The organism is Acinetobacter sp. WC-141 (genome assembly GCF_000313935.1).
GTDB lineage: Bacteria > Pseudomonadota > Gammaproteobacteria > Pseudomonadales > Moraxellaceae > Acinetobacter.
Map to the genome: position 1 here is coordinate 1 of NZ_AMSS01000067.1, position 50,888 is coordinate 50,888.

The following is a 50,888-nucleotide window of genomic DNA, read 5'->3' on the forward strand; positions in this document are numbered from 1 at the left end:
CGCAAGCGCGCAAGCCAAAGGCTTTTTTTCTAAAGAAATTGTGGCAGTTGAAATCCCTCAGCGTAAGGGTGATGCTGTTGTGATTGATACCGATGAGCATCCACGTGCATCGACCACGCTTGAAGCTTTAAGCAAACTTAAACCGGTTGTCAAAGCGGATGGCACAGTCACTGCGGGTAATGCTTCAGGCATTAATGATGGTGCAGCGGCACTACTGATTGCTTCTGATGATGCAGTTCAGGCTTATAACTTAAAACCACGCGCCAAGATCATTGCTTCAACAGCTGTGGGTGTAGAACCACGTATTATGGGTTTTGCTCCGGCACCAGCCATTAAAAAATTACTAAAACAAGCCAACCTGACTTTAGAGCAAATGGATGTAATTGAACTCAATGAAGCCTTTGCTGCACAAGCTTTGGCCGTGACCCGTGATTTAGGTTTGCCAGACGATAGCAACAAGGTAAATCCAAACGGTGGTGCTATTGCATTGGGTCACCCGCTCGGTGCATCAGGTGCACGCCTCGTGACCACAGCCTTAAACCAGCTTGAACAAACAGGTGGACGTTATGCCTTATGTTCAATGTGTATTGGTGTGGGGCAAGGAATTGCATTGATTATTGAACGTGTTGAAGCACTTTAAGGAGAAATAAATGCCATCTTTTCAATCTGCCGATGCACAAATTAACTATCAAACCTTTGGCGAACCATCTTCCCCTGCTCTGGTGTTTTCAAACTCTTTGGGCACCAATTATGGCATGTGGCAAAAACAGTTTAATGAATTGAAAGATCAATTTTTTGTGATCTGCTATGACACTCGTGGTCACGGTTCATCATCTACGCCTGACGGCCCATACACTGTAGAACAATTAGGTGAAGATGTTGTCCGTTTACTGGATCATTTGAATATTAGCAAAGCTGCTTTTTGTGGTATTTCTATGGGTGGTTTAACCGGTCAATGGCTTGCGATTCACTACCCTGACCGTTTTAGTCATGTGGTTGTGGCAAATACTGCCGCTAAAATTGGGCAAGAACAAGCATGGCTTGACCGTGCAAAATTAGTACGTGAGCAAGGTTTACAACCGATCGCAGCTACAGCAGCTTCGCGATGGTTTACAGATCCCTTTATCCAAAGTCATGCTTCAATTGTCAACAACCTGTGTAACGACTTAAGTGCTGGCAGCGCAATGGGTTATGCCAATTGTTGCGAGGCTTTGGCTAAAGCGGATGTCCGTGAGCAGTTAAAAGACATCAAAATTCCTGTATTGGTGGTTGCTGGAACTCAAGACCCAGTAACTACAGTTGCAGATGGTGAGTTTATGCAGCAACGTATTCCGCAATCAAAACTTGCAGAAATAGATGCCTCTCATATTTCTAATGTAGAGCAACCCGAAGCTTTTAATAAAATCTTAAAAGATTTTTTAGTGAACTAATTTCGCTCTCAATAAAATTCATTCATTTCTAAAAAGGCCTACAAAGGCCTTTTTTGTTAACTCAAAATAAAAATCTAAAATAACTTGTTCGAGAAGGTATAAATATATACCTCAAATGTAATGGAAAATTACATGGATAAATAACAGTATTTGAAATTCATGAACAGGGCTTGTTCATCAGTGACGCGAATCTAAGAAGATTTTTAGATCGATCACGTCTACATCATAATGAAAGTAAGGATATCTCAATTGAACATAACTATGCTGAACTCTCGGCCTCACCCTACACGCCCTTTAATTAAATATGGAACATTACTTTTAGGCACACTTTTAGCGGGTTGTAATTCTTCGTCAACTTTAGACCCCACACCGACACAAAAGCAGATCACAATTAAGCGCGATAAATTCGGTACGCCGCATGTATATGCAAATGATACCTATGGTCTATTTTATGGTTATGGCTATTCGGTAGCGACCGATCGATTATTCCAGATGGAAATGTCAAAACGTACAGGACAAGGTACAGTGGCTGAGGTGCTCGGCCCCGATTATCTTCAATATGATATTGCGACACATAGCCGTTTTGATCCAGAAAATATTAAACAGCAACTCGCCGCACTCTCACCGGAAGACCGAGCAATTTTTGAAGGTTATGCTGCAGGTTTTAATAAACGGGTTAAAGAGGTTTTAGCAGATCCAAATCTTATGCCTAAAGAGTTCACAGATTATGGTTTTAAACCATCAACATGGCAAACAGAAGATATTGCTATGGTTTGGGTGGGCTTAATTTTGAATCGTTTCTTTTCGGCAAGTTCGGAAGTCTCAAATTTAGATTTACTCACGCAACTGCAAAAAGAAAAAGGTCAAGAAGAAGGTCTTAAAGTCTATCAACAATTACGTTGGCTAAATGACCCAAGTGCTCCGACCATTATTCAATCTGAACAAAAACTACAGCTCATAGCGCGCCAACAGCAAACACTCAAAGACATTAGCCCTATTTCAAACAAAGCAGCCAAAACCTATTTAGCTGAAGCTCGCATTGCTTTAGGCAAAAGTGTTGTAGATGGCGTACCTACCGCCAGTAATGCATGGGTCTTAAAAGGTGATAAGACCATTGAAGGCCAAGCAGTTTTATATAATGGCCCACAACAAGGATGGTATACACCCGCAATTACCTACGCTATTGGTTTACATGGTGCTGGCTATAATTTGACAGGTATTACACCAGTCGGATTACCTGCAATTTTATTTGGAACCAACGGCAAAATCGCATGGGGTTCTACGGTAGGCTCACTCGATACTAACGATGTTTACCAACTCACCTTAAACCCAAGTAACTCAAAAGAATATTTATATAAAGGGACTTATATTCCATTTGAACACAAGCAAGTAAAAATAAAAGTTAAGAATCAAGCCGACCATGTTTTAGATGTTTATAAGAGCAAACAAGGTTTTGTAAGTACATGGGATGAAAATAACCATACGGCGTATGCACAAAAACGTAGCTGGGAAGGCGTAGAAATTGAAACCTTATTAGGCTGGGCAAATGCAGCGAAAGCCTCAAATTGGGATGAATTTCTTGCTCAAGCCGAACGTGTCGCGGCCTCTATCACTTGGTTTTACGCCGATACTAAAGATAATATTGGTGTTGCAGCTTTAGGTCGTTTACCTATTCGCCCTGAAAACCAGCATATTCAGCTTCCTGCTAAAGGCGATGGCTCAATGGAATGGCAAGGTTTTTATGACTTCTCTCATAACCCTAAAGAATACAATCCACAAAAAGGCTATGTCACAAGTTGGAATAACAAAGCTTATGCTGGTTTACGCTCAGATTCGTCAAACTTTTCTTATGTAGACCGGGTGAATGAACTACTTGAACCTTTAGAAAGTAAACCCAAACTGAGTCAGCAAGAAATTTGGGAAATTAATAAAACGGCGGCATGGTCTGATTTAAATGCGCGTTATTTTGTACCTTATATGGTCAAAGCTGCACAAAGTCCCAAGGCATCACCGTTAGCCAAAAAAGTCGCTCCGTTACTTGCCAGTTGGGATCTTAAATTACGTCCTGATAGTGAAACCAAATATTATCAAGGTGCAGCACCAGCAATTACACGTGTATGGCTTAATCAAATGATTGAACTGGTACTCAAACCTAACCTTTCAGAGAATATTTATAAGCGTTATACCGATACACTTTATCCGGTAAATAATGATCCGCGTAGTGCCCAGCCAGCGAGTGCATCAAAATTAATCTGGAATGCCCTACAAGGAAAACAGGCAAGCGTTCCTCAACAAGTTGATTTCTTAAAAGGACAAACAGCAGATGAGGTTGTCTTAAAAGCTTTAGAAAATGCGCTGACTGAACTTTCAAATCAATATCACTCTACTGACCCGAATGACTGGAAAATTCCGGTGGCAACGATGGGCTTTTCTAGCAAAAATTCAGTAGGTATTCCATGGGCTGACCCATCGCATGAACAACGGCTTAGCACTTATGGAAATACGGGAAGTGCTACGTTTAGAGTGGTCTTAAATCCAAATCAAGTCACCATGTGTTCGATTTTGGCACCAGGACAAAGTGGTTTTATTAATCAAAATGGAAAACCTGATGTCCACTTTGCAGATCAGCTCTCTTTATTTGAAAGTTACAAGTGTAAAGATGATGCGGTGAGTCAAAAAGAAATCGACCAATCAACTCAACAAAGCATCACTTTAAACTATTAACTTTTTAGCCCAATTTTTATGTTAAAAGCAGAGGTTTGTTATTTATAAAGTGACAAACCTCTTTATTGGCTTAATACCGAATCATGACCGATTTTAATTCGGTGTAATCTTCAATAAATGCATCTGAAAACTCTCTGCCAATTCCTGAAGCTTTTACCCCGCCAAATGGAACTGATGGATCTAAGAACGTATGCGTATTGACCCACAAGGTCCCCGCTTCAATCTTAGGAATTAAACGCAAAGCTTTCGATAAGTCATTTGTCCAAATACTTGCAGTTAAACCAAAGCGCGACTGGTTCATCAGTTGAACGAGTTCTTCATCAGTGTCGAATGGCATTATCCCGACCACTGGACCAAAAGTTTCTTCTGAAAATAAACGATCATCCGTATTTTTAAAGGAAATTAAAGTCGGCTGTACAAAATATCCTGATCGATCTAAAGCCTCACCTCCAGCAATAATCTGATTATTGGCTTTTGCCATATCTAAATAATGTTTTACTTTATTAAAATGAGGCTGATTAGAGAGTGGACCAAACATACTTCCTTCATCCATAGCCGATCCAATTTTGAAACTAGAGAGTGCTTTCGAGAGTTTCTCGACCAGTTCATCATGTTTTGTACGGTGTACAAAAAAACGTTCTGGGGATGCGCAAACTTGACCTTGATGCACAAAAGTTGCTTGCAACAAAGTTGGTAAAATCTCATCAATATTTGCATCGGCCAAAACGGCTATTGCATTTTTACCACCCAGCTCCAGACTTACACGGGTTAAATCACTGCTCATCGCGAGCTTACCAATCGCAATGCCGGTTGGAACTGAACCTGTAAATGAGACTTTCTTAACGAGTGGTGACTCAATTAAATATTGTCCTGTCTCCCCCTTACCCGTAACCACATTAATTACACCGGCTGGAATACCTGCCTCAATGGCAAGTTCAGCTAAACGTAATAAAGATAAGCTGGCAAACTCACTTGGTTTAAGCACAATGGTACAGCCGGTTGTTAAAGCTGAGCCGATTTTCCAAACACCAATCATGAGTGAAAAATTCCAAGGCACAATCCCTGCAACCACGCCAATAGGCTGTCTCAAAGTAAAAGCCGTATATTTTTCACCTTGCATAGAAGGAATAGACGGTTGCATGGTTTGACCATTAATTTTGGTTGCCCAACCAGCAAAATATCTTAAGAAAATAACAGATTGTGCGACTTCAAGATGGCGGGAAATATTAATGAGTTTTCCAGTAGACAACGACTCGAGCTGTGCAAGTTCTTCACCATATTGCTCAATTAAATCTGCCAACTTGTTTAGTTTAACACCACGTTCATACGGCGTCGTTTCAGCCCAAGCATTTTGAAAAGCATGTTCAGCACTTTTCACGGCGCTTTCGACATCGTGTTGACTACCAATACTAATTTGCGCGGCCACTTGTTCAGTCGATGGATTCACAATATCCACTTTATCTAAATGCTCGGCAGCAACTAATTTTCCATCAATAAAATGTCCATGTTGACGTGCCATAAATTGCTGTACGCTTTCTAAAATCTGAACTTCACTCATTTTCTTTTCCTCTTTTCATTTCTAAATATTGATATGACAGCAACTAGGCGACCTGATTCAAAATAAAGTCTGCACCGCGTTCACCAATCATGATGGCAATTGCATTGGTATTACCGCTTGGAACTTGTGGGCAAATAGAACAGTCAACGACACGTAAGTTTTTAAAACCATGTACTTTAAGGGTCTGATCTGTGACCGAATCTTGCGGAGCATTGCCCATTTTGCAGCTACCTGCGGGGTGATAGACCGTTTTAATGTTCTGACGCATCCATTTATCAATCGCTTCAATATCATCAGGATCGACATTTGCAGGCTCAATCACTTCTTTGACAATCGCTTTCAATGCTGGTTGTTGTAATAAGCGAAGTCCGGCCTGTACGGCACGGATATTTGCGTCAATATCTTCTTGATGACCTAAATAATTAGGGTCAATAACAGGCAAATCTTTTGGATCTTTACTGCTTAAACGTAAAGTCCCACGTGCTTTTGGCTGTACATGTCCGACTTTAATAGTAAGGCCATGTGCCTGAGCTACTGCTTTTTCACCAGGGGTATTATCGAAATTATCCAGCACAGGTAAAAAATGAAATTGGACATCAGGTCGACCATTGTTATTGGTGTCGATAAAACCACCACCTTCTAGAATATTGGTGGTTAGCAATCCTGAACGTGTAAAACACCACTGTAAAAAGTGTCGTACCGCGGTTAAACCTTGGTCTTCACCGAGCAGACTGTTATTGGTTGTTACTGTCGCATTAACCGACATATGCAAATGGTCGTGAAAATTGTCACCTACAGGTAAGTCACGAATGCATTCTATTCCGAGTTCATCTAAATGCTGTTTTGGACCAATTCCCGAAAGTAATAAAACCTTAGGACTGCCAATTGCACCAGCACTCAGAATGACTTCTTTTTTAACCTGTACAGTAATTGGTAATTTTCCCCCAATGCTATAAGTCACCCCAGTAACCTGATCACCTTGAGTTTCAATTTTATGTACCAAGGCATCCGTAATAACCGTAAGGTCTGGGAGGTTTTCGACTGACTTTAAATAGGTTTTTGAGGTACTCGCCCGAGAACCGTTTTGAGTAGTCGTTTGATAGAACCCTACACCCGCCTGATCCCAACCATTAATATCATTGACGTAATTCATCCCCATTTGTTGACCTGCTTTAATACAAGCAAGCGTTAAAGGATGGCGATAACGGTTTTCACTGACAGGTAAAATGCCATCTTGTCCGTGATATTCATCAGCAAGACTTTCATTTTTTTCTGCTTTCTTAAAAAAAGGCAGTACATCCTGATAAGACCACTGATTGCATCCCCATTCCGAGGCCCATAAATCATAATCCTGTCGTTGGCCTCGGCAATAGATCATGCCATTAACCGAGCTTCCACCTCCCAACACTTTTCCTTGTGCAAGGATCATTTCACGATGATTACAATATTTCTGCGGAACGGTCATGTATTGCCATGATTTTTGCTGGAATACTTTAACTACTGTTGCAGGTATAGTATGAAACATACTGCTATCTCGGCTTCCAGCCTCTAAAACAAGAACGCGCCCTGCCTTGGCTTCTAATAGTCGTGCTGCGACCACACAACCTGCTGAGCCAGCACCAATCACGATATAGTCATATTGTTGATTCATCTGATTTCATCCTAATTTTATTTCTATGAATGTACCGCCAATAAACACGATCTCCTTCGCTCTAATTTAATAGATGTATTGCAAAATTAACTGCGCATAGACATTGGTTTTGTCATCGTAGTTTTGAGTACCGCCACTATGGATATCGTGTTTTGGTTTATAGAGTCCTACTAAAGGAATAACGTTGAATTTTTTATTGACCGACCACACCGAAAATACATCCAGCTCATGTCCATCCACATTGGTTAAAGACTTATTTACTGTTTTGAACTTATAGGCCAAAGCACCCAACATAAAATTTTCTTTTAGATTCATACTGTAAGAAACTTGGTGAATATCTGCATTTTTATTGAATGGACCAGCATAGTTTCCGGCAACTTCGCCCTGAAACCATGTACCAAAGCCGACTGTATTTCCATAAAACATAGGGTCGTATTGGTCTGAAAAATGACTAAAACGGTAGCCTAATGAAGGCGTATATTTTGAAGATAAAAAATTATAGTTCAGCGCTAAGTAGCCAGCATTTTCGTGGCTATCTTTTTTATCTTGTACAACAAACTCAGTTTTAACTTGCAGCTCTGGTAAAGGTTGATAATTCAAGCGTAAAGCATAATTTTTAAGATCTTCGCGCCCTGAAACGTGTTCAGCATCTTCAAGGTCTAATACATTTAAGTAAGTGAACCCAACGCCCCTATCTTTAAGCTGATACATCAGATCAGTCACAAAGAGTTCAGGTGAAAATTGTGCTTTATTATTCGACTTTAAATACGCCAGTTTTAACGTAGTATCTTGTTGCGGTTTGTATTGAAGCAAACTTGTAAAATCAAAGCTTCGACGAGCTGCCAGATAATATGCCCCGCCCCGATCTAATGTGCCGTCCGCAGGCGCTTTACCGAGGTTTAATGCATCACCCGCAATGAAGAACCCATCACCAATCATGATATTTTGTCGACCAATACTTAAATCATAGGTCGTCAGCTCATCTTTATTGGTTCCGTCTTTAAAACCAATAATCCATTCATTCACATCTGTTTTACGTTCTTTACCATTACTATTTTGGCCAGCATCACCATCACCAAATGTTGCCGAGCTAATACCGCTCAAGCTTGCATAAAGCTGATTGTTTTTAAAGGTGTATTGACCTTTAGCACCATATTTAAGGTGGCCTTCTTGCCAATTGATTCTTTCATCCTCTAGGTTTTCACCGTTATAGCTTTTACCGCTACTAAAAGCCCCAAAAGTTGCTTCAAAAGTCGGTTTAATTTCAATTTCACCAGCATGCACAGTTGAAAAAAATGAGACAAAGAGAGTCCCTCTCACAACCTGAGAAAATAAATTTTTCATTGAGAAATTCCTTTTTGCGAACGGCTTACCCACGCTCAGGTGTGGGTAACCGATTCGTTACCCACTCTAGATCATGCACCTGTTTAATGATGGTCGTGCTTTGTGTTTTGCTCTTCTTCACCCAAGTTTAAAGTCGGGGTGCTGTCAAAGAAGTTCCAAGGTTTGATGAGTGTATTCACCCACTCTGTCGGCATGATTGGCCATTCTTCAGCACGTGCCACATGGGTTGTTCCTGTTGTCATCCACACCACAAGGTCTTTATTTTCAATATTTTCATTGTTGGCAATGAATTGTCCTAATCCTGTGTCATGAGTCGAACGGTTTGAATATTTCCCTTCAGGGTAACGTTCGTCTGGATTGTACTGAGTCACCCAAATTTGCTTATCCATAAAGTTCAAACGTTTAAATAACCATTCATCTTTAGAGAAATTGGCTCCTTTCGCCACAGGGTGTGTTCCACCTGCAAAAGGAATGAGTTGATAAGAAACCGGATTACCTAATTTATTTTCCTTGTTGAAATTCGTGAGTAAGCGAATAGTAGACGGATCAAATTTTTCAGCTGCATTTTGCTCATTCGTAATGACTTTACTGTCAATTTGCATTGAGCTTGTACGAACACCACCTTTGTCATTGGCTTTCACCACAGGGTCCATATGCATAAAGCTGTTGTTTTCCCCATCTACATCCATGTCTAAGCGAAAGTTATAGATATGTTGATGCGTTGTACCGACAATATTATGGTCAATTAAAGTTCCATATTTGGTGTCTTCTTTTGCGGTACTATCATGCATAGTGCGTGATTTAACGCCTTTAACAGCTTCAATACCTGTTGCACCCGCATTAATCCCAATTACACCATTTTGAGCAAATACCCAGTCAAACATGTAATCGTAGTTTCCAACCGTACTAATCCAGCGCACAACAAGTTCACGGCGGGCTTCACTGGCATCTTGGTTACCAAAAATTTCGTGATGTTTATATTCAGGTCCAGCATAACGCTCAAACACAGCAATGGCATTTGGAATTACTTGAGGCTCGCCTTTATAGTCTGCGATCACAGCATCAAGTAAAACAGCGTTGTCGGGTGCATCTGTTCCAGGAAGAATAGATGAGGTAAGTGTTCCCATCCCATATTCGCCAGAGTCCAAATAAGATTTGAAGTACCAACCAATATCAGGGTCGCCATATGGAACCACCATTCCACCCAAGTTCCCTTCATACATGACTTTACGCTTAACGCCTTTATCTTTATAAGTCACGGTTGAAAGCTGCAAGCCAACACGAGAATCTAAGGCCACATGCAAACACCAGTTCCCCCAATGTATGGTTTGGCCAGTAATGCTAAAGTTTTTGCCCTCAGGTTCAGAAATATTGAGTGGTTTTAGCTTACTTGCTACTGGCTTATTCGACATATAAGGTCGATTTGCCATTGGCACAGGAATGATCGCACCTTCTTCAATCTTAATAATTTTTTCTTTATCTAAATCGACTACAGCAACTAAATTTTCAATAGGATGCGCCCAGTAGTTACCATCACCGACATCAAGGTAAGCAACAACTTTTAATATATTGAGTTGTTTGTCCAGACCATCTTTACCGCCAAAATATCCAACAGTTAGTGGTGTAGCAATCACTTTCTTCACATCGGTAATGCCGCGTTTCCGTAAAGCTTCCTGATATTCTTTACTTGTCTCAATTACACGCTGTACAGCTTCAAAATTATCGAGCAATACCATTCCATGAGTGTCTTTCAGTACATTCCATTTTGTGACTTGTTGAGTGTTAAGGTTAACTTCACCTTCAATCGCTTGACTCCCCTTTAATAAAATAAATGAGGCAATTCGATCTTCTTTAAATTCTTTGTGATTAATAAAGTAATCCCAGACTTTGGCTTTTTCCGGTTCTTTTAACTTTAACTCGGCAAAACGCATATTTTTATAGGCGTATTTCGAGCGATTAATCACATCAAATGTCTTTTTAATTTCGTCAGAGTTTAGGCTATTGAGCGGGTGAAACGTATTTTCAATTTTGAAAGTTTGATCTAACCCCGACTGGAAGACTTCATTAAAAAAATCTTTTCCAATAACAGGCTTACCATCTTTAATTAATAAAGGCACACTGAGCTTGAAAGGTTTGCCATTCACCAAAACCTGATCTGAATTGGGTTTAGCTCGAACCACCATAGAACCTTTGCTGATCATATAAGTATTGGTAAAATCATCTTTGACAACTTTAGCGCCTTGCTCACTCATGTTTTGATAAAGTGAGACCATTTCGGCATGTCCACCATGAGCAAACGCTTGAGTATTGATTCCCCAAAAGCTTGCAGCGATTGATAAGTTAAGTGCCAGTATTTTTTGTATGTCATTCAATAATCGTTGTTTACGCATTGGTTTCATCCTTTTCATCTATCCCTGAACTATCTGAATCAGACAGTTAAAATGCACTTCCTGTGAGTGAAATTCATTAGACTAACTTAATAGTTTTATCGTTATTAAGCTTATCTAACCTGCTCTAATGAATTTAATTTCAACACAGTTACATAGGGCTAGCTTGTTCAAGAATGACGTCGAATTTGTCTAAAAATGACATTGAGAGATGAAAGATTTAAACCGACATACCCTCTCTAAATTCTTTAGGAGAAATACCATAAGTCTTTTTAAAGATTTTTGAAAAATGAGCACCGTCCCAAAAACCCCATTTCAAGGCAACTTGGGTAATTGAGCTTTGTTTATTTCTTTTATCAAGCAAATCTGCTTTGACTTTTTCTAGGCGTTTGAGCTGTATATATTTGTTAATAGATAAATTTTCTTGAAGGAATAAACGGTAGAGATGACGTAGCGACACCCCTATATGCTCTGCAATTAATTTAGGTGTTAAATCAGGTTTTGCTAAGTTTTCTATAATATATCGCTCGGCTTTTTCCATCAGATTATTTGAGCTGTTTATATTTTTATAATTGATTGTGGGTTTGATTAAAGCAATTAACGCATCTTCAAAAGCATTGCCATCTTCGGTTGCATACCAAAGTTTGATGTTTTCAGCAGACATATTTTTCAAAATATTCTTGAGCAAAAAACCACTCATATTTTGAGTAATCAGTTTTCCAAAATATTCGGTACTAATATTTTCTTTCAGTAATTTTTCACGCGACAGATGGACTGAAATCTGACTTACCAAACCTTGCGGATACATCGAAATCGTTTCGACTGGGTCGACCAACACAATATCGCCTTCATTTAGGCTTAAGGTTTCATTTTTATATTCGAGCAGCATTTTCCCCGAATACTGCAAAATCAAAAAACAAAAACGATTATTCACTCGATCGATTTCATCGGCTTTCCGGACAATCTTATTGGCATTGTTTTTAATAAAAGCAATTTCGGTATCACCCAATAAAAAGCACTGAACTTCACCAATGAATAAATTACGGGTTCCGTCAAAATCGGTTTCAAAATTGCCGCACACACTTTTAATATGGTGCGTCCATGTGAGTAATGCATCGCTTACATATTGGTTCATCCCTTACCTCTCTATACACGTGCCACCGCTCAAAATTTTGCGTTTGTGGTGGTGCACTGTCTTGGCTTATTTGCAATCTTGTTTTATTGATAAACAAATTGTGTGCCAAAAATTCCTTATCCTTGGAATTGTTTTGATGATAGTCAGCTAGATGTAAAGAAGCTGATAAATCAATTCAATTTATCAGCTTAATGGGACTTATGCTACTCCTGCAAAATCTCGCAGCATGGTAATAAAAATATCCTTTTGCTCCTCAGAATACTTTTTAAATACTTCGTTTTGATGGCTATCGGCAATATCAAACAAATACTGCGCCGTTTGTTTACCCTTTTCGGTCAGTGCATACAAATTATCGTGATCGACCAGCAACCCTTCAAATTTTAGAATTTCAGCCGACCTTTCAACTTCTTGCATTGGCATAGCAATATCTCGCGGTAAATCCTCTTTACTTGAAGCAGTACCGCTGGCTAAAACGAGCAAGAGCCGTGATTCACTGGCACGGAACCCAGAAGCCATTTGCTTAGGAATATAGTCGGTTTGATACGCTTTAAAAGCACGACTCATTAAATAGCAGACATTGTTATATAAGTGCCCATAATGTGTTTGGTCTACACCGTTCTGTTCAGTTTGCTTAACTTGAAGGCTCGGATGCGGCATGACACAAGAATATGCACCTTGATGGTAAACCAGCGGGCTTCGGCCTTGGTCATGAAAACGGACCACTTTGCCAACAATAATCCAGTGGTCACCACCTTCGATCACTTGATAACGTTCGCATTCAAACACCGCAGAACAATTTTCTAAAATGGGTGCACGTCCTGCACCAAGTTGAAAATTGGTGTCTGCAAATTTATCAATATTGCGTCTCGAAAACTTATTAGACAGCTCAATTTGCGTACCCGATAAAATATTGACTGCAAAATGTGTCGCCTCTTCAAATACCGAAAAACTTGAAGATTTTTTATCGATACTCCACAAAATAAGTGGTGGATCGAGTGATACCGAGTTAAAACTATTTGCAGTTACACCGACTTTCTCACCTTGTGCATTTTGTGCAGTAACAATGGTAACGCCTGTTGCAAAATTTCCTAATGCTCGTCGGAACTGTAGTGGATCGACCGTAAACTCATCTATTTGTTGTAATACATTCATCATCTTTCTCCTAAACCTTCTCTTACATCCATATAAATCGCGAGAGCATTAGATATCTAAAACTAATCTCGGTGTTTTAGAGCGCGAACAGCACACCAATATTTGTTCATTGCTGGCTTTTTCTTCATCAGTAAAATAAACATCTCGATGGTCAGGTTCGCCTTCAATTACATCGCACATGCAGGTTCCGCATACGCCTTGCTCGCAAGACATTTCAATGTCGATGCCTTCTTTAGCCAATGCCTGCAAAATGGTTTCACCTGCTTCAACCATAATGATTTTTCCACTACGCTCAGCCACCACCTCAAATGAATCTCCCGAGGTGTCAGTTTCGACTTGGAAATATTCTTTGTGGATTTGCTGCTCAGGAAAATTGTGAGTCGTGGTAAGGTTAATCACCCAGTCCATAAAACCGACTGGACCACAGGTGTAAATATGGCTTTCAAGGTCAATATCTTTAATGGCAGATTCAAAAAATGCTCGGTGGCTTGCACCTTCTGATTTAAAATGGAAGGTTGTGTATTTTGCTAACTCACCATTTTTAATTTCATCAACAAAAGCACAGTTTTCTGGGCTAGCGCCGCAGTAGTGAAGCTCAAATGATTCGCCTTCATGTGCAAGTTGATAAGCCATCGTGATTAACGGCGTAATTCCAATTCCACCGCCAATCAATACACTGTGTTTGGCTTTTAAAAGTGGAAATAAGTTTTTTGGTTCACTGACCTGAATTTGCATGCCATCTTTAATTTCATCAAAAGCCGAGACTGAGCCACCACGTGATTCAGGGTCACGTAAAATTCCAAGGCGGAACTTACCTTCATCATTTGGATTTTGGCAAAGTGAATATTGGCGCACCATACCATTCGGTAAGTGCACATCAATATGTGCACCCGCTTCAACTTTTGGCAATGTTGCAGAAGTTGCAGATTCAAATTCCATGACTGCAATATTTCCACCTTCCACATGGCGATTTTTAACGACAACATCATAAAGTGTAGTCATGATTCAACTCCCTTTTCATGCGCAGCCTATTGGCTTAACGCATGAATAAACCACCGTTAATATCCCATGTTGCACCAGTCACAAACCCCGCATTTGGACTCGCGAGCAACCCACAAGTTTCAGCAATAAAATGCATACTTCCTAAGGCTTTAACTGGAATATTCTGGATGAACTGTTCCATTTTTTCGTCAGACACCACGCTATGAACGATTGGTGACTCCATCGGTCCCGGTGCAACCGCATTAACCGTCACCCCTTTTGCCGCAAACTCTTTGGCAAAAATTTTGGTTAACGTCACAATGGCCCCTTTGGTTGCCGCATAGTGTGCACCCGTTGCAGTACCGCCGTTTTGTCCCGCTAAAGACGCCATATTAATGATGCGTCCATAGCCTTTTTTAGCCATATACTGGCCAATAATTTGACAAGCTTGAAAGGTGCCGCGTTGGTTAACTTGGGTCACCCAATCAAAATCGGCTGCGGTAATTTCAAGTACTGGCGTTGCTTTGGTGACGGTGGCATTGTTAATTAACACATCAAGTTTAGAAAATTTCTCTTCAATCCATTGCACGGCAGCATGAAAATCTGCTTCGACAGAAATATCTAATTTCAAGGGAAACATATTTTGTGCATGCTGGCTTTGTGCCTTTGCGTTTTCGGCTTTTTCAAGCGTACTCGCTGACAAAATCACTTGATGGCCTTGGCTCGCAAAATATTCAGCAATGACATTACCGAGTCCAGAAGCAGCACCTGTCACTAAAACAACTTGTTTCATGTTACCGCTCCTAAAGAATGTAGCTAATACCAGCTAAGGTATCGGTTGAGTTAACCAAGTTAATAATTTTACGGTTAATCTTAAAGCCTGTAGCCGCATCACGAGTCAAATGGTAAGTAATATCAGCTGTGTAATGCTTGAGGTTTTCTTTACGGAACTCTCGTAAATTTTGAGCACAGCGTAAAACGATTTCATCATCCTGATCTTGAATAACACGTACACGAGAAACACTACGCACCGTATTTGCTTTAGGTGCTGTAGAAATTGCTTCACCATTTTCCAGACGCTCTACACGTAAAGTACGCATATGGTTATCGTCATAGGCATAATTTAAGTTGTTTTCGTAGTCAGTGAGGTTTGGGTCTATTGGAATGATATAAACACCTTTTTCATTCCATAAATTGAGCCATTCACGGTATTCACTGTGGTCTAACATATCTGCTTCAGCCCAGATGAAAGCAGTGACTTCATTTAATAATTGCAGATTCATATTCATTGCTCTCTCCTTAAGCCTTCATCATCTTTTTCCATTGCTGATATGCTGCACGCATACCGGTTTCAGCACTGACATCACTTTTTAAGCCATCTTCAGTTTTGACTTCACCCGGCAAACCGCGGTTGAGCATGATCCATAAATCATTACCCGCATTGGCGCCGTGTTGTACGCGCTCCCATGCCTCAGAGTCATCTGGTGTACCAAAACCAAATGGGCCTTGGAAATGTTCATGCAAACGTAGGCGATATTGGTTGGCAATTTGCGGACCACCGTCCATGGTAATTACCGAGTGATGAATTTCTGTTTCAGCAACTGAAATTGGCTGTAATACACGGAAGAAGGCCATCGAACATGCAATATTCGGGAATAAATTTAAGTTAAAACCAGAACCACCGACTGCTCGAACAATACGGCGTACTTCTAACTCTTCATGTCCTTCATCACGCAAAGCTTGAGCCAAGTCTTCGAAACGCTCTTGAATTGGACGTTCCATGAGCTCTTCATCTAAATCGACTAGTTCAGGAATCATGACCATCACACTGTGACCATTCCCTAAGTCTTCAACAAAGCCGGGTTGGTTTTCGAAGTTAAAGAGTTCTTCTGTTTTTTCATCGACAGAACTTAAGAATGACTTGTGAACTAATGGAAAGTGATAAGCATCAGTGGTATTTTCAAGCTGGATTTTCCAGTTACCCGGAAAACGGAAACGGTGTTCACCCAACACTTTAATTGGATAACCCGCACCTTGTTTCATAAACAGGTCAATCCATTTTTTTGCTGGCCCAAGAAACTCTTCAAGCGGTTGAATATCTTCTTTAAATGAAGCGAAGATCATGCCGTTATATTCTTCTACACGTAGACTCACCAGTGGCAATTCAGACTTATCTAAACAATCGCCGTAGCTTTCCGGAGATGGCACACCACGTAAGCTGCCATCAAGCGCATAACTCCAACCGTGGTACGGGCATACAAAACTATTGGTTTTTCCTTTTTTATGTTCGCATACGGTTGCGGCACGGTGACGGCAACGGTTTAATAGTACATGGACTTTCTTTTTACGGTCACGCACTACAACCACAGGTTGTTTACCAATGTTAATGGTTTTATAGCTTCCACCTTCTGGAATTTCGCTGGCATGCGCAACCCACACCCAAGTGCTATAAAAGATTTTTTCCATTTCTTCATCGAAAATGCGTTCATCTTTATAAAGAGAAGTATGGGCACGATCACTTTGAACCAAAGTATCGTAATCAGTGCCAATGTTATGCGTCGGGATAATACTGTTCATATCAATAGTCCTTTTAAATATGTCCTGGGTCATTCCTGGGAAGGTACCGGCAATTCGGCTTCACTGTGCCAATGCGATACGGGACGACTGAAAATATTCTGTGTTTGGAAATGTTTAATTTTCCATGTTCCATCTGCTTGCTTTTGAAACTTCACATTGAGCTTTGCTGTATTCAGATGACTACGGCCATCTTTAAACGTTGAAGTTTGCAACATCAGCCATGAAGCATTTGCATCATTTTGATTTACATAAATTTGTTCTGAATTTACAAAGTGTGCATTCATAACAAAGTGAGATTCTTTTTGGGTATAGCTTTTAAACATGTCGTAAATCGACTGCCAAGAATCATAACGGCCAAAAGATTTGGCATATTTCTCACCAACACCTTCCCAAATACAATCCTGATCAAAAAGATTCATCAGCTCATCAAGGTCTGTATTTGCATTAAGCTCGTCGCAGATTTCCATATAACGGTTCAGGCAGTTACGAATCGCGTTGTGCGCTTCTAACAGTTCTAGTCGCTCTAAGATTTCTGCAATATTCACTTTGTCATTCATTGCCATCGCCTTAACGTTGGATAATTAATTCGCGCCCAACACGAGCTTCAACTTTGCAATATTTCCAAAGTTTGTATGGACCTTCACCCACCACTGTCGTTCTAAATAAGTTACAAGCAGCATGTACGGTTTCAATATCTGGAACATCTGCAAGCAAGTATGTGGTCCACGGCCAGCCAGCACTTGGGCCAACCATGCTTTGGTCATCATCAAGGTTTCCAAAAACATGCACACCCGGTAAGTCATGAATGCCATTCCACATTTCACCAAACGCGGCCCAAACTGCTTTTGCTTCAGCTGGTTCTGCATCAAAAAAGTTTTGGTTAATACCCATGCAGAACAAAACGCGTAATGATTTTTTAGCTTCCATCTCAATATCCTTTTAAAAATTAAACTTATAAATAACCTGGGGTTGGCTTTAACCCGAAACTGATTGAGCCTGCATTTTGTAAGGTCGCATCGCCCATAAAGGCATGCTGAGTCACCACGTTGGTGTCATTTACAAAACGGCTAAATGGATTGTTGGTATAAATTGCTGTCATGCCCGCGAGCATTTGCATTTTTCGGGTCACTTTGGCGCAAACTCGCGCTGCATGGGTACATGCCAAACGCATATCGCTAATTTGTTCGGCAGTTGCTTCACGTCCAGCAATAATTTCATGCCAAACAATATCCATGGTTTGATAAAACCAAGATTTTGCAGCCTGAAATTCTGCATCTGCCTGAGCAAACTCATATTGAGTTACTGGGCGGTTTGCAATTTCTGACCCGCCAGTAATGGATGCTTTACCCGGTGCCAATTTTTCAAATTCTTCTAATGCCGCAGCTGCAACACCAATACCCACCACGGTTAATACTTGCGTCGCTAACGACAGTGACGGATATTTAAAAAATGGCTCGTTTAGTTTTGAAGGTTCACCACGGACAAAGGTCCATTTCTTTTCGACCAATACGTCTTCGACGACCAAGTCATGGCTTCCCGTACCTTTTAGACCAACGGTGTCCCATGTCATTTCAATTTTGGCTTTTTTCGCAGGCATCACTGCCATACGTGGTAAGCCTTGCATTTCATTATTTTTAAGCGGTGAAATCCCCACGCCAACAATGTCAGCTCCCATACAGCCACTTGAAAATTTCCAACGTCCACGAACCACGACACCTTCATCGGTAATTTCGGCAGGTTGTGGCGGAAAAATACCTCCAGCAAACACCACATCTGGTCCGTTTTGGTACAACTCTTTAAGTGTATCTTCAGGCAAACTTCCCAAATACGCAGGACTCATACCGAAACTTGCGACCCAACCGACTGAACCATCAGCTTTAGATAAAGTTTCAATCAATTCACAAAACTGTCGTGGTGAACATTCATCACCGCCAAAACGTTTCGGAACCAATGCACGGTAAACACCGATTTGCTTAAGCTTTTCGATAACGTCTTGGCTCACATAGGCCTGATTATCAAACTCACCTGTACAGGCACGCTCACGAATTTCTTGGCACAAAGCATCTAAGTCAACTGCTTTGTCTTGAGAAGCAAACTCCATTTTAGACAACTTATTCATCATCTAACTCCTTGTAATTTATTGCATTGCATCAACACAAAATTTAGCTATTGCGCATAATTGCTCATCTTTTTGATGCTTCGATACGATCTGTAGGCCCACAGGTAAACCTTCACTGGTTTCAAGTGGCACTGAAATAACGGGATGACCTGATAAATTAAATGGTCGAACTAAACCTGTAAGATTCAAAAAAGCGACGGTGTTTTCAGCTTCAGAAACTTTTGGTGGAATTTGCGGAAGTGTCGGTAAAACCAATGCATCATATTTTTCTAATAAAGCATCGAGTTCTTGGGTTAGCTGCGCTTTCACAACTTCTGCTTGTTTCACTTGCTCTAAAGTAGTTTCGGCAGCTTTTAATAAACGACCATTTACATCAGAACCAATTAAGCCGGTTTGAGTTAACTCACCAAAAGCTTGCCAATTTTCATAATTAATAATCTGCATGCCTGCATCATAAGCAGCTTCAAAATGTTCAACTTTCTCTGAAGTAGTCTGTAAATTGGCTTTTTGAAGTACCTGATGAATACAGTTCCAAATAACGTCCTCTGCTTTTACATCTAAAACCGCAAGTTTTGGTGCACTAGTAAATTCAGTTGGCTTAAAAGTTGGATCAATAATTTGCATCGCTTTTTCAATCATCTCGACTGAATTTGCAAAAGGACCAACGCAATCTAAAGAACTTGACGGCGGATATACGCCTTTTCTGCTAACACGACCAAAAGTCGGTTTTAAACCAAAAACGCCACAGCACGCAGCGGGCATACGGATAGAGCCACCAGTGTCAGTACCTAAAGTAAAGTCAGCTTGTTTAGCAGCAACTGCCGCAGCCGAACCACTCGAAGAGCCGCCTGGGATAAGTTCAGGATATTTAGGATTGATGGGTGTACCAAAAGCATGGTTAATACCTGTAATTCCAAAAGCCAATTCGTGCAAATTTGTTTTCGCAATAATTTCGCAATCTGCTTTTAAGATGTTTTTAACCACCTCAGCATCATTTTGAGCTGGTTCAACATTTAATAAAGCGCGACTGCCAGCAATGGTTTTCAGACCCTGAATATCAATTGTGTCCTTCACCATGACCTTAAGCTTGCCACTTCCTTTATGCACGCTTTGGCTAATAATATTCATTCACTTTTCCATGTATTTTTATCTATTCATTAAAATATGGGAAAATTTAATGGAATTGTCAAGTATTTTTTATAATTTGTTCTCAAGGAAATATGCAAAATTTTGTTTATAATAGGATTACCCTTTTTTCACTAAGTTATTGCTTAGCTATGCTTGATCATTTAGAACAATTTCTTCCTAATAAAGAACCGTCGAGTATTCAAAATTTCCCTTTTTTTTGGGTTTCCCAAGTCAATGGCAAATACTCACAACTCATTGAAAAATCAATAAAAAAACTAGGTATTGATAATACACGTCGTAAAATCATTTTAAGTACCAATGCCTTGGGTGAAGCGAGTATCACCGACATTGCTAATCTTTCTACTTTAAAGTTAACTACGGCAACTAAAGCTGTATATCGCTTGGTAGAAGATGGAATTGTTGAGGTCTACTCTTCTACTACCGATGAACGGATCTCGATGGTGAAATTAACCGCCAAAGGAGTTGAGCTGGTTGAACAGATTAATCAGATTAGTGTGGTCACTTTGGCAGGCATCCTAAATGCCTTCTCAGAAGACGAGCTTCATAATTTAAATCATCAGTTAAAAAAATTATTTGATCTTATGCCCTCAAGTTAATTACTTCATTTGATGAAAAATTAGCTCACTTAGAGCAGTTAAAATTTATCCTTTTTAGCTGCTCTCTTATTAAAAATAATAAAAAACTAATATAATCAATTTATTATCGTATTAAATTATTAGTATACGCTTACTTAACATACTTTTTAGGTATTCTAACATACTCAATAAGTAATGGAATTTTACATATAAAAAGAAAATAATAATTCCATGATCTTAACGTTCCAATTATCTCTTAAATGGGTTTAGACACTCTTTTTCAGGTCTGGACAAGGCCAAACTACTCATTTCCAGTCTATTTATTATTCAGTTTGAAGGGGGAAATATCGAAAACTTCTGAGGAACAATAAAAACTGGATATCAATTTTTTAAAGCGTTTTATACATAAGGATTAAGTGTATGAACCAAAGTAATATCGCTGTTGAAAGGACACAAAAGAAAAGCAATGCGTATGCATGGTATGTCGTCACACTTTGTATGTTGGCATATATATTTTCATTCATTGATCGTCAGATTCTGGCGCTTATGATCGAGCCCATTAAAGCCGATCTTCAACTTTCAGATACCCAATTTAGCTTGTTACATGGCCTCGCCTTTTCACTCTTTTACGCCGTAATGGGTTTACCTCTCGCTTATATCGCCGATCGTTTTTCACGACCAAAACTGATTTCAATCGGGATTATTGTTTGGAGCCTAGCAACGGCAACTTGTGGTTTAAGTAAAAACTTTATTCAACTGTTCTTGAGCCGTATGGCCGTAGGCGTGGGTGAAGCTGCTTTATCTCCAGCCGCTTACTCGATGTTTAGCGACATGTTTAGTAAGGACAAACTAGGTCGTGCTGTCGGGATTTATTCAATTGGCGCTTTTTTAGGGGGTGGTATTGCCTTTTTAGTGGGCGGTTATGTCATTAACTTGCTTAAAGGTGTGACCTTAATTCAAGTTCCTCTATTAGGTGCACTTAAAGCCTGGCAAATTGCCTTTTTTGTAGTAGGTTTACCCGGCATCATTATTGGTTTGCTATTTATTCTGACGGTTAAAGACCCTGCACGTAAAGGACAACAGCTCAACCAAAATGGACAAGTTGACCAAGTTAAATTCTCACAATGTCTTCAGTTTATTAAAAAACATTCGAAAACATTCGCCTGTCATTATTTAGGTTTTACCTTTTATGCAATGGCACTCTACAGTCTGACTAGCTGGACACCTGCATTTTATATCCGAAAGTTTCAACTTGCGCCAACTGAAACAGGTTACATGCTCGGCACGATTCTATTAATTGCAAACACATTAGGCGTATTTTGTGCGGGTTGGTTAAACGATTGGTTTATTAAAAAAGGACGCCAAGATGCACCGATGATTACGGGTGTGATTGGTATTGTTGGTCTGATTATTCCAATTTCATTTTTCACCCAAACAGATCAGCTCTGGCTGTCAGTAAGTTTACTGATTCCTGCAATGTTCTTTGCTTCTTTCCCTCTGGTGATTTCAGCAACTGCTTTACAAATGTTAGCGCCAAACCAATTTAGAGCACGTCTTTCTGCCCTCTTTCTTTTGGTCAGTAACTTAATTGGATTAGGTGTTGGCACAACATTGGTCGCAATTATCACAGATAAAGTTTTTGGTAGTCCGTTAATGGTGGGCTCTTCTTTATCTATTGTGGGTGGCCTCTCTTGTGTGTTGGCTTTAATTTTACTTTTCAAAGGCTGCAAATTCTTTAGTGAAAGCATGAAAATTGAAAAATTAAATTAATACACCGCCTTATTCGCAAAACGTACTCTCTGCCTAAACACATAGTGAGTACCGAAATCTTCAAAATAAGTAATGCCGAGGACTGGCATACATCTTGGAAATGGATTATGGAATCATTACACCGCTTTAAACCGAATGCTTTAGCTTTTGCAACCTTAGTATTGATGTGTGGCCATTCATTCGCTGCAAATCCGAATCAGCAAACTGAAGATGAATGGAAATTCACTTTAAAAAATGCCTATATCAACCGCGACTATGATAATGACGCACTCAAAGATACTGGCAGCTGGTCTCAGGCAGCATCATTATTTTATAAATCGAAAATGCACGACACCCCTTTAGTAATAGCAGACAAACCAATTACGATTGGGGCCGATGCATCTGTTCAATACGCCGTGCGCTTAAGTTCAGACAAACATGTCGCCGATACAGTTTTGCCTTTTAATAAAGAAACCCAGTCACAAGCGTCAGACTATCTAAAATACGGCGCGACCTTAAAACTCGGCTATGACAAAACCCTGTTGAGTGTTGGTGAACTCTGGTTAGATTTACCCGTAACTGCCGTAGATGCCAGCCGTCAGTTACTTACTTCATATTGGGGAACCAACTTAAAATCACAACTTTCAGATCAGCTCTATGCAGAAATTGGTCGGGTTGAAAAAGTATCACCACGAAATGAAGAAGACTTTAAAAAGTTTTCGTTCACCGCAAATGGAATCACAAAAGAATCTGATGGTTTGAATTATATTGACTTACGTTATCAATTTACGCCGTCACTCAAGGGCGAATATTATTTTGGTAATTTAGAAGACCTCTACAATAAACACTATATTGGGCTAGAACATACGTGGAAGCAGCCAACTTTCGCTCTTACATCTAAGTTTAAATACTTCAATGCAAAAGATGATGGCAATACTTTTGATATCGATGCTCAAAACATCGGCGTACTTGAAACTGTCAAAGTGAAAAACCATACCTTTGGTTTGGGTTATCAACAGATCATTGGTGAGTCAGCCTACCCACTACCAGATGGTTTTTTACCAGAGACGTATTTCATTAACTGGAATGCTACGGGCTTCTTTAAAGAAGATGAAAAGTCTTACCATGTCATGTATGGCTACGACTTTAAAGATTATGTTCCAGGCTTAAACGCAATGGTGAAATATGTTTACGGACATGACTTTAAAGCAGCCAATGGTGAGAAAAACCACGAAACTGAGTCGAATGTGATTTTAAACTATGCGTTTCAGCAGCCCTTCTTAAAAGGTGTTGCTCTGCAATACATTCGCATTGATTACAACGTTAAACATGGCAATGACTTTGGTGAAGATCGTTTATTTGTGAATTACACCAAAAAGTTTTAATTATCAAAAATAACCCCCTAAAATTTAGGGGGTATTTTTTTAGCCTAATTTATTGACTAACCTTAAAGGCAAGACCTTCATGGCAATACTCATTGGTAACCATGGCCACTGCGGCACATAAGCCTTTACAGGTTGCTTTTCGATGGCTTTGACCAACGCTTTACATCCTGTTTTGGCATCTACTTCAAATGGTAGGTGTTTAGCACCCTCATTTATTTCAGTACGAATGTAACCCGGGAAAATAGTTGAGACTTTAATTGGGGTATCCAGTAATTCAGCACGAATACCTTCAGCCAAATGAGCAACCGCGGCTTTACTTGCCGCATAGGTCGATAAATGCTTTGGTAATCCGCGCATCGCACTCATTGATGACATCACCACCAAATGACCAGCGTTTTGCTCTCTAAAAATTTCAACCGCAGCTTCACACTGCGCTAAAGCAGAAATAAAGTTCGTTTCAGCAGTAGCTTTGTTAATTTCAAAATTACCTTTACCAATACGGCGGCCATTTCCGACTCCGGCATTTACAATAATTCGGTCTAAATAGCCAAACTCTTGTTTAAAGGCACGAAATATTTCAAAAACTTGTTCGTAATTGGTAACGTCCAGACTTTTTGCAATGACTTTAATACCGTACTCATTTTCAAGTTCAGCTTTTAAAGTCTCTAATCTGTCTAAACGGCGAGCACAAATCGCTAAGTTATAGCCTTTGGCTGCAAATTCATGCGCCATACCCGCGCCCAATCCAGAACTTGCACCTGTAATTAAAATTGTCTTCGCCATGCTTTTATCCTTATTTTAAATCCATGTCAGCAAATCTGGACGCTCAGCTTTTATAAAATGATGTTCATTTAAACTTAAAACCTGAGCTTCATTTCCAACCAAACGCAAAGTCGTGAGGCTTGTATTCGCAATTGCCCAATTCAATGCAAAAGTTCGATTGGGACTGAGTTCAAGCAATTTTCCAATTGCTACAGAAATCACACCACCTGAGGTAAAAACGACTGCATAGCGAGGTTTGGTTTTCGCTAACTCATCACAAAGTTGTTGCAATGCTGTTTCGACTCTTTCTTTAAAGTGCGGCCATGACTCATCATATTCATGATGAAAATCGCCATCTGTCCATCGTCCAATGGCACCTTCGAATATTTTGGCAAGATATGCACGTGGGTTCTGTTCCTGTGCTACGTCAGCTTTTAACAGTTCAGGTTGTTCAAAACGTGGTTCATAGCGTGCAAAAACCTGTTGATGGTTAAACTCATTCCATAAATTATTATGATGAATTACTGCATCTGGAAAACATTCATTGAGTGCGAGCTTTGCAGTTTGCTCATGGCGTTGCATAGTTCCTGCAACAACATACGGCTGTTCTTTCAATATTTGCTTAAAATAACGACCTAGCAAAGTCGCCTGAGCTTCACCATTTTCAGACAGTTCATCATAGTTACTTTTACCAAACGAGGCCTGTCCATGTCTTACCAGATAAATTGTGGTCATCTTCTTAAAATACCCTGTATTTTCTGTATAGATTGCTGAGCAAATTCTGATTCTTGCAATTTTTGCTGTGCGATAAGTTTTAAAGCTCGCACATGTAGGGCATGAATGACAATCCAGAAATCTTTAAATGCAGGATTTCGGGTTTGTTTATGGTAATAGCGATAATAGATTTGCTGAGCAATCACGGCTAGACGGAAGACACCAAAGACTTCGTAAAAAGTCCAGTTTTCAGGTTTCAATCCTGTTTTTTGCAAATAATATTCAACGACTTCTTTTCGAGAGAACATTCCCTTTAAGTGAGTCGGCTGACGGCGTGTTGATCTAAAAATCATGTTATCCGTAGGCTCAACCCAATAGGCCAAAGCACTGCCCAAGTCCATTAATGGATCACCCAAGGTTGCCATTTCCCAATCCAGCACGCCAATCACTTCGGTTGGATGCTCTGGATCTAAAATCACATTATCAAATCGCCAATCGTTATGAATAATACAAGTCGTAGAGTCTTGAGGGATATTATCGTTCAGCCATTTTCGGACATATTTAAATGAAGGAACGTTAATTGTGCGGACTTTTTCATAGCGCTTATCCCAACCTTCAACTTGTCTACGGCAATATCCCGCACCTTTGCCTAGTTCAGCTAAAGGCGTGTTCTCATAAGGAACTTGATGTAACTCAATCAGCTTATCAATAACGTTTACACAAAGCTCATGAACATTTTCTTCATTAAAACCAAGCTCAGGCGGTAACTTTGCACGAGGAATAATGCCTTCAATGCGTTCCATGACATAAAAATCACAGCCAATGACCGATTCATCCTGACAAAGCGCCACCATTTTTGGAAGCACGGGATAATAAGGCGCAAGATTTTTTTGCACCATATATTCACGGGCCATATCGTGGGCCGATTTCGCTTTTGTTCCTTTTGGAGGACGACGTAAAATTAAATCGGTATTTTCATACTTTAAACGATAAGTCCAATTCGACGCCCCACCTGTATATTGAGTAACGACTACTGGACCAACCAAATCAACGCCTTGGTTTTTTAACCAGTTTTCAACTGCCCCAATATCAAGTTCTTCACCTTCACGTACTTCACCGCCTATATCAATTACCGACATATTCTCTTCCTTTAAACTTATACTTTCTTATGACGACCGAAATAACCACGTTTGGCCAACTCTAATTTGGCAATCATGCCTTTATGTACTTCATCTGGACCATCAGCTAGACGTAAACTGCGTGCTTGCGCAAAGAAACCTGTTAATGGTGTATCTCTTGAAAGGCCCGCACCACCATGTAGCTGAATCGCCATGTCGACTACTTTTTCTAAAACGCTCGGAGCAACCACTTTAATTGCAGATATTTCTGTTAAAGCGGCCATATTTCCTAAAGTATCCATTTTATAAGCAGCATACAAGGTTAAAAGTCTGGCTTGATCTATGGCTACTCGCGCATCGGCTACACGTTCAAGGTTTCCACCGAGTTTTAAAATTTCTTTACCAAACGCCGTTCTAGACATGCCGCGATCAATCATCAGTTCTAGCGCTTTTTCAGCAGCCCCAATACAGCGCATGCAATGGTGAATACGCCCTGGTCCTAAACGCCCTTGTGCAATTTCAAAGCCTTGACCTGCACCACCAATAAAGTTTTCGAGAGGCACTCGAACATTATTAAAATGAACTTCACCGTGTCCATGCGGTGCATCGTAGTCACCAAACACTGGTAACATCCGCTGAATTTCAACGCCTGCCGTATCAATCGGTACTAAAACCATAGAGTGTTGATGATGGCGGTCTTTGGTTTCATCTGGGGTATGTGCCATAAAAATAATGACTTTAGCATTCGGGTCCCCTAAGCCAGACGACCACCACTTTTTGCCATTTAAAACAATTTCATTACCATCGATGAGCGCAGTCGCTTGCATATTCGTTGCATCACTTGAAGCAACGTCGGGTTCAGTCATACAAAAAACCGAGCGAATTTTTCCGTCCAGTAAAGGCTGTAACCATTGCTGTTTTTGCTGCTCACTGCCATAGCGCCATAACAATTCCATATTTCCCGTATCAGGTGCATTACAGTTAAAAACCGTAGGTGCCAATAAACTACGACCAGTCAGTTCGGCAATGTGGGCATATTCTTGAACTGTTAACCCAGCACCGAGCTTTTCATCGGGTAAAAACATATTCCAAAGGCCAGCTTGTTTAGCTTTAGATTTTAGAGTTTCTAAAAGCTCGGGCCACTGCCACTTTTTCCAGTTTCCATCTGGATTTAACTCATGCACTTCTTCCCAAAATTTTGTTTCGACTGGTTCTATTTCTTCTTGAATAAATTTTCTGGTTCGCTCAACAAAATCTTGAGCCTTTTTTGAGAGTTCAAACATTCTTTTTCCTTTACATCATTATCTTGTCTTTACATCAACATAACTTGAAACTTAATATGAATGAAATGATTTTATTAAATAACACCTCATGAATAATATTCATAGCCTACATGGTCTAGACCTAAATTTTTTTCATCGAATTGATATCAATTTATATCCACTTTTTATCGCGATTTATGAGCAAAAAAGTATTTCAAATGCTGCAAGTAGTCTTAATATTACCCAGTCGGCAGCAAGTCATGCTTTACAACGGTTAAGGCAGCAACTTGAAGATGACGTGTTTGTACGAGTAGGCAATAAAATGTCTGCAACTCCTTTTGCAGAACAGATTTATCCAACTGTGAAGCAAGCTCTTTTAACGATTCAAAATATTAGTCAGCAAAAGCATGTCTTTGACCCAACCAGTTTAAAGAATTTAAAAATCGCCGTGCATGATGAAATTGAGCCGATTATTCTTCCAAGGCTTGCTCAACATTTTCAAAATCTTAATTTAGATTTGCAGTTTGTTAGTATGAAGCTAGATCGAAAACATATTATGGCGGACTTGGCGACGCAGCAGCTCGATTTCGTGATTGACCTAGAACAGTACTTATCTTCCAAAATTACCTTTGACCATCTGGTAACAGATGAGTTCGTCATTTGTAGTCAACTTAAAGAAGTCGATTTATCGAGTTATATCAATGGACGACACATTGGTGTTTCATCACGCCGTACGGGGGCTTTACTTGAAGATATTTATTTAAACCAACACCAAAAAATTTCAAGAAACGTATTTATGCGCTGTCAAAACTACTCAACGGCGTTACAGGTGTTAGATGCTCAACCTAATGCAATACTCACCATGCCTCGTATGATTTTACAGCATTTATCTTATAGTTCTTCAATTCACTTACATTCTCTGCCTTTTGAGATAACCAATATTAAAATGGGTATGTTTTGGCACGAAGATTTAAGGGATAATTTAAGACATCAATTTTTGCGACATGAAATTACTAAACTTTTTCAATAAAGCAAATTGATCTACTAAGCTTCTATCATACAAGGACCAGTAATGAGTAAAGATGAACGGATAATCCAGAATCAGGACAATAAAAAAACGATTCGTCATGAAGATTACATTGCTGGTATTGGTAAAGGCATGTCAATTTTAGATAGCTTTAGCAGTAATCAACATCGTTTAAACATTTCTATGGCAGCTGAAAAAACCGGGCTGACTCGAGCAGCAGCGAGACGTCATTTATTAACTTTAGAATATTTAGGCTATCTTGAGTCAGATGGCCACTATTATTATTTAACCCCGAAAGTTTTGAAGTTTTCAGGAGCTTATTTAGGTGCAGCTCAGCTTCCAAAAGTATCTCAGCCTTTATTAAATCTGTTAACCAACCAAACCTCTCTTATTTATTCAGTGATGGTGCTTGATGGTTATGAAGCCATTACCATTGCCCGTAGTGCCGCACACCAACAAACTGACCGTGTAAATCCATACGGCTTACACTTGGGTAACCGCTTACCTGCTCATGCGACATCTGCGGGTAAAATTTTACTTGCCCATTTAAGTCATGAAGAACAATTGGACTGGCTTCAAAAATCTCCACTCCAACGTTTAACCAAATATACGCATGTCGAAAATGATAAGTTTTTAGAGTTACTACAAGAGATTCGAGAACAAGATTGGTGTTATTCACGTGAAGAACACGAATTAGGCGTTCATGCGCTCGCCGTACCCATTTATGGACAAGACTTTAAAGTTGTTGCAGCTTTAAACATTGTTTCTCCCACTATGAGAACAACTGAAGAATATTTAATTCAACACATTTTGCCATTATTGCAAGAGACTTCGCGGGATTTAAGACAAGTTCTTTAAATCTTACTTAGGCTATTTTTATAAGATAATTTTATTATTTGCTTAGGCTATTTATGTAGTTAAAAATGCTAGGAATAACTGCTTAGGCTATTTCTAAAAGTAATTGAAAGGGATTTTTAAATAACGAATACCATTCGACTCAGGTTCCGGAAAATTTCCACCGTTCATGTTAATTTGAATTGAAGGCAAAATTAATTTTGGCATTGCCAAAGTTGCGTCTCGTTCTTGGCGCATTTTTATGAAGGACTCTTTGGAAACGCGTCGATTTAAATGAATATTGCTTTGCTTTTGAGTTCTAATATCTGTTTGACAGATATACTCATCACGGCCTTCAGGCTTATAGTCATGGCATAAGAACATGCGCATGTTGTCAGGCAGTGTATAAAGCTTTTGTACCGAATCATAAAGTGCCGCCGCACTTCCTTTAGGAAAGTCGCATCTGGCTGAGCCATAATCAGGCATAAATAAAGTATCCCCGACAAAAACAGCATCACCAATCACATAGCTTAAACAAGCAGGTGTATGCCCTGGTGTAGGAATGTTATAGGCTTCTATATCCCCTATTTTAAAATGTTCATGATCTTCAAATAAATAATCAAAAGGCTGATTTTCATTAAATTTCTTAAAATCAAAATTATAGATAGCGGAAAATGTTTCTTGTACTACCGAGATTTTTTTACTAATTGCAACTGTACCGCCCAATTTAGATTTTAAATATTGGGCAGCGGTCATATGGTCAGCGTGTACATGGGTTTCTAATATCCATTGCACTTTAAACTTCTGAGCCAAGACATAATCGATAATCAGATCAGCATTAGTTGTTTTTGTAGTGGCTGATGCAGCATCGTAGTCAAGCACACTATCAATAATAACGCATCGACGAGTCGCTAAATCTGCAACAACATAGCTAAAAGTATTGGTGTTTTCATCAAAAAAATCTTTTACTAGAGGTTGTTGCATAGGTTTAATTTCCTTTATTTAAGACTCGGTAAATAAACATTCCTAATAACATTGCCACAATAAAATAGAGCGCTTCAAAATGGCCTAATCCGATAAGTGTTAAAGCGGGCGCTGGACATATTCCTGCTATTCCCCAGCCTATACCGAAAATAAAAGCACCCACAATTAACCTTTGGTCAATCTGTGTATTTGTTGGTAATTGAATTTGCTCATTAAAAAGTGTTTGAGGATTTTTTATAGCCTTTTGAAATGGAATAAATGCCACAGCAATCGCGCCTAACATCACAAACATTAAGCTAATATCCCACTGCCCAAAGATATCTAAAAAACCTAATACCTTTTCGGGATTAGACATGCCCGAAATCATTAAACCTAATGAAAATAAACCACCAAATATAAAAGCAAAAATGTTTTTCATAGGACTATCCCAACACATGACGAATGATATAAACCGTTAACATGCCAGCAAACATAAAAACTGCTGTCGCTATCATCGAGCGTTTTGATAGCCTGCTCATTCCACAAATGCCATGGCCGCTTGTACATCCAGAGCCTAGTCGTGTTCCAAAGCCAACAAGTACACCTGCTAAAATAAGTGCAAATGTATTGGCTTTAATTTCAATTTCAGGCTGATAAAAATAGCTATATATGAAAGGCATAAGCACAAGTCCCGCAATAAACCAGAATGCAGAACTCTTAAAGGTGTCTTTAGTCGGATTTATGACTTGAGCAAGCAAACCACTAATTCCAGCGATACGGCCATTTATATATAAATATCCAACTGTTGCGATGCCGAGTAATAAACCACCCAAAAAGGCATAGACAATATTTGACATATCACCCCTTAACAATATATTTTTTTATAATTTGTATTATACGCTGATTCTTTTAGTAATACTTAATATAAAACTTTTGAGTTTATAATTCTTCTTAACAAGAAAAAGCCCCAAGGTTTTGGGGCTTCTATCATTAAATTAGATCTTTAATGCCTAATTGTTCAGGCAGTTTTTCCATGACTTTATTCAATCTATTATTTGCAGGAGACATACAACCTGTGTAATGGCTTAATTTAGTCTCTGTGCCATTTGGTTGAATCCAAGTAATGTAATAGCTAGACATATCAGTTGCTGTTTGCTGACATCCCCCAGTTTTTGCTTGTATACCTGTTTCAGGACGATAAGCTTTTAAATCATCTGCAAGTTTTTTATAGTCTTTTACGCTGCCTTGAATTTCTTTAACACCAACTGTTTTGGTGTATTGCTTACCTTCAAAACGAATTAAACCCGTAGGTGTTACTTCTACAGAATAGATTGGACATGCACCAAAGCATGGGCTAGAAGCATAACGAATAGTTTCTTGTGTATTCGGTGCCTGCTGAACAGAAGCACAACCCATCAAAGCTAAACCAGATAAAGTTGCAAGAACCAAAAATCTCATCGTATCACCTATTATTATCAAGTGGCTTTAATTTATCAAATCATAGACTTCTTGTCATTAAAGACTATTTTTTGTGATTGTTTTCATTAATTCACAAAACTCTATGCTTAGGCTATTTATTTAATAATCTTATATCATAATTTGAATCGCATAAAAAAAGGCCCATCTTGCGATGAGCCTTAAGCCAATAAAAGCTTAAATTCCTGAAATACAAATTATTACTGGGAAGTAATAACCTGCGACAACCATTCTAGCGTAATGCAATAAATTATATAAATATAATATAAATATATATTTACGCCTGTTTTTCCAGCAAAAAAATCCTACTTTTGAAGACTAAAAAGACAATAATGTTTATTTCTAATTAAAATTCACACCCTTAAGTTAAACAAAACTTAATAAACAAATTAGTTTTATTTATAGGTAAAACATTGTGAAAAAATATCTAAGAGTTCGGCTATATCTGCTGTTCAAGCCTTCTCAATCTTAAGAATATTTTAGGTTTTGCAATGAGTTAAAACACTTTTTTACTGTTTGGTAAAGCTATCTAGTTAAAACAACAGAATTTACTCTCATACTTTAATATAAAAAATATATTAAAAAATAAAGGCAAAAGAGAATTGCTCTCTTTTGCCTTATTTAATTATTGTTCTAAGCTATAAGCGACTACATAATCACCATGATCAGGAGACTGGCGAGCTCCACCTGCTGTAACAACTACATATTGTTTACCTGTTTTTGGTGAAACATAGCTGATTGGAGTTCCTTGGCTACCGACTGGCATGCGTGATTTCCACAGTTCTTTACCTGTAGATGAATCAAAAGCACGTAAGTAGTAATCTTGAGTTGCTGCAAAGAAAACCAAACCGCCTTGTGTTGCCATTGGTCCACCAATAGTTGGCATACCAATCGGTGCTTTTAAGCCCATTTTGATGCCCATAGGTCCTGTGTCTTCAACAGTACCCAGTGGTACTTGCCATGCGACTTGACGTGTTTTTAAATCAATCGCGGTCATTGTACCAAACGGTGGTTTTTGACAAGGAATACTTAGAGCCGACATAAAGCGGTTTTTATTCACTTTATACGGTGTACCTTTCATTGGTACAGCACCCATACCTGTATTTACTTTTTCTCCGCCATTCGCCTGAATTTTAATATCTTCCGGAGTCTGTTCCATTAATTGAACCCATAAACCAAGGCGCATATCGTTGACGAACATATAACGGTGAGTCGGATCAAAAGCAATGCTACCCCAGTTCATGCCGCCTAAAGAACCTGGGAAGCTTAATGAAACATCAGTACCCGGTGCAGTAAATAGACCTTCGTAACGCATTGACTTGAAGTTAATACGACACATGAGTTGATCAAACGGCGTTGCACCCCACATATCTGATTCAGTTAAAGTCTGATTACCAATTTGAGGCATTTCAACTGATCGTGGTTGAGTTAGGCTGTATTGTTCACCTGGAATATTGGCCGGCTTAACTGGTTGTTCAATCACTTTAGTAAGCGGTTTACCCGTTACACGGTCAAGTACAAAGAATTGGCCGGATTTGGTTCCAATAACAACAGCAGGTTTAGTCGTACCATCTTTTAATGGGAAATCGACTAGACTTGGTTGCATTGGTAAATCAAAGTCCCATAAATCGTTATGAACAGTTTGATATACCCACTTTTCTTTACCTGTTGTCGCATCAAGTGCTAAAACAGAAGTATTGTATTTATGATCTAACGGATTACGATTACCACCCCAAATATCGACAGATGAGCTACCCATAGGTAAGAACACTGTATTCATTTGCGGGTCATATGACATTGCAGCCCAAGAGTTTGCCGAACTACGTTTATAAGTTTCACCTGGTTTAAGAACATAGTTAGGATCTGGATTACGTGGATCAAAGGCCCAGCGAAGTTTACCTGTAATCACGTCATAACCACGGATAACACCACCAGGCATATCTGCAGCTACGTTGTCGGCAATACGACTCCCTACCACAATGGTTGTTCCAGCAATAGTCGGTGCAGAAGTTACTTCAAAACGTGGGGCTTTCGTTCCAGCACCAAGGCCTTCTAACAAATCAACGGTACCATTTACACCAAAATCAGCACAGCGCTGGCCGTTATCTGCATTGACTGCAATTAAACGACCATCAGGTGTATTGGTATATAAACGACGTGGACATGCCGTATTGGTTGCAACTGTAGTTACTGCATTTGCACCAGCCAAAGTCGGTTGTACAAGTGGCTTGGTCGAATCAAAGTATGCAACCCCACGACAACGCTCCCAAGCATCAGCTTTAGAGTTTACTTCAGCTTTCCAGAGCTGTTTGCCCGAGTCAGCATCTATCGCAAAAATGTTGTTATGTGGTGTACATAAAAAGACTTTATTTCCAACTTGTAGCGGCGTCATTTGGTCTTCAGCACCATTACCACTACCCGTTGTAAAATCGCCTGTTCTAAAACGCCAAGCTTCTTTCAACTTATGAACGTTATCTCGGTTAATTTGATCGAGAGCAACAAAGCGACTCCCCCCTGCATCATTTCCATAGTTTTCCCAATTCACCTGTTTTTTAGCTGGGTCAACTGGTACTAAAGGTAGTTTTTCACCTGAACTTGCTACTGTTGGATGCGGCTGGAACATTTGATAGAGCGCAATCAACATACCAACAACAACTAACCCGCCTACTGCATAGGATGAAGCTGCCAAGCTCGTTTGAAATTGGTAACGTCGAATTGAAGGTAAGGTAAATAGCAGTGCGGCAAAAAGGCCAGCAGGAAACATTAACCGCGAAAATAACGGCCAAAATTCCCATCCGGCATCAACAAATGACCAAATTACGGTGCCAACAAAAACAGCCGCAAAAATCCAGACACCAAGCGCCTTTTTACGAAAAATACTAATTGCGGAAATTGCAATAAATAATCCTGCAATAAGGAAATACCAAGATCCGCCTAATGTAACTAGCTTTCCACCGCCTACGATGTAAAAAACACCAGTAGCCAGTAAAACTAGACCTAATAGAAAACACCATATTTTGAATAAGATATGAAACTTAGAATCTGACTCAGACATAGATCCTACTCCACATATACTGAACACAATAGTTCAAGCATTTGGGCCAGTTAAACTATGTCTAACCAGCCATCAACATTGTTAAAAATTGACTTTAACGCTTAAGCCCGCCACCCAAGCATCATCAACCGCTTTTACACCAGCAGGTTGATGGATATATTGAATGTTTGGACGTAACATGACAGCCGGAGACCATTGATAGGTATAGTTCAACTCGACATTTAGCTCATCGTCTTGAATTGGAATATAGTCAGACGCAATCGCATCATAGCTATAATATCCACGACTTTCGTTGGTTGCGATCTGCTTATCTTTAGCACGATCATTGACCACATAATTAGCAATACCAAAACCAATCGAATCATTTGGGCGGCTATCAAACGGCCCTTTGTACCAAAGTGCGAGTTGTTGTGTACTTTGAACAAAGGTGGTTGCTTTATCATTTACAACACCGTTCAAACTTACATATAGACCACGTTTAGGGTCTTCACCTTTATGGGTCAATTGTTGCTGAGCATTAACCCAAAAACTTTGCTTTCCGTCATGAACTTTACCCGCTGTTTTAATATCATTCGCTTCTGCGGTTGAGTACAGTGCACCTACTTTATACTCACCCGGTAAGCCATTAAAAGTAGCAAGTTTTGGTTTCCATGCGAGCTCAACTGGTATGGTTGCGCCTTTCACGTTGTTCATATCCAGATTAAAACCATCACTATTTGATTCGGTTTTAATATTGTCCGGATTGACCTCATAAACACCAACACCCAAAGTCCACTCAGGTGCAAATTGATATTTAACATTTGTCGCCCACACACCGACTGGTGAGTTGTACCAAATTGAACCGATTGATTTTCCTAACTGTCCACCGCAAAGCAATAAGTTCTGAAACTCACATTGAGAACTATTAAAGTCTTCTGACATGCCCATACGGCCAAATTTGACTTGTACAGTGTTATCTGCGAAACCCTTTTTTACCCATGCTTGAGATAAACGCCAGATTTTACCGCGTCCATAAATCTCTTGAGCATTGCCCAATTGGCTAGAACGTGGGTCTTTAATACGCTCGAGAGTTAGTGCATTGCCATCACGTTTAGTCACGACTAAACTCGCTGTTGTATCTTTCCATCCAGCAATTTTTTCTAAATCGAAGTTTGCACCCAAAGAAAGCTGCGCAGCATTTTCAAAGGTATTACTGTCGTTATAACCGCCATCTAAATTTGTAGCAGCTTGGCTCATAATAGAAGCTGTAAATTTATAGCCCTGTTGCTCGAGCTGTTGGCGTTCACCATTCCAGTCGCCTAGCAACCATTGACGATCTTGTGACCACGGTTCATTGGCAAGAGCAAACTGGCTACCTAATACAGCAATTGTTAAAACACTCAGTTTCATTATATTTGGCATTTCAAGTCCCTTTTATCATTTCTATATTTCTATGCTGCGCCTCGGTGTGAGGCGCTTGCCTTATTGTTATTATTTAATTTGGACGGCCGAACTAAGTTCAGACGTCGCACCAAAGCGATCAGTAATATTCGCTGTAATTGAGGCAACTTTTACAGACGGTTTCCAATTCGCTTTTGCATTGCCTTGGGCATCTGTAGCAACAGTAACAGCTCCTAAATATTGCTCAGCCTCTTTTGATGCCGCATTTTGATTTCCAAAGAACTCAACTTGGTAGCGTTGATTTGGTAAACCATTAACTTCAGCAGCAACTGAGCCTTTGTTCACAGTTAATTTAGGTGCTTTAATGCCCTGATTAGGTTGAGCATTACAGTTTTGTTCATTTGGTTGAGTACATGTTTTTTGTTGTTTCGATGGATCAACAACAACACCGCCACCACGCGAGCCTACAAACCCTGCATGCTCAAGTGCTGGCACACCAAATACAATTGCACCCAAGCGCTGATTTGGTACACATGAACCACCCGCTTCACAGCGCTTAATATCTTTACCATTGTCCCAAATCTGGTTTTTAGTCAATGTAATTTTTGCAGTTGCATCTTTTTCCGAGCGAATAGCAACCCCAATCCGATTACCATGAATTCTATTGCTATCAAGGATATTACCGTCGCCAGTCATGTTAAAACCAATCGAGTTATTGGTCATTTCGTTGTAGGCAATGTAGTTACGCTTACCCCAGTTAATCTGTAAACCATCCGAATAGTTCTCGAATTTATTACCCACTACCGCATTATCATTGCCCCACAAAATTTCAATACCTTGTGATGGCTCAGGGTTCGCTTTCGTTGAAACAAAATGGTTATTTGCAATTAAGTTAAACGCAGCGCCACGTGTCAGTTCTAAACCATCGCCATTGTCTTGGAAAATATTATCTAAAACCTTATTGTTATTGGTGGTGGTTGCCGTTGGGTTACCTTGCCCGTCATCACCTGTTAACATGACACCCGCACCACCATAGTTGTTACTAATACGGTTGTGTTGAATGAGGTTATTGCTTGAACGGTTAACCAAAACACCAATACAAAAACGATGAATATCCAGACCTTTTAGCGTGACATTATTTACATCACGTAGTACTAAACCCGGTAAAGTCATCGTACGTACATTTGTTCCGTACTGCTCGGGGTTTGCACCTGGACAAGCTTTTGCACCTTCACCTTTAATATAATTTGAACCATCAATTGCGATATATTCGCCAGTTTTATCCCACTGAGTACCAATGATTTTAACTGGTGCTTTAATTTCAGGAAGCGCGCTGTTTAATTTTATTGCATAAGGTGCTTTGCCCACTGCCTGAATTAAAATATCGCTCGCTTCATTTGGGGTTGCATTGGCTTGTTCAATTGCCCAGCGTAAAGAGCCTTTATTGTTATCGTCTTGATAGCGATCAACAACATAAGTTTGTGCCGAAGCTACTCCTGAAACCATCAAACCTAATGCAAGAGTAGTTAAACGTAATGTATTCATTTCATCATATCCTTATGATTTATGGGTTTGTTGGTTGAACGGTTTGTAAAATCTGTTTGAGCTTGGTCACATCAATTTGACCCGGTGCAGAAGCCTGACCAATCATGCCAAAGCTATAACTTCCGCCCATATTGGCTGTCGCAACACGAGAAATCGTACCTAGCTGTCCCATCGACATCGTTAACAATGGTTTAGTGGTTTGCTGACTTACTTTTAAAGTTGCGTTCATTAAAGTGAAAACGTCTTGTTTAGATTTAGGCATTACAGCAATTTTTAAAATATCTGCGCCCATCTGGTCTTGTTTTAACAAGCGTTTTTCAATTTCATCTTGGCTTGGCGTTTTTTGGAAGTCGTGATTAGACATGACAACTAACACTTTCTTTTGATGTGCTTTTTGAACAATTTCTGAAACTACTTTTTGATCACGGAACATTTCAACATCTAACCAGTCCATGAACGGATTTTTTAAATAAGCCTGATAAGTTTTGCCATAATCTGCATCGCTAATTTCAAGCTGTCCACCTTCGTTTTTAGTACGAATTGTGGCAATCATTGGCTTATTACCTAAAATCTTTTTCAACTCGTGGCCCAACGCAATCACTTGTTTTGTATCGCTGGCAAAACTAAGTAAATCGATACGAAATTCTGCTAAATCGGCATCTGCTGTATTTGCAATGACTTGAGCTTGCGCTAAAGCTTGTTCTTTGGTTTTTGCTGTAATTGGAACAATTGTTTTAACTGCTGTAGTCGCAGGTTGTGTTTGAGTAGCTAAAGCAACAGGTTCAGCATTCACCTGTGCTGTAAAAAATGGGAGTGCAAGCAAACTTAAGCTTAATAATGTTTTCATGTTCATATCATTCATCCTTAAAAAAGGCTACACGCATCCATAGTCGATCATATGTAGCCTTAGGTGTTTCTTAAATATCAAAAAATACAGTTTCGTTATCGCCCTGAATACGTATATCGAAGCGGTAAACAACTTCGCCATTTTGTTCAGAACGTTTTGCAATAAGCGTCTGACGACGTGGTGCCCATTCAATACTATTTAGAATTGGGTCATTTGCGTTCGCTTCAGCTTCATCTTCAAAATAAACACGTGTATGAAGACCTAAGTTAATACCGCGAGCGAAAATCACTAATGCAATATGAGGTGCTTGAGTTGAACCTTTGCGGCCCGCAGTTGCACCCGGCTTAATTGTATTAAAGCTCCAGATACCTGTTTCAAAGTCAGCTCCCGTACGGCCCCAACCGTGAAATGCAGGATCAGCTTTTTGCTCACGCGTATCTGCCTGACTTGGGAAAATACCGTTCGCATCGGCTTGCCAAATTTCGATGAGCACATCGCGTAGCGGTAAACCTAGTCCGTCAAAAACCTGACCTTCAAGACGAATACGCTCGCCTTTGGTTTGGTCTTGTACCAACTGGTTATTAAAGTTGTTTTCAAACACTTCAATATTTGCTTGTTGTGGCAATAAACCAATGTGGACGTAAGGACCACCTGTTTGAGATGGAGTTTCTTTTAATTCCTGAAAATTCCAGTTATTCATGCTCGTGCTCCCGATTAAGTCAAATCATTTTCGAAGTAAGTCGCTCGACGACCACGTAAAGTGATGTCAAAACGGTAACAACGGCTATCAGCTTCGATAAAGTTGTTTTTATCTTCTAGTGCAATCAATGCACGACGTTGATCTTCAGAAGGAATCGTTTTTAAAATCGGGCAAGTGTCAATTAACGTATCGCCTTCAAAATAAAACTGCGAAATTAGGCGCTGAGCCCAACCATCAGCAATTAAAGAGAAGTGGATATGAGCTGGACGCCATTCATTAATACGATTACGCCACGGATATGGACCTGGTTTAATGGTACGGAAAATATAAAAACCATTTTCGTCAGTTAATGTACGACCACAACCACCGAAGTTAGGGTCCATTGCACCAATAAACTTATCGTTTGGATGACGATAACGACCAGAAGCATTGGCTTGCCATACTTCTAAAAGTGCATTTTTTACAGGACGACCAAACTGGTCTCGGACATAACCATGAACAATGACACGTTCACCAATTGGTAAACCATCTTTGGCATAGTTCAAAATCAAATCGTTATCTTTTGGGCCAAACAAATTTGGAGAAAAATGCGGTGAAGTAACTTCAGTTAAAGTCTCATTAATAGAAATCAATGCATTTTTTGGCGAACGTAAAACACTTGTCTTATAACCTTCCGCATATGCAGGTGGATGATCTTCTGTATTACGTTGGGCGTAAGCACCCCAGCTATGTTGTGACATCTTTATCTCCTTAATCCTGTTCTTTCGCTGCAATTGGGCTTACTTCTATTCCCAACTCTTTAAAGACTTCTTCGGCCATATGCATTGCAGCGTTTGCAGCAGGTAAACCTGCATAGAGTGAGCTATGTAAGATCAACTCTTTTAAATCTTCTTTGGTTACACCGTTGTTGAAACAAGCACGTAAATGCATGCGTAGTTCATCTTCGCGGCCAAGCGCCAATAAAATTGCGATAGTGACTAAACTACGTGTATGACGTGGCAAGCCCGGACGAGACCACACCTCACCCCATGCATAACGGCTAATAAAGTTTTGAAAATCTTGGTTAAAGTCATTTAAGTTTTGCAAAGACCGACCAACATGCTTTTCACCCAAAACTTCAGCCCGCACTTCAATGCCTTGTTTATAGCGTTGTTCATCATTCATTGTGATAGACCTCTATTAAGTTGCATCGGTATGCGCAACAAGTGATTTAACAAATACAGCAACAGCCGCAGCAGTCGCTGGAATTAGTAATAAACTGAGAATGGCAGTAAATGACCAATCATTTCCGAGTAGTACAGCACCAATCCAAGCACCAAATACTGCCCCGAAACGACCAATACCCGTCATCCAAGACACACCCGTTGCACGGCACTGCGTTGGATAGAAACGTGCACTTAAAGCTGGCATTGAAGATTGCGCACCATTAATCGCGATACCTGCACAAAGCACCAATACAGCAAGTAATGTTGAGTTTCCTAAGCTTTGACCAACAGCAATCGCAAATAGACCAGCGGCAAAATAGAAAATGGCAATGACTCGGTTCGGGTTAAATTTGTCCATCGCCCAACCAATAAACAATGCACTTACCACACCACCAAACTGGAACAATCCGCCAATAAATGCAGCACGCTCCATTGAAGCACCTGTTTCACGCATCAGTGTTGGTAACCAGCTTGTCAGCAAGTAAACAACTACCAAGCCCATGAAATAGGTCAACCAAAGTAAAAGCGTTCCTTTTGCATATGGTTTAGAAAACATAATTCCAAAGACATTTTTCTTTTGAGCTGTTTCAGTTTTCTCTTCTGGCACATGAAATGCAGTAGCATTTTGAATTTGGGTTGGCGCGATATGATTTAAAATTTTGCGTACTTTTTCAGGGTCTTTGCCTTTAACAATTAAAAAGCGGTAAGACTCAGGTAAAACAAAAATTACTAAAATCATCAAGATTAAAGGCGACCAACCACCAAGCAAAAATAAGCTATGCCAACCATAGGTCGGAATAAGCCAGCTGCTAATAAAACCACCTGTTGCCATACCTAGGTTGTAGCCACAGAACATGCATGTCACGAGCAGTGAACGAATGCGTGTTGGACAGTATTCAGAGAATAATGTGGTGGCATTTGGCATAGCTGCGCCAAGACCAATACCTGTTAAAAAGCGTAATACAACAAGGTTATCCAGATTTGTTGCATAAGCAGATGCCAAGGTGAACCCACCAAATACGAGCATCGAAAAAGCTAAAACGATTTTGCGGCCAAAACGGTCAGCTGTCGGTCCAGAAACCAAAGCTCCAATAATCATTCCACCAAGTGCAGCACTCATCACTGGGCCTAACTGAGAGCGGTCAACGCCCCAGTCTTGAGCCAAAGCCGGAGCGATAAAGCCCATTGCAGCAGTATCGATACCATCAGTAAAAATAATTAAGAAACAGATGATTGCGATCATCCATTGATATTTACTAAGTGGAGCATCATTAATCAGTGCTTGAGCATCGATACTTTTGTTTGGTGCAGCGTAATCCTGAGACGCCATATTTGCCTCCTTAAGGCCAATTCCTTTTAAACTGCTAAATTTCTAAAGCTGTTGAATAAATCGAGTTAATTCCTGAGTAAATTTTTGCGGTTGCTCGATATTAGAAAGATGTGATGCATCTACTTTCGCAAGTTGACTGTTGTCGATAGCACGCTGCATAAACTCAGCATCTGCTACTGTAGTTACCGGATCGTATGTTCCTGCAATGAGCAGTACCGGAATTTGGATTTGTGCAATTTCATCTCTTAAATCGGCATGTGCTAAAGCACGACATGCATTGGCATAACCTTGTGCGGGTGTGTTTGCTAGACTTTGAATGGTCGTTTGTGCAACAACATTATGTTGATAGTCAAATTTTTCGCTAAACCAACGGGTGTGTGTCGTTTTAACCAACTCAGCCAGACCATTTTGTTCTACTGATTCAGCGCGGCTCAACCAAGCATCAGCCTGTCCAATTTTGGCTGCCGAGTTCGCAACAGTAATGCTTAGAAAGCGCTCTGGGTAATGGATACCTAACCAAAGCCCTGTAATTCCGCCCATTGAAATGCCACAAAAGTGAGCTTTTTCAATATTTAAAGCATCTAGAATATCTACAACATCTTCCGCTAAATTTTGCAATGAAGTGTCGCCAATCACCTCACTTTCACCATGACCACGTGTGTCGTATGTAATGACATTAAAATGACTTTTCAATTCACTTACCTGTGACTGCCACATACCATAATCTGTGCCTAATGAATTAGAGAATACAAGCACAGGAGCGTCTTTTAAGCCTTCGGTATAAACAGCTAGCTGTTTTCCTTGGCGATTGCTAATAGTCTGTTTCACTTTGGCTCTCCTTGTGCTTCTTGCAAAACTGCATCAATCTGTTGCTGAATATTGCCTAAATAGTTTTCTGGTTTAAAAATATCTTGTATTTCTGCTTGGCTAAACTGCCCTTTTACTTCGTCTAATTGGCTAACAACATCAAACAAATGCAGGTTTTGTGCTACTGCTGTTTTACAAGCTGCTTCAACTAAATGATGAGCATTTAAACGACCAATTTTTGGAGCTAGTGCCATCATTACAGCTTCTGCCATAATCAACCCGTTGGTACACTCAAGGTTCTGTTGCATATGCTCAGCATTAACTTCAAAACCTTGTAAAACTTCACTAGTACGACTTAATGATCCAGCACAAAGCTGAAAAATTTCAGGGATTGCTAACCATTCTGCATGCCATGCGCCTAAGCTACGCTCATGTTCCTGCACCATGCTTTGATAGATGCTAGACATAAGTGCTGGTACACGATTTGCTGCTGCAAGTACTGAAGCTGCTGCGACTGGATTACGCTTATGCGGCATGGTCGATGAACCACCACGTCCCTTCGCAGTTGGCTCAAACAACTCTGCAATTTCAGTTTGCATCATCAGTGACCAATCACGTGCCATCTTGCCCATATTCCCAACAATCATGCCAAGCACACTTGCGATTTCTACAATACGGTCGCGCTCACCATGCCATGTACTTGTCGGTACAGTCAGATTCAGCTGCTGAGCAAATGAACTGACCACAAGTGAACCTTGATCTTGCAAAGAAGCTAAGGAACCCACAGCACCACCTAACTGGGCAGTGAGCACACGTGATTTCATGGCTTGAATACGGTCTAAATCACGTTTAAATGCAGAAGCCCAACGAGCGAGTTTATGCCCTAAAGTGATTGGCAAAGCTTGCTGTAACCATGTACGTCCAATCATGACTTGATGGCGATATTGCTTGGCTTGCTGTAATGCTATGGCATAGCATTGTTGAAGTTGAGCTTCCACAATGTTCATGGCATCGCGGCATTGTAAAATGCATGCTGTGTCTAAAATATCCTGACTCGTTACGCCCCAATGCACATAACGTGAAGCATCTTCATCTACATCTTTAACAATTGCCGTAAGCTGCTTTACAAATGGGATTGCGATATTTCCAGCTAAGCCAGTTGCTACAGCCAACGCTGGAAAATCAAACTTTTCTATTGCCTGCTCAGCTACTTGGGCAATGGTATTAGCCGCATTTTGAGGAATCACGCCAACTTTTGCCTGTGCTTGAGCTAACGCAACTTCAACCTGAATCATATATGTGATTAAAGATGAGTCACTAAAGATGTCAGTGACGTCTTTTTGATAAAACAAGCTGGCATATAACTGGCTCATGATTAGACTCTCTCAATAATCAATGCGATGCCTTGCCCCACACCAATACACATTGAACATAAGGCATAACGTCCACCTGTTTGTTCAAGCTGGTTTAGGGCTGTGGTCACAAGGCGTGCACCTGAAGCACCAAGTGGATGACCTAAAGCGATTGCACCACCGTTTGGATTTACCTTGGTAGAATCGTCTGGCAAGCCTAAATCACGGGTCACTGCCAAAGCTTGTGCAGCAAAGGCTTCATTGAGTTCAATTACATCCATCTGATCTAAAGTCAGGTTGGCTTGTTTAAGTAATTTTTTAATCGCTGGTGCCGGAGCAAAACCCATAATGCGCGGTTCTACACCCACTGCTGTTGAGGCAATGATCTTGGCACGTGGTTTTAAGTTGTAAGCTTGAACTGCATCATCAGAAGCAATCAGTAGTGCCGCTGCACCATCGTTAATGCCTGAAGCATTCCCCGCAGTGACTGTGCCATCCGCTTTAACCACAGGTTTAAGTTTGCTTAAAGCTTCAAGGGTTGTTGATGCACGTGGGTGCTCATCGGTATCAATCACAACAGCCTCACCCTTACGCTGAGGGATTTCAACTGCCACGATTTCTTTAGAAAAAAAGCCTTTGGCTTGCGCGCTTGCGGTGCGTTGTTGGCTCACCAAGGCAAACTGGTCCTGATCTGCACGATTGACGTTGAACTGTTCAGCGACGTTTTCGGCAGTCTGGGGCATGGTGTCTACACCATACAATTCTTTAAGTTTCGGGTTAATGAAACGCCAACCCATAGTGGTGTCTTCAATCTTCTGGCTACGGCCAAAGGCACTGTCAGACTTACCCATCACATAAGGTGCACGGCTCATGCTTTCCACACCACCTGCAATCACCAAGTTTGCTTCACCAGCCTTAATGGCACGGGCAGCAATGGCAATGGCATCGAGTGATGAACCACATAAACGGTTAATGGTGGTTGCTGGAACTTGGTACGGCAAACCTGCAAGCAGTGCTGACATACGGCCCACGTTACGGTTATCTTCACCGGCTTGGTTAGCACAGCCATAGATCACATCATCGACCTGTTCCCAATCTACATTTGGGTTACGCTGCATGAGAGCCTTAATCGGTACAGCGCCAAGGTCATCGGCACGGACAGGAGCAAGGCCACCGGCATAACGGCCAAATGGAGTACGGATGGCATCGATGATATAAGCGTTTTTTAATGTCATTTCCCTACTTCCTTACCCTTGAGTCGCATCAATCAAAGTTGCACCCGTTAAAGCCTGTAACTCTTCAAAGCTAAGACCTTCCACTTTCTCAATTACTTTTAAACCTTCGCTAGTCACATCAATCACACACAGGTCAGTGTAAATACGATCAACACATTTTTTACCCGTCACCGGATAACTCAGCTCAGCCACAATCTTTGGTTCACCTTGCTTGGTGACGTGGTCTGTCGTGATAAATACTTTCTTGGCACCTACAGCTAAATCCATTGCTCCACCCACCGCAGGAATCGCATCCGGTGCACCGGTGTGCCAGTTCGCCAAGTCACCATTCGCTGCAACCTGAAATGCGCCAAGCACTGCAATATCAAGGTGTCCACCACGCATCATCGCAAATGAATCACCATGGTGAAAAAAGCTGCCACCTTCAAGCATGGTCACAAACTCTTTACCCGCATTGATCAGTTCTGGGTCTTCTTCACCTGCCGCTGGAGGTGGACCAAATGCCAACAGGCCATTTTCAGAATGAAGGAAAATATCTTTATCGTTAGGTAGGTAGCTCGCGATCTTGGTTGGTAAACCAATACCCAAGTTCACATAGGCGCCATCTGGAATGTCTTGTGCCACACGTTTTGCAATCTGGTCACGGCTGAGTTTCTGGTAGCTCATGTTATTTCTCCTTATTGCTTACTGTGCTGGCGCTACTTGTACAACGTGCTGTACAAAGATACCTGGGGTAATGATGTGCTCCGGATCTAGGCCACCTAGCTCAACCACTTCAGAAACCTGAACAATGGTGACATCCGCAGCCATGGCCATGATCGGGCCAAAGTTACGTGCAGATTTACGGTAAACCAGATTGCCCCAGCGGTCGCCCTTGTAGGCTTTAATCAAGGCAAAGTCAGCCTTAATCGGATATTCAAGTACGTAGTCTTTCCCGTCAATCTCACGAGTCTCTTTACCTTCGGCCAAAAGTGTTCCAAAGCCTGTTGGGGTAAATACAGCTCCAAGTCCCATACCTGCTGCCTGAATACGGCAAGCCAGATTGCCTTGTGGCACCACTTCCAGCTCGACCTTTCCGGCACGGTACAGCTCATCAAACACATAAGAGTCTGACTGACGTGGGAAAGAGCAAATCACTTTTTTAACCGAACCAGCTTTAAGAAGTTTAGCCAGACCATAATCACCATTACCGGCATTGTTGCTGACAATAGTTAAATCTTTAACACCGAGTTCAATAAGACCGTCAATGAGTTCAGCGGGTTGTCCTGCGGTACCAAAACCACCAATCAGGATGGTTGCACCATCTTTAATCTGGGATAGAACCTCGCTAAGTGAGGACTTACTTTTGTCAATCATTAGACAACTCCATTGTGCTCATTGAAGAAGAAATAGATAAGAGATTTAGGCACACTGAGGTAAGATGAACAGATAAATATTTCACTCAATCCCGAGTGTTTCCCTTAGATTTCCTTTTAAACATTCTTGATAATTTTTGTAATTTGATCTAGTTATCAAACCATGGTTTTGTTCGGTATAAATAATTTTTGTTCGATGATCGAACATTATCTAATATAGTTGTCCGATCTGAATAAATCCTAAAACTTATCAATGTAAAAGAATATGAGTGGTTATAAATAGATATGTAGAAAGAATTGCTTAGACGGTTTAATCATCCAAGCAATTTAAAAATAATAGAATTAAGACTGAGACTGAAGAATCAAACGCGCAAGTTCTAAATCATCGGGATAGGTAATTTTTATATTATCAGAACGTCCCATTACTACCTGTACAGTTTCACCCATATATTCAAGTGCACTTGCCTCATCGGTAATAGTGACGTTATTTTCTAAAGCATGTTCAATTGCTTTTTTAAGCTTACCAATTTTAGTAATTTGAGGCGTTTGAGCCTGCCACAACAAATCTCGGCTTACCGTTTTATCAATATGATGACCTGTCTTAACTTGCTTTAAAGTATCACGAACAGGAATTGCTAAAATAGCACTATCATTTGACTCAACTGCCTTTGCCACAAGTGCATTTAAACAATCAATTGTGACACAAGGTCGAGCTGCATCATGCACAAGCACCCAGTCATTTTCATCGGCAAAATTTAAGAGATGATTTAATGCGTTTAAAACCGAATGAACTCGCTCAGCTCCACCAGTGCAAAAATGCGCCTTATCGATATTTTGAAATGTAAGGGTCTGAGCAAAGGTATCTTGCGTACCAATTGCCAAAACATAACCATTTAACGGAAGTTGACTTATACGGCCAATAGTATGTTCTAAAACAGTCCGATCCTGAATATATTGATACTGCTTCAATTCAGTTTTAGAAAATCGACTTCCTGATCCTGCAGCAGGTATAACTGCCCATAATTTAGTCTGGGATATCTGGGGATGCAGGTGTCTCATTCGTTTCCAAATCAACTTTAGCGTTCGGGTCAATATAAATAGGCTTGTAATGGGTACTGATTGTACTCATTTGAACAAATGTCTCGTGAGGTTTAACTAAACCAAGATCAAGGCGAGCATGTTCTTCTATTGCTTCTGTACCATTTTTCAGGTCAAAAACCTCTGCCGCCAAAATACGGTTCCGTTCTTTAAGCTCTTCATTTACCTCAGCTTGTTGCTGAATTTGTTGCATGAGAGCTTGATGAGGGATATAGCCACCCTCACCTAACCAAAATTGATATTGCAGTACAGCTACTAAAACAATAACAAGTAGCAATATCAGTTTGCTTGAAGTGGATCGAAATACTTCTAACATATCATTAAGAGTTTTAATTAAAAACTTTCATTAAGCTTTTGTATTGTATAACAATTTAAAAACGGCATACAAAATTCCTGCAAAATTTATGCAAAACTATTAATCCGCATATTACTTTAAATTGACCATTGTGACATGTTTCATTTTGTCAAAATTGAATGGAATTTGAAAGGGAAATAATATTTATAAGTACAACTGCTTATAAATCAATCTATGCATCTAAAAGCGACCCTCAGTAGCAGGAAATTATGCTAAGTAACTCTAGAAAAGCCCTCATTGGTGGCATTAATCAAGTATAGATTTAACCCATAGATTCGAGGTTGTTTAAGAGTTCGTAATATTGTCCTTCTCATCTTTCACTTCAAAGTTAGCAAAACCAAAATTGATACCTCCAGTTATTGGTAATTTCACCATCTCTAGCTCGACAAGCCGGCTCTTGAGTTTGTAGATTATTACTAATAAAGACAGAGAACTCCCCCACTAAAATTCTAGATTCCTAACAAATTGAATGTAGACCAATTGAACACTGATACTTAAATTCTAATGCTTATATTATTGATTCCAAAATATATAAATCAATTTTCAAATTAATTATTGAACTATTGAAGAACGAGAAAAATAAAAACTACACAGTATTTTCTTTTATATTTTATTATTCTTCATAAATCTCACAAAAGAGAATAAAGGTATAAACTGTAGTGCATAAAATTTTAGCTTTTTCTTTAGTAAGCTTAGGTGTCAGTGCTTGCAACAACCCTATTGATGATAGCCCTTCGAAAATAATTAATATGGAGAATTATCAGAAAAAATATACATCAACCAACAGCTATATATTTGAATACAATGATATTATATATAGTTTAAAAAATGGACAAGAACCAGAAACAGCCCAACTAAAATTAAAAAATTTATTAAAAAAGATGCCATCCAGCGATAATAATTTAGATATTTTAAAAACCAAACGTAAAGTACTTATTCATTTGGGTTGTCTTAAAGAAGCTTATATTTCTACCGAAAAAATATTAGCTAAAACAAATGATGCTAAGCTACAAGAAGCACAATGTATCTTCTTAAGAAAAATGGGAAAAAATGCTCATGAAATAAAAGAATGTTATGAAAAAACGGCTAATAGCTATTTCAATGAAGTAAATTTAATTCCAAGAGCAGCCTTACGATATCAATATGCACTGTGGGGCTATTATGCAGCCATGTTCCATGCAGGCCACATAGAATATAAAGATAAACTTCAAGAAATAATTGACTATCACAATATTGAAGATCACAAAAAAACATATCAACAAATGTATGAAAATATACTGAACCCACATGTTTTTCAAAAACGTTTAGATGCTATTCCCTACAGCCCCAATTGTCAGTAATTCATATTAGTAAAAATTATATATTCAATTACTCTCATTTTTTTATTCACCTTTTAATAGAGTTAACAATATTAAATACTAAAAATAAAAAATTATGAAAAGTAACTTTTCACTTATCTATAGCTAAATAATTTTTCTATAGTTAATCCAAAACACAGCAAAAAATCTAATTAATACTATTTATACAAATATAAAAATAAAATAAATAATTATCATCTTCAATCAAATCATTTTCAGCGTTATTGATATAATTTGGTTAAGGAGCTTTATCAAATTATATATAGCATATATTTTGTATCTTTCCTAAAATTTTCAATCCTCCCTCTATGCAAGCTATTCATTATTCTACTTTGTGAATATATTATTATAGGATAAGATAAATCCACCTCTTGAAGTAGGTATATATGGTTAACAGTATCTTGAGTTGTGGGAAGAGAATCTGGATACCAATACAGTTTATTTAATTCTTTTATGTTTTATAGTAAAATCTCTTTTACTTAAAAATTCTAGTTAATTCTCCTAAATTATCTACTTCTCCAATATAATTATCATTTTATATTTAAAAAAATGATATTACTTTCTCATGATACATGATGTGTGCTGAAAAAACAGGAGGTTTTAACTTGGTAAACTAAACACACTCATCAGGAGTTTACCATGAGCAAGAAACACAAGACTTACACCACAGAATTTAAAGCTGAAGCCATCAAATTAATTGAAGCCAATCAAGGCAATGTCTCGGAAACAGCCAGACAACTTAGCATTTCAATGCAAACTCTTTCAAATTGGAATACCAAAGCAAAGGCTGGAACTTTAGCAGGTACAAAACAGTATTCACCTGATCTAAACGCTCTACTCGAAGAAAATAAAAAACTCAAACAACAGCTCAAAATAGCTGAAATGGAACGTGAATTTTTAAAAAAGGCAGCAGCGTACTTTGCCAAAGAAAGTCAGTAAGGTACGCCTATATGAAACAAAAAAGATATTCTTTTCCAATTACCTTAATGGCTCGATTACTTCATGTTTCAGTTTCATGTTTTTATGATTGGCTCAAGAGAGGCGTGAGCAAAAGAACGATTCAACGAAATCAACAGACGATATTGGTGAAAATAGCCCATGAGGAGACAAAGCAGAGCTATGGTTATATTCGATTAACCAAATACTTACAAGCTCAGGGTATAAAAATGAGTATGTACGCTGTACGTCAGATAA

The 50,888-nt window shown here is 39.7% G+C and carries 46 protein-coding genes and 1 pseudogene; 10 read left to right on the forward strand and 37 right to left on the reverse strand.

Annotated elements, in window-relative coordinates:
* The 3 genes from ACINWC141_RS13685 to ACINWC141_RS13695 all read left to right on the forward strand — a co-directional run.
* Positions 1–640: acetyl-CoA C-acyltransferase (locus ACINWC141_RS13685; RefSeq protein WP_009392079.1), on the forward strand; the 640-nt coding region annotated here is incomplete at its 5' end.
* 10 nt (positions 641–650) lie between these two features.
* Positions 651–1,430, forward strand: a complete 780-nt coding sequence (gene pcaD / locus ACINWC141_RS13690) for a 3-oxoadipate enol-lactonase (protein WP_009392115.1) — start codon at positions 651–653, stop codon at positions 1,428–1,430.
* A gap of 261 nt (positions 1,431–1,691) precedes the next feature.
* Positions 1,692–4,154, forward strand: coding sequence for a penicillin acylase family protein (locus tag ACINWC141_RS13695; protein ID WP_009392083.1), 2,463 nt, complete (start codon positions 1,692–1,694; stop codon positions 4,152–4,154).
* A 70-nt stretch (positions 4,155–4,224) separates the two neighbouring features.
* On the opposite strand, the gene ACINWC141_RS13700 is transcribed toward ACINWC141_RS13695, so the two are convergent.
* From ACINWC141_RS13700 to ACINWC141_RS13765, 14 genes are all read right to left on the reverse strand, one after another.
* Positions 4,225–5,712: an NAD-dependent phenylacetaldehyde dehydrogenase gene (locus tag ACINWC141_RS13700; protein ID WP_009392078.1), complete on the reverse strand. Its 1,488-nt coding sequence runs from the start codon at positions 5,710–5,712 to the stop codon at positions 4,225–4,227.
* A gap of 43 nt (positions 5,713–5,755) precedes the next feature.
* Entirely contained in the window at positions 5,756–7,363 is a 1,608-nt protein-coding gene (locus ACINWC141_RS13705; protein ID WP_009392113.1) for a GMC family oxidoreductase, read from the reverse strand.
* A gap of 66 nt (positions 7,364–7,429) precedes the next feature.
* On the reverse strand, positions 7,430–8,647 hold the full coding sequence (locus tag ACINWC141_RS13710; protein WP_081400160.1) for a hypothetical protein: 1,218 nt from the start codon (positions 8,645–8,647) through the stop codon (positions 7,430–7,432).
* Between the two features lie 143 nt (positions 8,648–8,790).
* A complete protein-coding gene (gene tynA, locus ACINWC141_RS13715) occupies positions 8,791–11,106 on the reverse strand; it encodes a primary-amine oxidase (protein WP_081400158.1) in 2,316 nt (771 codons plus the stop codon).
* 208 nt (positions 11,107–11,314) lie between these two features.
* The gene (gene feaR / locus ACINWC141_RS13720; protein ID WP_004708584.1) at positions 11,315–12,229 is read right to left on the reverse strand and encodes a transcriptional regulator FeaR; all 915 of its coding nucleotides are present in this window, start codon (positions 12,227–12,229) and stop codon (positions 11,315–11,317) included.
* A gap of 198 nt (positions 12,230–12,427) precedes the next feature.
* On the reverse strand, positions 12,428–13,384 hold the full coding sequence (locus ACINWC141_RS13725; RefSeq protein WP_009392121.1) for a p-hydroxyphenylacetate 3-hydroxylase reductase component: 957 nt from the start codon (positions 13,382–13,384) through the stop codon (positions 12,428–12,430).
* A 45-nt stretch (positions 13,385–13,429) separates the two neighbouring features.
* Complete coding sequence (locus ACINWC141_RS13730) at positions 13,430–14,383, reverse strand: PDR/VanB family oxidoreductase (RefSeq protein WP_009392118.1); 954 nt, start codon at positions 14,381–14,383, stop codon at positions 13,430–13,432.
* Between the two features lie 34 nt (positions 14,384–14,417).
* Entirely contained in the window at positions 14,418–15,155 is a 738-nt protein-coding gene (locus ACINWC141_RS13735) for an SDR family NAD(P)-dependent oxidoreductase (RefSeq protein WP_009392126.1), read from the reverse strand.
* A 10-nt stretch (positions 15,156–15,165) separates the two neighbouring features.
* Positions 15,166–15,651: an aromatic-ring-hydroxylating dioxygenase subunit beta gene (locus tag ACINWC141_RS13740; protein ID WP_009392089.1), complete on the reverse strand. Its 486-nt coding sequence runs from the start codon at positions 15,649–15,651 to the stop codon at positions 15,166–15,168.
* 10 nt (positions 15,652–15,661) lie between these two features.
* Positions 15,662–16,939: an aromatic ring-hydroxylating oxygenase subunit alpha gene (locus ACINWC141_RS13745; RefSeq protein WP_009392122.1), complete on the reverse strand. Its 1,278-nt coding sequence runs from the start codon at positions 16,937–16,939 to the stop codon at positions 15,662–15,664.
* 29 nt (positions 16,940–16,968) lie between these two features.
* Entirely contained in the window at positions 16,969–17,502 is a 534-nt protein-coding gene (locus ACINWC141_RS13750) for a nuclear transport factor 2 family protein (RefSeq protein ID WP_081400159.1), read from the reverse strand.
* Between the two features lie 4 nt (positions 17,503–17,506).
* Positions 17,507–17,866 carry a hypothetical protein gene (locus tag ACINWC141_RS13755; RefSeq protein ID WP_000387554.1) on the reverse strand — a complete coding sequence of 120 codons (360 nt, stop codon included), beginning with the start codon at positions 17,864–17,866 and terminating at the stop codon, positions 17,507–17,509.
* 25 nt (positions 17,867–17,891) lie between these two features.
* Positions 17,892–19,040, reverse strand: a complete 1,149-nt coding sequence (locus tag ACINWC141_RS13760; protein WP_081400161.1) for an acyl-CoA dehydrogenase family protein — start codon at positions 19,038–19,040, stop codon at positions 17,892–17,894.
* A gap of 36 nt (positions 19,041–19,076) precedes the next feature.
* Positions 19,077–20,186 carry an amidase gene (locus ACINWC141_RS13765; protein WP_009392092.1) on the reverse strand — a complete coding sequence of 370 codons (1,110 nt, stop codon included), beginning with the start codon at positions 20,184–20,186 and terminating at the stop codon, positions 19,077–19,079.
* Positions 20,187–20,335: 149 nt separating this feature from the next.
* Between ACINWC141_RS13765 and ACINWC141_RS13770 the strand changes: the two genes are divergently transcribed.
* The 3 genes from ACINWC141_RS13770 to ACINWC141_RS13780 all read left to right on the forward strand — a co-directional run bounded on the left by ACINWC141_RS13770 (position 20,336) and on the right by ACINWC141_RS13780 (position 23,916).
* The gene (locus ACINWC141_RS13770; protein ID WP_009392094.1) at positions 20,336–20,803 is read left to right on the forward strand and encodes a MarR family winged helix-turn-helix transcriptional regulator; all 468 of its coding nucleotides are present in this window, start codon (positions 20,336–20,338) and stop codon (positions 20,801–20,803) included.
* A gap of 399 nt (positions 20,804–21,202) precedes the next feature.
* Entirely contained in the window at positions 21,203–22,552 is a 1,350-nt protein-coding gene (locus ACINWC141_RS13775) for a spinster family MFS transporter (protein WP_009392087.1), read from the forward strand.
* Between the two features lie 107 nt (positions 22,553–22,659).
* On the forward strand, positions 22,660–23,916 hold the full coding sequence (locus tag ACINWC141_RS13780) for an OprD family outer membrane porin (protein WP_009392108.1): 1,257 nt from the start codon (positions 22,660–22,662) through the stop codon (positions 23,914–23,916).
* Positions 23,917–23,955: 39 nt separating this feature from the next.
* Here the strand turns inward: ACINWC141_RS13780 and ACINWC141_RS13785 are convergent, their stop codons facing one another.
* Genes ACINWC141_RS13785 through ACINWC141_RS13800 form a run of 4 tightly spaced genes read right to left on the reverse strand, consistent with a single transcriptional unit; the run spans position 23,956 to position 27,793 of the window.
* A complete protein-coding gene (locus ACINWC141_RS13785; protein ID WP_009392116.1) occupies positions 23,956–24,699 on the reverse strand; it encodes an SDR family oxidoreductase in 744 nt (247 codons plus the stop codon).
* Positions 24,700–24,714: 15 nt separating this feature from the next.
* Complete coding sequence (locus ACINWC141_RS13790; RefSeq protein ID WP_009392107.1) at positions 24,715–25,413, reverse strand: histidine phosphatase family protein; 699 nt, start codon at positions 25,411–25,413, stop codon at positions 24,715–24,717.
* Positions 25,410–26,531 carry a phosphotransferase family protein gene (locus ACINWC141_RS13795; protein ID WP_009392111.1) on the reverse strand — a complete coding sequence of 374 codons (1,122 nt, stop codon included), beginning with the start codon at positions 26,529–26,531 and terminating at the stop codon, positions 25,410–25,412. The genes ACINWC141_RS13790 and ACINWC141_RS13795 overlap by 4 nt, the downstream gene beginning before the upstream one ends.
* Before the next feature lie 17 nt (positions 26,532–26,548).
* Positions 26,549–27,793 (reverse strand): acyl-CoA dehydrogenase family protein, encoded by a 1,245-nt coding sequence (locus tag ACINWC141_RS13800; protein WP_009392088.1) that lies wholly within the window; start codon positions 27,791–27,793, stop codon positions 26,549–26,551.
* Positions 27,794–27,881: 88 nt separating this feature from the next.
* Here ACINWC141_RS13800 and ACINWC141_RS13805 point away from each other — a divergent pair, with 88 nt between their 5' ends.
* Positions 27,882–28,802, forward strand: coding sequence for a LysR family transcriptional regulator (locus tag ACINWC141_RS13805; protein ID WP_009392081.1), 921 nt, complete (start codon positions 27,882–27,884; stop codon positions 28,800–28,802).
* Between the two features lie 42 nt (positions 28,803–28,844).
* Complete coding sequence (gene pcaU, locus ACINWC141_RS13810) at positions 28,845–29,657, forward strand: IclR family transcriptional regulator PcaU (RefSeq protein ID WP_009392090.1); 813 nt, start codon at positions 28,845–28,847, stop codon at positions 29,655–29,657.
* A 93-nt stretch (positions 29,658–29,750) separates the two neighbouring features.
* Here pcaU and ACINWC141_RS13815 read toward each other — a convergent pair whose 3' ends face one another.
* From ACINWC141_RS13815 to ftsB, 19 genes are all read right to left on the reverse strand, one after another.
* On the reverse strand, positions 29,751–30,617 hold the full coding sequence (locus tag ACINWC141_RS13815) for an MBL fold metallo-hydrolase (RefSeq protein WP_009392080.1): 867 nt from the start codon (positions 30,615–30,617) through the stop codon (positions 29,751–29,753).
* Between the two features lie 4 nt (positions 30,618–30,621).
* Positions 30,622–31,035, reverse strand: a complete 414-nt coding sequence (locus tag ACINWC141_RS13820; RefSeq protein WP_009392091.1) for a DUF6691 family protein — start codon at positions 31,033–31,035, stop codon at positions 30,622–30,624.
* A 4-nt stretch (positions 31,036–31,039) separates the two neighbouring features.
* A complete protein-coding gene (locus tag ACINWC141_RS13825; RefSeq protein ID WP_009392110.1) occupies positions 31,040–31,453 on the reverse strand; it encodes a YeeE/YedE family protein in 414 nt (137 codons plus the stop codon).
* Between the two features lie 133 nt (positions 31,454–31,586).
* Positions 31,587–32,045, reverse strand: coding sequence for a DUF6438 domain-containing protein (locus ACINWC141_RS13830; protein ID WP_081400162.1), 459 nt, complete (start codon positions 32,043–32,045; stop codon positions 31,587–31,589).
* 652 nt (positions 32,046–32,697) lie between these two features.
* Positions 32,698–35,127: a glucose/quinate/shikimate family membrane-bound PQQ-dependent dehydrogenase gene (locus ACINWC141_RS13835; protein WP_009392123.1), complete on the reverse strand. Its 2,430-nt coding sequence runs from the start codon at positions 35,125–35,127 to the stop codon at positions 32,698–32,700.
* Positions 35,128–35,208: 81 nt separating this feature from the next.
* A complete protein-coding gene (locus ACINWC141_RS13840) occupies positions 35,209–36,528 on the reverse strand; it encodes a carbohydrate porin (protein ID WP_009392109.1) in 1,320 nt (439 codons plus the stop codon).
* A gap of 69 nt (positions 36,529–36,597) precedes the next feature.
* Positions 36,598–38,052 (reverse strand): NosD domain-containing protein, encoded by a 1,455-nt coding sequence (locus ACINWC141_RS13845; protein ID WP_009392086.1) that lies wholly within the window; start codon positions 38,050–38,052, stop codon positions 36,598–36,600.
* A gap of 19 nt (positions 38,053–38,071) precedes the next feature.
* Positions 38,072–38,899: a type I 3-dehydroquinate dehydratase gene (gene aroD, locus ACINWC141_RS13850; RefSeq protein ID WP_081400163.1), complete on the reverse strand. Its 828-nt coding sequence runs from the start codon at positions 38,897–38,899 to the stop codon at positions 38,072–38,074.
* 70 nt (positions 38,900–38,969) lie between these two features.
* Positions 38,970–39,599, reverse strand: a complete 630-nt coding sequence (pcaG, locus tag ACINWC141_RS13855) for a protocatechuate 3,4-dioxygenase subunit alpha (RefSeq protein WP_009392120.1) — start codon at positions 39,597–39,599, stop codon at positions 38,970–38,972.
* Positions 39,600–39,613: 14 nt separating this feature from the next.
* Positions 39,614–40,339, reverse strand: coding sequence for a protocatechuate 3,4-dioxygenase subunit beta (gene pcaH / locus ACINWC141_RS13860; protein WP_009392085.1), 726 nt, complete (start codon positions 40,337–40,339; stop codon positions 39,614–39,616).
* Between the two features lie 10 nt (positions 40,340–40,349).
* A complete protein-coding gene (gene pcaC / locus ACINWC141_RS13865) occupies positions 40,350–40,763 on the reverse strand; it encodes a 4-carboxymuconolactone decarboxylase (protein WP_009392104.1) in 414 nt (137 codons plus the stop codon).
* A gap of 15 nt (positions 40,764–40,778) precedes the next feature.
* Positions 40,779–42,134, reverse strand: a complete 1,356-nt coding sequence (gene pcaK / locus ACINWC141_RS13870; RefSeq protein ID WP_009392129.1) for a 4-hydroxybenzoate transporter PcaK — start codon at positions 42,132–42,134, stop codon at positions 40,779–40,781.
* A 42-nt stretch (positions 42,135–42,176) separates the two neighbouring features.
* Positions 42,177–42,962 (reverse strand): 3-oxoadipate enol-lactonase, encoded by a 786-nt coding sequence (pcaD, locus tag ACINWC141_RS13875; protein WP_009392084.1) that lies wholly within the window; start codon positions 42,960–42,962, stop codon positions 42,177–42,179.
* A complete protein-coding gene (gene pcaB / locus ACINWC141_RS13880) occupies positions 42,959–44,314 on the reverse strand; it encodes a 3-carboxy-cis,cis-muconate cycloisomerase (protein WP_009392130.1) in 1,356 nt (451 codons plus the stop codon). The genes pcaD (ACINWC141_RS13875) and pcaB overlap by 4 nt, the downstream gene beginning before the upstream one ends.
* A 2-nt stretch (positions 44,315–44,316) precedes the next feature.
* Complete coding sequence (gene pcaF / locus ACINWC141_RS13885) at positions 44,317–45,528, reverse strand: 3-oxoadipyl-CoA thiolase (RefSeq protein WP_009392128.1); 1,212 nt, start codon at positions 45,526–45,528, stop codon at positions 44,317–44,319.
* 12 nt (positions 45,529–45,540) lie between these two features.
* Complete coding sequence (locus tag ACINWC141_RS13890; RefSeq protein WP_009392077.1) at positions 45,541–46,194, reverse strand: 3-oxoacid CoA-transferase subunit B; 654 nt, start codon at positions 46,192–46,194, stop codon at positions 45,541–45,543.
* Positions 46,195–46,212: 18 nt separating this feature from the next.
* A complete protein-coding gene (locus ACINWC141_RS13895; protein ID WP_009392076.1) occupies positions 46,213–46,884 on the reverse strand; it encodes a 3-oxoacid CoA-transferase subunit A in 672 nt (223 codons plus the stop codon).
* A 341-nt stretch (positions 46,885–47,225) separates the two neighbouring features.
* Entirely contained in the window at positions 47,226–47,942 is a 717-nt protein-coding gene (gene ispD / locus ACINWC141_RS13900) for a 2-C-methyl-D-erythritol 4-phosphate cytidylyltransferase (protein WP_034678677.1), read from the reverse strand.
* Positions 47,908–48,297, reverse strand: coding sequence for a cell division protein FtsB (ftsB, locus tag ACINWC141_RS13905; protein ID WP_034678679.1), 390 nt, complete (start codon positions 48,295–48,297; stop codon positions 47,908–47,910). The genes ispD and ftsB overlap by 35 nt, the downstream gene beginning before the upstream one ends.
* Before the next feature lie 698 nt (positions 48,298–48,995).
* On the opposite strand from ftsB, the gene ACINWC141_RS13910 reads away from it, so the two are divergent.
* On the forward strand, positions 48,996–49,676 hold the full coding sequence (locus ACINWC141_RS13910; protein WP_009392131.1) for a hypothetical protein: 681 nt from the start codon (positions 48,996–48,998) through the stop codon (positions 49,674–49,676).
* A gap of 657 nt (positions 49,677–50,333) precedes the next feature.
* A pseudogene (locus ACINWC141_RS19735) lies at positions 50,334–50,888 on the forward strand (IS3-like element ISAba22 family transposase); the annotation flags it as partial.

Excerpts from the sequence above, each read along its gene's own strand:
- ACINWC141_RS13770 (WP_009392094.1), top strand. The coding sequence starts at position 20,336 with ATGCTTGATCATTTAGAACAATTTCTTCCTAATAAAGAACCGTCGAGT.
- ACINWC141_RS13775 (WP_009392087.1), top strand. The coding sequence starts at position 21,203 with ATGAACCAAAGTAATATCGCTGTTGAAAGGACACAAAAGAAAAGCAAT.
- pcaK (WP_009392129.1), bottom strand. The coding sequence starts at position 42,134 with ATGGCGTCTCAGGATTACGCTGCACCAAACAAAAGTATCGATGCTCAA.
- ACINWC141_RS13790 (WP_009392107.1), bottom strand. The coding sequence starts at position 25,413 with ATGACCACAATTTATCTGGTAAGACATGGACAGGCCTCGTTTGGTAAA.
- ACINWC141_RS13890 (WP_009392077.1), bottom strand. The coding sequence starts at position 46,194 with ATGAGCTACCAGAAACTCAGCCGTGACCAGATTGCAAAACGTGTGGCA.
- ACINWC141_RS13705 (WP_009392113.1), bottom strand. The coding sequence starts at position 7,363 with ATGAATCAACAATATGACTATATCGTGATTGGTGCTGGCTCAGCAGGT.
- ACINWC141_RS13730 (WP_009392118.1), bottom strand. The coding sequence starts at position 14,383 with ATGACTACACTTTATGATGTTGTCGTTAAAAATCGCCATGTGGAAGGT.
- ispD (WP_034678677.1), bottom strand. The coding sequence starts at position 47,942 with ATGAGACACCTGCATCCCCAGATATCCCAGACTAAATTATGGGCAGTT.
- ftsB (WP_034678679.1), bottom strand. The coding sequence starts at position 48,297 with ATGTTAGAAGTATTTCGATCCACTTCAAGCAAACTGATATTGCTACTT.
- ACINWC141_RS13895 (WP_009392076.1), bottom strand. The coding sequence starts at position 46,884 with ATGATTGACAAAAGTAAGTCCTCACTTAGCGAGGTTCTATCCCAGATT.
- ACINWC141_RS13760 (WP_081400161.1), bottom strand. The coding sequence starts at position 19,040 with ATGGAGTTTGCTTCTCAAGACAAAGCAGTTGACTTAGATGCTTTGTGC.
- pcaU (WP_009392090.1), top strand. The coding sequence starts at position 28,845 with ATGAGTAAAGATGAACGGATAATCCAGAATCAGGACAATAAAAAAACG.
- ACINWC141_RS13700 (WP_009392078.1), bottom strand. The coding sequence starts at position 5,712 with ATGAGTGAAGTTCAGATTTTAGAAAGCGTACAGCAATTTATGGCACGT.
- ACINWC141_RS13695 (WP_009392083.1), top strand. The coding sequence starts at position 1,692 with ATGCTGAACTCTCGGCCTCACCCTACACGCCCTTTAATTAAATATGGA.
- tynA (WP_081400158.1), bottom strand. The coding sequence starts at position 11,106 with ATGAAACCAATGCGTAAACAACGATTATTGAATGACATACAAAAAATA.
- ACINWC141_RS13820 (WP_009392091.1), bottom strand. The coding sequence starts at position 31,035 with ATGAAAAACATTTTTGCTTTTATATTTGGTGGTTTATTTTCATTAGGT.
- pcaG (WP_009392120.1), bottom strand. The coding sequence starts at position 39,599 with ATGAATAACTGGAATTTTCAGGAATTAAAAGAAACTCCATCTCAAACA.
- ACINWC141_RS13740 (WP_009392089.1), bottom strand. The coding sequence starts at position 15,651 with ATGAATATGAATCTGCAATTATTAAATGAAGTCACTGCTTTCATCTGG.
- pcaH (WP_009392085.1), bottom strand. The coding sequence starts at position 40,339 with ATGTCACAACATAGCTGGGGTGCTTACGCCCAACGTAATACAGAAGAT.
- pcaD (WP_009392115.1), top strand. The coding sequence starts at position 651 with ATGCCATCTTTTCAATCTGCCGATGCACAAATTAACTATCAAACCTTT.
- ACINWC141_RS13735 (WP_009392126.1), bottom strand. The coding sequence starts at position 15,155 with ATGAAACAAGTTGTTTTAGTGACAGGTGCTGCTTCTGGACTCGGTAAT.
- ACINWC141_RS13800 (WP_009392088.1), bottom strand. The coding sequence starts at position 27,793 with ATGTTTGAACTCTCAAAAAAGGCTCAAGATTTTGTTGAGCGAACCAGA.
- ACINWC141_RS13795 (WP_009392111.1), bottom strand. The coding sequence starts at position 26,531 with ATGTCGGTAATTGATATAGGCGGTGAAGTACGTGAAGGTGAAGAACTT.
- ACINWC141_RS13780 (WP_009392108.1), top strand. The coding sequence starts at position 22,660 with ATGGAATCATTACACCGCTTTAAACCGAATGCTTTAGCTTTTGCAACC.
- ACINWC141_RS13785 (WP_009392116.1), bottom strand. The coding sequence starts at position 24,699 with ATGGCGAAGACAATTTTAATTACAGGTGCAAGTTCTGGATTGGGCGCG.
- aroD (WP_081400163.1), bottom strand. The coding sequence starts at position 38,899 with ATGAAAACATTATTAAGCTTAAGTTTGCTTGCACTCCCATTTTTTACA.
- pcaF (WP_009392128.1), bottom strand. The coding sequence starts at position 45,528 with ATGACATTAAAAAACGCTTATATCATCGATGCCATCCGTACTCCATTT.
- ACINWC141_RS13815 (WP_009392080.1), bottom strand. The coding sequence starts at position 30,617 with ATGCAACAACCTCTAGTAAAAGATTTTTTTGATGAAAACACCAATACT.
- feaR (WP_004708584.1), bottom strand. The coding sequence starts at position 12,229 with ATGAACCAATATGTAAGCGATGCATTACTCACATGGACGCACCATATT.
- ACINWC141_RS13835 (WP_009392123.1), bottom strand. The coding sequence starts at position 35,127 with ATGTCTGAGTCAGATTCTAAGTTTCATATCTTATTCAAAATATGGTGT.
- ACINWC141_RS13745 (WP_009392122.1), bottom strand. The coding sequence starts at position 16,939 with ATGAACAGTATTATCCCGACGCATAACATTGGCACTGATTACGATACT.
- ACINWC141_RS13840 (WP_009392109.1), bottom strand. The coding sequence starts at position 36,528 with ATGCCAAATATAATGAAACTGAGTGTTTTAACAATTGCTGTATTAGGT.
- ACINWC141_RS13825 (WP_009392110.1), bottom strand. The coding sequence starts at position 31,453 with ATGTCAAATATTGTCTATGCCTTTTTGGGTGGTTTATTACTCGGCATC.
- ACINWC141_RS13845 (WP_009392086.1), bottom strand. The coding sequence starts at position 38,052 with ATGAATACATTACGTTTAACTACTCTTGCATTAGGTTTGATGGTTTCA.
- ACINWC141_RS13725 (WP_009392121.1), bottom strand. The coding sequence starts at position 13,384 with ATGATGAATGTATTACAACAAATAGATGAGTTTACGGTCGATCCACTA.
- pcaC (WP_009392104.1), bottom strand. The coding sequence starts at position 40,763 with ATGAATGATGAACAACGCTATAAACAAGGCATTGAAGTGCGGGCTGAA.
- ACINWC141_RS13765 (WP_009392092.1), bottom strand. The coding sequence starts at position 20,186 with ATGAATATTATTAGCCAAAGCGTGCATAAAGGAAGTGGCAAGCTTAAG.
- ACINWC141_RS13805 (WP_009392081.1), top strand. The coding sequence starts at position 27,882 with ATGAATAATATTCATAGCCTACATGGTCTAGACCTAAATTTTTTTCAT.
- pcaB (WP_009392130.1), bottom strand. The coding sequence starts at position 44,314 with ATGAGCCAGTTATATGCCAGCTTGTTTTATCAAAAAGACGTCACTGAC.
- ACINWC141_RS13750 (WP_081400159.1), bottom strand. The coding sequence starts at position 17,502 with ATGGCAATGAATGACAAAGTGAATATTGCAGAAATCTTAGAGCGACTA.
- ACINWC141_RS13755 (WP_000387554.1), bottom strand. The coding sequence starts at position 17,866 with ATGGAAGCTAAAAAATCATTACGCGTTTTGTTCTGCATGGGTATTAAC.